We start from the raw sequence: 57,671 nt of genomic DNA, 5'->3' as shown, positions 1-57,671 counted from the left end.
GCCAGCGCACGCGGCTGACGCACGCGCGCACGGCCGGCGCCGCGCTCCATGAGGCGGCGCGTCGAAGGCCAGTTCCACATTTGCACTTCGTCGCGTATCGCTTCGCACACGTCCACGATGCGCTCGAGCTCCGCCTCGGACAGCGCAGCACTGATCGACAGGCGCACGAGCGAGCGGTTCTGCGCCGTGGCCGGCGCGCAGAACACCGAGCCGAAGATGCCGCGCGCCTCGAGCGCATCGCGCAGCACGATGGTCTGCGGTTCCGGTCCGGCCTCGAGCGCGATGATCTGCGTTTCGCTGCCGTTGAGGTTGTAGCCGAGCTCAGCCAGGCGCATGCGCAGATAGCGCGCGTTCGCGGCCACACGCGTGCGGCGCCAGTCGTCGCGCTCGATCACGTCGAGCGTGGCCGCGAGACCCGCGCTCTCGTGCGGCAGCAGCGTTGAGCTGAAAATGGCCGGCAACGCCTCGCACTTGAAGTATTCCTGGAAGCGCCGCGAGCAGCTGATGATGCCCGCGCGGCCCGCGAACGCCTTCGCGAGACTCGCCGTGCGAAAGTGCACACGATCGGTCAAGCCCAGTTGCGCAACCATCCCCGCGCCATGCGGACCGTGCGTGCCGAGCGAATGCGACTCGTCCACCACGAATACGCACTCGTGCTCGGCGCACACGTCCGCGAAAGCCTGCAGCGGGCACACGCTGCCATTCGTGCTGTACACCGAATCGACGATCACGATGCCCGGCCCGTAGCGCTGGATGCGCTGCTCGAGATGCTCGACATCGTTGTGGAAGAAACTGATGGCCTTCGCCCCCGCGCTGCGAATGCCTTCCCAGAGCGACATATGCGCCATCATGTCGACGTACACGGGCGTTTGCGCATTCGCGATCGACTGGATCAGCCCCGTGTTGGCCGCGAACCCCGACTGGCAGAGCACGCTCGCCTCGGCGCCCATGAAGCGCGCGAAACGGTCTTCGAGATTCAGCTGCGGGCAATCGTCGCCGTGCAGGAACACGCCCGACATCAGCAGGCCGTTGCCCTCGGAGCGGATGCTCGTGCACATGGCATCGAGAATCTCGGGATGGCGGGCAATCGACAGGTAATCGTTGCTCGAAAGGTGCAAAGCGTCGGCATCCGGAACGCGCCCCTTCATGATGTGCCCCCCCGACCAGCTCTGCTGCACGCGTTCCGTGTAATAGCGGTCGACGCGTGCGGCGAGAAAGGCCGGCAGCGCCGCGTCGTTGTTATGTGCATTCCGCCAATTGTTATTGCCAACTTTCATCTCAGGCTCCTTGTGGTTGATGGCCACCCACCCAAGGTGATGCGCGACTTCCCCCCGGAAATCCTGTTGGACGGCTGGCCGGTAGTTGGCCCGCGCCGGAGCGCCATGCGCGAATCGCATGGCGAGGGAATTCCGGCTGCGGGCCTATAAATGCGGTGACGAGTGCGGTGAAAAATGCGGGGACGAATGCGAGCGGAGCGGCGCCTCGCGAGCGTGCGCGGGGCGCGAGGAACAACACGCGCGGCGCGCACCGGCTGCGCCTGCGTGCACACGCACGCGTCGCGCTACAGTGCGAGCGGCCCGAACCTGCGCCGGGCGGCCGGCGTCTTGCGGTGCGTCTGCCCCGGCGCGGACTGGCGTCGACGCGGCTGGCATGCACTTCTACGCGCACGAGGGGCAGCGGATTTGAAGGCAAATAAAGGCGCGTGACGCCGCAAGCGGGCGTCTCGACTTCCGCACGATATCCGCCTGGAATGATCGCCACTGGTTATCAAGGAAAAGACGCCTGCCCCGAAAAATGCGGTGCCTGTTTCCGGCGGCGCGAACACGGCGAGGCGCGGCCGGATGGAATGAACGTTGCTGAACGTCATCCCTGGCTGGGATTGATTATCCTTTAAAAACAGCGAGGTGGCTTATCTGAATTGCATTAGCATGCGCTATGCATACCGAAATGACTGCATAGATTTAACGCCCATCAACAAGCCGTTTTCGGGGCATTCAATTCGCATAACCTCACGAGAAGAAACAGGATGACGAAATAAATCCATTGCGCAAAGAGGGAAAACACCAAGGCGCAACGGATTACCGTCTTGTTTTAAGGGCCGGTTTGGGGGAGTCGCGTGGAGTAATGCCGATGGAAAAATCGCCTGGCATTATTTGAACTTTTTATGACGCCGCCGCTGCGTCAGCGCGCAATGATGCCTTGTCTTTATTGCGCCGCTGCGCTCACCACCCGGTCGCGGCCGCGCGTCTTCGCCTCATAGAGCGCGGCGTCCGCGCGCGCCATCAGGCTCGCCAATGTATCGCCGTCCTGATAGACGTCCACGCCGGCACTGAACGTCAGGCCCGCGTGCGCCGCCTGGGCATCGTCCCCGGCGTCCTCCCCGTCGTCCTGCGCCGTGCCCGACGGCGCGCCCTCGTGCGCCGTGATGCAGTCTCCGCGCCGCACCGCGAGCGCGGCCACGCGCAGCGCGTCGACGCGCATCACCGCGTCCTCGCGCGCCATCGCCGGAAAAAGCAGCGCGAACTCCTCGCCGCCCAGCCTGCCGAACAGGTCCGACTCGCGCACGCCCGCGGCAATCACGCGGCCGAACTGGGCAAGCGCGCGGTCGCCTGCCGCGTGGCCGTAGCGGTCGTTGATGCTCTTGAAGTGATCGATATCGACGATGGCGAGCGCATGCGGCGTGCCCGCGGCACGCGCGGCATCGAGCGCCGCCCCGGCCTGCGTGAGGAACGCGCGGCGCGTGAGCGCGCCGGTTAGCTCATCGCGGCTCGCGAGGTGTTCGAGTCGCTCGGCCATGCGGTCGTGCGCGAGCAGCACCATGCCGATCGAGAGCGCCGGCAGCACCAGGATCCCCAGCGCCAGATACGCGACATTAAAGGGCGTGAAGTCGAGCATTGTGCTCTGGTGTATCAGCCCCGTGCCGTAAATGAAGCCCCTCAGGCCGTGCGCGAACGCGCCCAGCCAGGCGGCGCAGGTGACGAAACGATAGCTGTAGACCGGCCGCCCCTTCGGCCGATGCCGCAGCGCCAGCCAACCGATGGCGCAATAAACCGAGCCATGAAACACGGAAACGAGCGCGATGCGCGCGGCCAGATCCGGCGTTATCCAGTACCACCAGGCAATCCCCGCGCCCACCACCGCACAGCCCGCCCGGGCGAGCGGCGCACGCGGGCTCAGCCCGAAGAACTCGCTGCAACCCTCGAGCACCCGCGTAATGGCACATGCCAGCAGCGTGTTCGAAACGAAGATCGTGAGGAGCGGCACGCCCATGCGCTGCATGCCCGCGAGCACGAGCGCGACGCTCGCCATCACGTATGCGCCCATCCAGCGGCTCACCCCGGGAATGCCCGCGGGCCGCAATGAGCCGAGGATGGCGAGACTCATGATGCTCGAGAGCACCGTGACGAGGAGGATATTGACCGGATCTAACATGGGCGGCGCATGACGCAGGGTCGTTCGGATGGCGGCCGGCTAACGCGCTGTGCACGTGCGGGCTGGGCCTTGCGTAAGTTAACGGCAGAAAATGAACCGACTTGAGCCGGCCCGGGAAACACGGCAGCGCCACGGGAACGCCATCTGCTATGTCATTGATGCGTCATTTCAGTGACTCGCACGCGCCACGCCGCCGATCGAGAGCATAGCCGGTCCGAATGTGCCGGGCATGGAAAATGCGCCTCTGCCGGTGAGCTCCGGCGCCTGCAAGCGCCGGAATCCGCCTGCCCGGACGGGGTTGGGACATGGCGAAGAACACGCTCGCACGGCGTAGCAGCCGTGCAAGAACGGCGGGCGCGCGCCACACAGGTAAACGACGTATGGCTACCGTATTACTCGTCGACGACGACATCAACGCGCTGAACGCGCTGAAAGAGCTGGTCGGTCAGGAAGGTTATCGGGTCAGGACCGCAGAGGACGGGACGGACGCGCTAAGGGCCGCGCTCGCCGACCCGCCCGATGTCGTGATCTCCGATTGCATGATGCCGCACATGGACGGCCTCGCCCTGATGCGCGAAATGCGCCGCAACAGCGTGCTCGCGGGGGTACCGCTCGTGCTCGTCTCCGCGCTCGTCACACCGCCCGCCGATGCGAATCTGGTCGGCTTCCTGCGCAAGCCCTTTGCCGTCGCGCAGTTGCTCGACATTCTGCACCGCGTGGCGACGCCTTGAGCGTGCGGCACGCCGTAACGAATCTGACGCGAAGCTGCGGTAAAGTCGAGGTCATTTGCCGTCACGAGACCATGCTCGTCCCCCAACTCGCGCCGCTCGTCGCCGCGTTCTATGAAACCGTCCGGCAAGGCAGCATCGTTGCGGCCGCACGGCATCTCTCGGTCAGCCAGCCCACCATCACGGCACGCATCCAGCAGCTCGAAAAGCACTACGGCGTGGAGTTGTTTCATCGCCGCGGCAACCGCGTCGAGCTCACGCAGACGGGCGCGGCGCTCATGCCGCTGATCGACCGGCTGATGCTGAGCGAACGCGAAATCGACGCCGCCCTGCGCCACGAACGCGAGTGCTACACCGGCAGCTTCCGGCTGGGGACCACCGGCCCCTATTACATTCTCCCCGCCGTTGCGGCGTTCCGGCGCCGCTATCCGAACGTGCAGATCGGCATCGAGGTGGGCAATTCGAAAGAGGTGCTCGACGCGCTCGTGGAGTATCGCGTGGACGTGGCCGTTTCGTCGAACCGCGTGGACGACCCCGCGCTCGCGCGCCACCGCATCGCGGGCGACCTGCTCGTGCTGGTGGTCGATCCCGCGCACACGCTCGCGCACCGGCGCGCCGCCGACCTCGGCGTGCTGGCCGGCGAAACGCTCTTGCTGCGCGAGCCCGGCTCGCGCACGCGCGAGGCCACCGAGACCGCACTCAGGCGGCGCGGCGTCGAGCCCGCCGCCGTCATCGAAATCGGCAGCCGCGAGGCGATCTGCGAGGCGATCCGCCAGGGCCTCGGCTGCTCGCTGATGCCCGCCGGCGAAGTGCCGCGCGGCGCCTCGCTCGTGAGCGTGCCCATCGAGCCCGATGGCCCCGTGATGCACGAGTATCTCTACCATCTGAAGAGCCGCGCGAATGGACATCTCATCAGGGCGTTCATGGGCACGCTCGAAGCGCTGCGCGCCGCACACGGCGACGCCAGTGAAGCGGCCCAATTTCATTCGTAAAACGAAATAATTAAGGCCAGCCCGGCACGCGGACAAACCTCGCGCGCCTCATGCCTCGCGCGCGCACCGAAGCGCGCCAACCGGCCCTCGATCACGCCGCGCGAGCCAGGCCGTCTCGCGCGCAGCAAGCGCCATTGCGCCCAACGTGTCATGCTCGCGGGTACGAACCCGGAACAACCCGCACGACCTTTGGCACCATGACCTCGAAGGACCGCCGCCAGTTTCTGCACAGCGCCGGCGCGCTCGCCGCGCTCAGTCTCTTTCCGCCGTCCATCCGGCGCGCGCTCGCGATACCCGCGCACCACGCCACCGGCACGATCCGGGACGTCCAGCATGTCGTGATCCTCATGCAGGAAAACCGCTCGTTCGACCACTATCTCGGCACGCTGCCCGGCGTGCGCGGCTTCGGCGACCGCATCACGATCCCGCAGCCGCAAGGCGCGAGCGTCTGGCAGCAGAGCGACGGCACGCGCAGCGTCCTGCCCTTTCACCTCGACAAGACCAAGGGCAATGCGCTGCTCGCGGGCGGCGCGCACGAATGGGTCGACGCACACGCCGCGTGGGACAACGGCCGCATGACGCAATGGCCGAAATCGAAAGGCGATATTTCGATGGGCTATCTGCGCGAAGCCGACCTGCCGTTTCATTTCGCGCTGGCGAATGCCTTCACGGTTTGCGACGCCTGCTATTGCTCGCTGCTGGGCGGCACCAATTCGAACCGCCTGTTCCTGTGGACCGGCACGAACGGTCCGGGCGGCGGCGGGCTCACCCCGCACGCGGTGGTGAACAACAACGGCTGGGACTGGCTCGGGCCCTCGGACAATGGGCTCCAGTGGACCACCTATGTCGAGCGCCTGCAGAAAGCGGGCGTGAGCTGGAAGGTCTACGAAAACCAGCCCGATAACTACAACGACAACCCGCTCGCGGGCTTCGCCACGTTCCGCAAGATCCACGAGGCGCTGCCCGGCTCGCCCAATTTGCCCTGGACGGCCGAGCTGGAGGCGCGCGAGCCGCTCTACAAGGGCATTGGCAACACGATGCCCGATGGCGGCTTCCTGCAGGCGCTCAGGGACGACATTGCCGCCAGCCGGCTGCCGCAGGTGAGCTGGATCATCGCGCCGCAAGCCTCGTGCGAGCATCCCTCCGCCTCGACGCCGGGCCAGGGCGCGTGGTACATGCAACAGCTGCTCGATGCGCTCACGGCGAACCCGGAGGTCTGGAGCCAGACCGTGCTCTTCGTGAACTACGACGAGAACGACTGCTTCTTCGATCACGTGCCGCCGCCCGCCGCGCCTTCGCCCATCGGCGACGGCAACTGGGCAGGCAAATCCACGGTCAGCACGAAGCACGAGTACTTCACCGTGCCGAACCCGCCCGGCGACACGACCCCGCTCGTGCCGGACGGGCAACCTTACGGCCCCGGCCCGCGCGTGCCGATGTTCGTGGTCTCGCCCTGGAGCACGGGCGGCTTCGTCAACTCCGAGGTGTTCGATCACACCTCCGTGCTGCGCTTTCTGGAATTGCGCTTCGGCGTCAAGGAGCCCAATATCAGCGCATGGCGGCGCGCCGTGTTCGGCGATCTGACCTCCACCCTGAACTTCAGCACCCCGAACGAAAGTCCGGTCAGGTCCTTCCCGGCCCCGAGCAAAGCCGCAGCCGATGCCCAGCATGCCCAGCAGCATGCGCTGAAGGCCGTCTTGCCGCCTCCGGCTGCCGAGCAGTCGATGCCGGTCCAGGCGCGCTTCGTGCGACCCTCGCGCGCCTTGCCGTACCGCCTGCATACGGAGGCGAGCGTGGTGGCGAAGCGCCATGCGGTGCACCTCGTCTTCAGAAACGAAGGCAGCGCCGGCGCGGTCTTTCACGTCTACGACACCTTGCATCTCGATCGCGCGCCGCGCCGCTATACCGTCGAGGCGGGCAAGCAGCTCGACGACGCGTGGACGCCCGAAGCGGTGGACGCCGGCGCGTACGATCTCTGGGTGCTTGGGCCCAACGGCTATCACCGCGGCTTCTCGGGCAACCTGAGCGCGGCGCCGCGCGGCCCCAATCCCGAAACGCGCCTGCGCTACGACGAGGCCCGCAACGCCCTCACGCTTACGGTCGCCAACGCGGGCCCCGTGCCGGCCGTTTGCACGGTGCAAGCGAACGCCTATCGCACGGACGGGCCGTGGAAGCTCACCGTCCCCGCGCACGGCCGCGCGGAACAGAGCTGGCCGCTCGACGCGTCGGGCGGCTGGTACGACTTCACGCTGCGTGCCGCGAATGAGGCAAACAGCGGAGACGGCGTCAAACGCCGCTTCGCCGGCCGACTGGAGACCGGCAAGGACAGCATCAGCGATCCGGAAATGGGGGTCGCGCACTGAGCGGCGCGCGTCTGCACCGCGTGGCGCGCGTGCCGCGAGACGCTTACGAGCAAGGGAAGAATGCCCGCAGTACACTGCCGGTTCCCTCACGCCGCCCGCTCGCACGGCGGCGCATCTCACCCAGGCTTCGCACGCAACCGGAGAAAACGATGAAGATCGATTTGTCAGGAAAACTCGCGCTCGTCACCGGCTCGGCGGCGGGCATCGGGCTCGCCACCGCCAAGGGACTCGCGGGCACGGGCGCCACGGTGATCGTCAACGGCCGTCACGAAGGCAGCGTGCGCGACGCCGAAGCCGCCGTGCGCCAGGCCGTGCCCGGCGCACAGGTGCAGGGTTTCGTCGGCGACCTCGCGAACGCCACGGGCTGCGACGCGCTCGTGAAGGCCCATCCGCAGGTCGACATCCTCGTGAACAATCTCGGCATCTTCGCGCAGGAAGACTTCTTCGCGATCCCCGACAGCGAATGGCTGCGCTTTTTCGAAACCAACGTGATGTCCGGCGTACGGCTCTCGCGCGCCTATGCGGGCGCGATGGTCAAGGCGGGCTGGGGGCGCATCGTGTTCATCTCCTCGGAGTCGGGGCTGAACATTCCCGCCGACATGATCCAATACGGCATGACCAAGACGGCACAGCTCTCGGTGGCGCGCGGCCTCGCCAAGCGGCTCGCCGGCACCGGCGTGACGGTGAACTCGGTGCTGCCGGGCCCGACGCTCTCGGAAGGCGTGGAAGCGATGCTCAAGGACGAAGTCGCCAGGACGGGCAAGCCCGTGGAGGAAGTGGCGGCGGCGTTCGTGCAGCAGCACCGGGCCTCGTCCATCATCCGCCGTGCGGCGAGCGTGGAGGAAGTGGCGAACATGGTGGTCTACGCGTGCTCGCAGCAGGCCTCCGCGACCACCGGCGCGGCATTGCGCGTGGACGGCGGCGTGGTCGATACGATCGCCTGATATTATTACGGCATCCTGAGCGATTTCGCAGCGCCCCCCGCATGCGGATGCACGATTGATCGCGATGCCTCTGTTTGGCCCGCAGCGTGCCAGCCTCAGCGCGCGCGGGCCAGAATGCGGCTCTCCTCGTCGACTTCGAGGGAGACCGTCTCGCCTTTGCGTGCTGCAACGTCGAGCCGCGCGATGACGACCGGCCCCGCATCGGTCCGAACGCTCGCGAGGTGCACGGCGCCCGGCTCGCTCGCGCCCACGCGGTGGCTCACCACGGTTGCCGCGAGCACCGTGCCGTGCGCCACCGCCTGCTGCGTCCATTGCGCGCCGCCGCACACGGGGCACAAATAGCGCGCCGGAAAGAGCGTGGTGCCGCAATCCGCGCAGCGCAACACTTCGAGTTTCGTGATCTGTCTCATTGCACATGCCCCGCTGCTTCCAGCACCACGGCGTTCGCGCACATGCCGTAGCGGTATTCCACCATGCCGTAGCCGCTCACCAGTGCGAGCCGCGCGCGCTCGATCTGACGCTCGCCCGCTGCGCCGCGCAATTGCGTGAGCGCTTCCACGAGGCCGTGCATGCCGCCCGCCGCACCCGCCTGCCCGGCCGAGAGCTGGCCGCCCGAGGTGTTCACCGGCAGCGCGCGCGAGGCGATGCGCGCGATCAGCGCGCGCAGATCGCCATCGGGCGCGAAGCCGAGGTCGGCCAGTTGCACGAGCGCCATGACCGGATAGTCGTCGTAGACCGAGACGAGATCCATCTCGGCCGGCGCCGTTTGCGCCTCGCGCCAGAGCGCCGGCGCCAGCGCCGCGAGCGAGGTCTGCAGGCCATCGCCCATCTGGTGATCGGCGTTGTAACGGCATTGCAGCGCCCGCACGCGCGCGTGACGGCCCGGCTCGACGAGGTCCGCGCGCGCCACCACGAGCGCGTTCGCGCCGCACACCACGGGCACGCAGTCGTAGCGGCCGAGCGGCGCGGCCACCGTGGGCGCGTCGAGATAGTCTTCGAGCGTGAGCGGCGTGCGATAAACGGCCTGCGGATTGAGCGCGGCCCACGCGCGCTGCGCCACGCACAGCGCGCCATAATCGGCGCGCGTGAGCCCGAAGCGCTCGGCATGCTGCTGCGTGAGCATCGCGAACAACGCGTTCGGGCCGCCGCTTTCGAGCGGTCGCAGCCAGGTCCGCGTGGTGAGGTTGTAGTGGTCGACGAGCCGCCTGAAGTCGGCCGGCTCGAAAGCGTCGCCCGACACCAGCGCGATGACGTTCGCGTCCCCGCACTGGATCGCGCGGATCGCGTGTTGCAGCAGATTGATCGCACTCGCGCCGCCGTGGCAGTCGTCCATGCACCAGCGCGGCGAGAGGCCCAGCCGCCACGAGAGATCGATGGCGTGATCGGGGCCCAGCGTGAACGAGGCCACGCCCAGCCCGTCGATCTCGCTCGCGGCGAAGCCCGCTTGCGCGAGCGCCGCCGAAAACGCCTGCGCAAGCAGGTCGCCCGTCGAGAGGCCGCCCGCCTGGCGGCGGTAAGGCACCTCCACGCCCGCGCACAGCAAGACGCCGTCGTATCCGCGTGATGACATTATTTCGCTTTCCTTATCGTGTGGCGGCGCGCACCGTTTCCCGCGTGCATACCAGCGCAATCACCGTAATGGCGCCCATCGTCATCAGCATCACCGCGACGGGCCATGCCGCGTGATACTTCGCGAGCAACGCGGTGGCGACGAGCGGAGAAAGCCCGCCCGCGAACACCGAGGCAATCTCGTGACCGAGCGCCATGCCCGAATAGCGCACCTCGGTGCTGAACAGCTCGCCCATCAGGCTCGGCTGCGTGCCGATCATGGCGCCGTGGCACACCGCGTTGCCGAGCAGCAGCGCGAGCCAGATGAGCGCGGGCGCCCTGGTGTCGAGCAGCCAGAAGAACGGAAACGCCACCACGATGAGCCCCACCGCGCCGATCAGGTACACGGGCTTGCGGCCGATGCGGTCCGAGAGGCGGCCCCAGAGCAGCATGGTCACGAGCTCCACCGTCATCGAGACCATCACGCCCGCGAGCATGACCGCGCCCGGCACGCCGATAAACTTGCCGTAGACGAGCGAGAACGCGAGGAAGATGTACGAACCGCCGTTCTCGGCCACGCGCAGCCCCATGGCGACGAGGATCGCGCGCGGGTGCTTGCGGATCGCATCGAGCACCGGCATGTGCGAGGTCTTGCCCGCGGCCTCGGACTTCGCGAATTCGGTGCTCTCGGGCAGCGTCGAGCGGATATAGACACCCACCCCGAAAATGATGATGGAGAGCAGGAAGGGCACGCGCCAGCCCCAGCTCATGAAGCTCTCGTGCGGCAGCATCTGCACGGCGAAGAACACCGCGGCCGAGAGCACGAAGCCGCCGCCCACGCCAATCTGGCTCCACGACGCGTAAAAGCCGCGCTTTTCGGGCGGCGCCGACTCGCTGATCATCAGCACGCCGCCGCCCCACTCGCCGCCCGACGCAATGCCCTGCACCACACGCAGCAGCACGAGCAGCGCGGGCGCCCACAGACCCACCTGGCCGTAGGTGGGCAAGAGACCGATCAGGAAGGTCGCGGCGCCCATCAGCGAGAGGGTCCAGACCAGCGCACCCTTGCGCCCGTAGCGGTCGCCGATATGCCCGAACAGCACGCCGCCGAACGGGCGGGCCGCGAAGCCGACGGCAAAGCCCGCGAACGCGGCGAGCGTGCCGATGAGCGGATCAGTGCCGCGCGGAAAGAACAGCTCGCCGAACACGAGTGCCGCCGCCGTGCTGTAGAGAAAGAAGTCGTACCATTCGAGCGCATTGCCGGCGACCGACGCCATCACGATGCGGCGCAAGGCGCGCGGATCGAGTGCCTGCGCACTCGTGCGGGGTTCCGCGTGGGGCGCGTCGGGCGCCCCGGCGGAACAGGTTTGGGTGCTTGCCATGCTGCCTCCTCGTGCCTCTGGTGGGCTCTCGTGACTTGCGGGTGCCGCCGTGCGGCAGATGCGGTGGGCATGCTGCGTGCCCGTTGCGTTCGCGCGCTGCGCTCAGGCTCGCCTGAGCCGGTAGCCCGACGCTTCGAGGTCCCATGCCGTGGCGGTAATGCCGGCCTCGCGCAGCTTGTACTTCTGGATCTTGCCGTTTTCCGTGCGCGGCAGCTCGGCCACGAAGTCGAGATAACGCGGCACGGCGAAATACGGCAGACGCGGCTCGCAATAGCGGATCAGTTCGAGCGCGTCCAGCGTTTCACCCGCACGCAGCACGAGCGCGGCCATCACCTCGTCCTCCGCGAACTCCGACTTGACCGCGTACACCGCAGCCGTCTCGACCGCCGGATGACTCAACAGCACCTGCTCTACTTCGTATGACGAAATATTTTCTCCGCGGCGCCGGATCGCATCCTTGAGCCGGTCGACGAATCGATAGTAGCCGTTCGCCTCGCGCACCACGCGGTCACCCGTATGGAACCAGAGATTGCGCCACGCCTCCACGGTCTTCTCCGGCATGCCGAAATATCCGCTCGCGAAGGCAAATGGCGTGCCGGCGCGCAGGATCAGCTCGCCCGCCTCGCCGTCCGGCACTTCGCGGTCGTTCTCGTCCACCACGCGCGCGTCGAAACCCGGCACGAGCTTGCCCATGTAGCCCGCGCGTTGATCGGCGATGCCGCCGCCGAGGACGAAGTTCGTCTCGGTCGAACCGTAACCGTCGAGCAGCGCGATACCGCAGCGTTCAGTGAATTCCTGCTGGAAGTGCCCCGGCACGCCTGGCGCCAGCGCGATGCGCACGCGGTGCTCGCGCTCCCGGGCGGACGCCGGGCGGCCCAGCAGAATCGGCACCATCGCGCCAAGCACGTAAGTCACCGTGGCGCGCGTCTCGATGAGCGAGGCGAAGAAGCCGCTCGCCGAGAAACGCCGGTCGGCGACCAGTTGCGCATCGGCAACGAGCGCCTGGAAGAACGCGTTGAGCGCATTCGTATGAAAGAGCGGCAGGCACGTGTAGAGCACATCGCCGGCCACTATGCCGAGATGCGCCGCCGTGAGGCGGGCCCACCAGTACAACTGGGCGTGCGGGCAAATCACGCCTTTCGAGAGGCCCGAGGTGCCCGAGGTATAGAGAATGGCGAGCGCGTCGCCGTCGCCGATGGACTGCGCCGCGAGCGGCTCGCCGAGCGGCGGCAAGGGCTGCACCGTCATGCTGCGCGCCGCCGGAGCGCGGCTGCTTTCGCGCGCTTCGGCGCTCTCGCCAGGCTCGCCGCTCTCGATCAGCCAGATCGATTCGAGCGCATGCGCCTGCGCGTCGATGGCGTGCACCGCGCCCACGAGATGCGTTTCGGCCACGATGAGGCGCGCGCCCGAATTGCGCAGGATATGCTCGAGTTGCATGCCGCGCGAAGCGGTGTTGATGGGCACGACCACGGCGCCCAGCCAGCCACAGCCCAGCACGATCTCCATGAACTCGCTGCGGTTCGTGCACAGCAGCGCGACCCGGTCGCCGCGCCGGATACCGTGCGCCGCCAGCGCGCCGGCGCGGCGCGCCGCGATCTCGAGCGCCTGCGCGCCGCTCCAGCAGGTCCTGCGATCCGAAAACAGCGCAGCCTCGCCGTCACGTTGCGCACGCGCCGCCAGCAAGGCCGGCAACGTCAGCGATGCCGTCTGCGCCATCTCGGCGGCGAGTGCGGCGCCCAAGTCCATGCAGCCCATAAACCGGTCTCCTCGAATTCCCTCGAAATCGATGAATCCAGTCTAGGTTTGGGCTAAGATATCTGTCAAATTCATCAATATTATCAACATCATAAACATGGCTGATTTCAACGAAGCCGATCTGAACCTCGTGCGCGTGTTTCAGGCGATCCTCGAAGAACGCAGTCTCACGCGCGCGGGCCAGCGCCTGGGCCTGTCGCAGCCGGCCATCAGCTATGCGCTAGGGCGGCTGCGCGTCATGTTCGACGACCCGCTTTTCGTTCGCTCTCCTGATGGCATGCTGCCCACACCCACGGCGCAGCAACTCGCGCTGCCGCTCGGGCGCGCGATTGCGTCGATACGCGAGGCGCTGCGCCACGGCGAACCGTTCGACCCGGCCACGAGCGCGCGCGAATTCCATCTTTCGATGACCGACGCGGGCGAGCAGTTCTTCCTGCCGCCGCTGTGCGAAATGCTCCAGCGCGTGGCGCCGCACGTGAAGCTCGAAGCGCGCCAGACACCCGTGGCCGAGGTGACCGAGCAACTACGTCTTGGCCAGCTCGATCTCGCCATCGGCAATCTGCCGGCGCTCAAGCCGCACACACATAGCGCCCTGCTCTTCGACGAGCCGTATGTGTGCATGACACGCCGGCGCGCGGGGCTGCCCGCGCGGCGCATGTCGCGCGAGCGCTTTCTGGATATGCAGCACATCATGGTGGTATCGAGCGAGAGCAGCCACCGCACCATCAACGACTCATTGCGCGCGGCCGGGCTCGACCGCAAGATCGCCCTGCGCGTGCCGCATTTTTCGGTCGTGCCGCAAATTCTGCGGCGCACCGACTGGATGGTGACCTTGCCGCGCCGCGTCGCGCACTTCTTCAACGAGCACGATCAATTCGCCATCTACGAACTGCCGGTGGAGATGCCGAGTGTGGAAGTCACCGTGCACTGGCACGAGATCTTCGACAACGACGAAGGCAACCGCTGGTTTCGCGAGCTGACGATCGAGACGTTGCGCCACGTGTGAGGCGCGAGCGCGCCATCAGGCCGGCTGTGCGTTCGGATGCCAGCCGCTTTGCCGGAATGAGGTGGCGAAGAACAATACCTGATAGCGGATGGCATTCGACCAGTACGACCACGTATGCCCGCCGGGGCGCTCCGCATAGTCGTGCGGCACGCCCAGCGCAATGAGCCTGTCGTGCAGCACGCGGTTCGACTGCACGAAAGAGTCGTCCACGCCACAGTCGATCGTGAGCGCAATATGCGCATGCTCGAAGCTGCCCGCGCCCTCCACGATCGCGTTACGCGTCCAGAAGTCGGCATGGCGCGCGGGATTGCCGAACACGCGGTCGATGCCGGGCTCGTCCTCGCAGTTGCGCGGATCGACCGCGCCGCTGATGCTGCCGGCCGCGCCGAACGCCTCCGGACGATCGAGCGCGATGCGCAGCGCCCCAAAGCCACCCATGCTCAGGCCCGTGATCGCGCGCGTCTCGCGCGAGGCCAGGGTGCGGAAATGCGCGTCGATATACGACACCACTTCGGTGCCCACATAGGTTTCGTATTGGCTCGAGGAATCGAACGGGCTGTCGATATACCAGCTCTCGTGGCCGCCGTCGGGCATCACGAGCATCACGTGATAGCGGTCCGCCAGCTTGCCGATGCGCGTGTTCGAGGTCCAGTCCGCGTAGCTGCCGCCCGAGCCGTGCAGCACGTAGATCACCGGATAGCGCGCTGTCCCGCTGCCGCGCGCGTAGTCGTCGGGCAGCACCACGGTGGCGTCGAACGCACGGTGCATCGCCGCGCTGGGAATCGAGACGATTTTCGTCTGAAACGCCCAGCTCGGGGCGCTCAGGCACAGCGCAAAGAGCGAGGCCAGAAAGAGCGCCAAAGACTTGAGGGGCCGAATCGCAAGGGCTGTATGCATGGGTGGTCGCTCTGGTTCGGACTGCCACGGAAGGCATGACGTCTGCGACGACTCTAGCAACGGCTACTTACAACCAAATTTCGACGAACCCTACGGCTAGCTTCACGCGCGGTCATCGGCTGAATCATCTTCGTAAGCCGTGACGCCCGCATCGCCATTGCGCGCACGCCGCTTGAGCCGCCCTTGCGGCTCGCCCGGATGCAACAACCCCTGTTGCCGGGGCGTGAGCGGGTCGGTCAGGCAAGGCTCGGCTTCGAGCTCCTGCTCGAAACGCTCCCACATGCCTGCGGGCGTGTTCGCCCGCCCCACGCGCGTGCCGATCGTCAGGCGGATCTGATTCGCGCGCAGGATGGTCGAGCGCAAACGATGGATCTCCCAGAGCAGCCGGACGACGACTGGCAGCGGGTGCCGGTCGTAGATCTCGGCGAGTTCCGCGGCCGTGAGCGGCGGAGAATGACGATGATTCCGTCCCATGATTGCGTCCCATTTGCCGCACCAAAACACTGTATGTTTATACAGGTTAGCACACGTGGGAATTTTCCTGGGAGGTGTAGGAGGGAGATCGGATGGCTGCCTGCGATTTCAACGCAGGCCAACGCCGGCTTACCTCCGCCGCCGATTGTTTCGATCCACGTAACGGCCTGTCGCCGCGTTGCGAATGTTTGGGATCATTTTGTTACACCTCTTACCCCGTGGGACCCGCTTCGTTACAGAAGCCTTTCAGACCGGCCGCTATACTCGGCACCGTCTCAAAAACAAGTGGGTTTTTCCATGTCGAAGAAATACATCCCGATGGTTGCGATTGCGGCACTGGCCGCTGCGGTTTCATTGCCCGCCACGGCTGGCGACATGAACAATGCGCTGGGCGGCGCGCTCGGCGGCGTAGCCGGCGCGGCGATTGGCGGCGCCGTTGGCGGCCGCACGGGCTCCGTGATCGGCGGCGCAGTGGGTGGCGGCGCAGGCGGCGCGGTCACCTCGAACCGTCGGGAACGCACGGGCGCCATCATCGGCGGCGCACTGGGCGGCGGCGCGGGCACGGCAGCGGGCAACGCCATGGGCGGCCGCAGCGGCGGCCTCGTGGGCGCGGCACTCGGTGGCGGCGCAGGCGCGGCACTCGGCGGCCACATCTCGCGCTCGAATTCGTATGCCGACGAGTATCACCACGGCTACCATCATCACAGCAAGCGTCGCCATTGGGATTAAGCCCGCAACGGGATTGAATCCTGTCGGGCTTGAACGCTCTTCGGGCTTGAGTCCAGGTTGGACTTAAGCCCGCGTCGCGGTCTGGCCCGCGTTGTGATCGAGCTCACATCGCAATCGATGGCTCGCGCCTCACGCGAGCCTGAACACTCCCACCGCTTCGCGCGATTCGACGGACTGCTCCGCAGTGGCATGTACCGCCGTGGAGGCCTCCTCAACGAGCGCACTCACGCGCTCGACCGTGTCCACCATTTCCCGATCACGTTGCCCGTATCGTTCACGAGGGCCGAGCCCGCGTCGATGCGCAGTGCCGAAGGCTCAATGAGCGCCTTGATCTCCTTCGCCGCCGTGTCACTCCACGTTTCCCTTCACTGAAGGATTGTGCGAGTCAAATCAGTCAATTCGAAAACCGGCTTCCTTGACGATGATTAAGGCCTGGAGCCCCTGAATATGCTCGTATTATTCTTTTACTTGAAGGGAATATTATGAGCGCACAAGAATTATCCGTGTATGTTCCAGATGGCGGGGAATGGCGCAAACGTACGGGAAATATATGCTACATCGAAGGTGAGAATCCTTGCCCCGAGGTTTCAGCACCCGCACGGCGCCTGTCAGCGCAGGACCGGTTCGAAGTCACAGATATTCCCGGTGCGATGGCGAAGATGGGTTGGCACACGTCAGCCGCGCTTCTGAACAAATGGTTCCATTGTTCACCCAAGAATCAGGCGATGAGTTCATTCGAGAAGACGTATGGCCTTAGTCAGGATGGCTCGCATCAATATCCGGCCCATCGAATTGACCAGAGCACGATTCGTCTTGATTGGGTATTGTCTCATTCGCGAGTAAAGGCGCGCTTCGACGTACTGCAAAGCCATTTCTATCTGACAACGAATACAGCTCTTGCATTATTGGCGAAGAAATTAGGTAAATTCAAGGATAGAGAACATATCGCCCCCCTGGTCGAAACGAATGGAAACATGGACGAACTGCATACGAAATTTCAGTTTCAGCGCGTTCAGATAGATACGTCGGCGTTAGAAAAGGCATCCGTTTTCTTTCGGGCCATGCTCAACTATGGAAAACCTGATGATCTGGCGGGAGCACTGGGCGGCTTCGCCATGTATGCAGCAGCCGCCAAAATTCATATTCGTCCGTCGATTATCGGAAGCGGCAGAGTAGCCGAGGTGACGCACGTTGCGCTATACGTCAAAAATCCCTATTCATTTTTTGACGACGAAAAAGAAAGCGGCTCACAATATTTGGGTCATTGGAATCGAGATGGGATTTGCCTGGTACCCGAGGGCTATGTTTCTCAGTGGGCAAACTTTGGCAGTTGGAGCAAATACATCATTCAACCCGAGGGCCCGTATGGACGCACTTACTGGCCCGTACACAATAGCGACTTCCGGCGTTGGCAAGACGCACACAATGCGGGTGGCGACATGATCCTGTATTCCGATTTCCAAATCGTTAAGATTTCCCCGTCCATCAAGGTCAGGTTATAAAAATGAGAAAATTTCGACGCTTTGGTGTCATCGTCCTTTCATGCGCGATTGCCCTCGTGTTAATCGATTACGGCTGTGAAGCACGAAGGCGCGCGAAGGCTGGCGAATGCATGGACACCACATCGCACAATGGTCTATACCGTGCGCAGGCGTGCATCACTAGCGTCAGCGGAAACGTAGTCTTCTTCGTCGGCAGGCTGTACGAAGCCCGCACCGGTAATCTCATTGCCGAAACGACGTTCGATTCGATGGACGGCGGAGTACCGGACTTCATGCCCGATGACCACGCCGTATTGTTTGACGGTGGCGGGGATTCGGGGCTCATCGACATTCCCCCTTCACTGCTCGACCGCTTGCGCGCGAAGATTCCCTAAGCGCGCCGCCATATTCAGCACCTCAAGCCCATGCTGCGCTCGAGCCCGCATCGCGCCACATCGCACTCGATCGGCTCGCGCCTCACGCGAGCCTGAACACCCCCACCGCCTCGCGCAATTCAACCGCCTGCTCGGCAAGCGCATGCGCCGCCGCCGAAGCCTCCTCAACGAGCGCCGCATTATGTTGCGTGACCTCGTCCATCTGCGTGACCGCCATGTTCACCTGCTCGATGCCGGTGCTCTGCTCCTGCGAAGCCGTCGCAATCTCGCCGACGATCGCCGTCACGCGCTCGACCGCGCCCACCATGTCCCCGATCACGTTGCCCGCATCGTTCACGAGCGCCGAGCCCGCGTCGATGCGCTGCGCCGAGGCCTCGATGAGCGCCTTGATCTCCTTGGCCGCCGCACCGCTGCGCTGCGCGAGCGAGCGCACTTCCGCGGCCACCACGGCGAAGCCGCGTCCCTCCTCGCCCGCGCGCGCGGCCTCGACCGCGGCGTTCAGCGCGAGAATGTTGGTCTGAAACGCAATGCCGTCGATCACGGCGATGATCTCGACGATCTGGCCCGAACTCGACGCAATCCCGCTCATGGTGTCGACCACCTCCGACATCAGCTGCTTGCCGCGCGCGGCCGTATTCGCCGCATCGCCGGCCAGCAACGCCGCCTGTTTCGCGTTCTGCGCGTTCTGGCGCACGGTGGCCGTGAGTTCCTCCATGCTCGCCGCCGTTTCTTCGAGCGAGGCGGCCTGCTCCTCCGTGCGTGAGGCAAGCCCGTGATTGCCCGCCGCGATCTCACCGCTCGCCGAGGCCACGCCCTCCGCATGGCCGCGCACCTTGCTCACCACGCCCGCGAGGCTGCGCTGCATGCTCTTGAGCGCGGCGAGCAGCATCGCGGTTTCGTCGCGGCCGCCAGTCTGCACCTCGAAGGCGAGATCGCCTTTCGCCACCGCACGCGTGCAGTCGAGCGCGCGCGCAAGCGGCCGCGTCACGCTACGGCTAAAGAGCCAGCTGCCCGTCATGGAGACGATCAAGGCCGCCACCATCAGCACGGCGCTGATCGCCGTCGCGTGGCGCGCCTCGTTCGCCGCGTCGGCCGAAACGCGGGCGCTTTGCGCCGCAATCCGGCCCGCGGCTTCGTCGAGCAACGCAGCGGGCGCGCGATCGACGCCCGCCACCGCATGATCGCCCGCAGCAGGATCGAAGCCCGCCGCCTTGAAGGCCGCGAGCCCCGTGCGATAGCCTTGCCCCATCGTCGTATGGGCGGCGGCAAAGCGCTCGACCAGATCGCGGCTTTCGCCTTCGGGCAGACTCGTCGTTAACTGCGTGGCGAGCGCGTCCACTTCACGCTCACGCGCCTCGAAGGCGGACCAGTGCTTTTCGAGCAGCGCGGGATCCTTGCCTCGCAGCAACGTGTCCTTCCACTCCTGCACCTGCACCTTGAAGGCGACCAGCATCGCCGTCACCGCGCGCTCGTTGGCGACGCTGTTTTGTACCGTGGTGCCGTACACGTTCAGCGACTGATTCAGTGAATAGATTCCGTAGAGCGCCCCCGCGAACATCAACAGGAGCGCCGCCGCGAATGCGAGCGGAATCTTCAGGGTCAACTTCATCTTCATTTCCTTGCGGTTGCCTTGCGTGACGCGCCGGGCGCCACGCAAATGCTATCGGCATACGCGCGCGAAACTGAAGGGCAGCAAGAACACTGTTGCCAGCCACACGTTCATCAGACAAAAAAACGCGCCGAAATCCGCAATAAATACGGCATCGCCAATAAAAAGGACCCGGCATTGACGGGTCCTTCAAATAATTTCGTATACCGAATGAAAACGCTTGCGGACGCGCCCGCCAAACTCAAAGCGCGACGGTCACGAGCAAAAAGGTTGCGGAAATGGACGTTCTGCCCGCACGCGAACTGGTATTCGCGCTGTTGAACAGTGTTTCCAGTTCCTTTTGCAGCTCAGCGGATCGACCCGCGCTCCCGGCAGCTTCAAACGCATTGATCGTCGGCGCATAGAACTTCCTGAATTCAGAAACGTACTGCGCCGGCGTGCCGGAATAATCGAAAACCCAGGTCTCTCTGGAACAGGCAATATTCTCGGCCTTGCATCCCGCTGCAACGAATCGCTCGGTCACGTTGCTCTCGATGCCCCACGTCATTGGACTGATGAATCCCTCGGGCGGCGGCGGCATGTACGCCGAGCAGATATTGAGCAGCTGCGCGACGCATGTCGGGTCGTCGGGAATCCAGTTGCCCATCACGATCCGGCCACCGGGCCGCGTCACGCGCACCATTTCCTTCGCTACGTCGAATGGCCTGGGGGCAAACATCGCACCAAATATGCTGACGACGAGATCGAAACTGCCGTCGTTCAGTTCGCGCAGGTCGCACGCATCGCCCTCCTGAAACCGGCAGTTGGCGAGCCCCAGCTGCATTGCGCGCTTGTTGCCCGCCGCCACCAACGGGCCCGAGATATCGACGCCCAGAACCTCGGCCCCCAGATCCGCCGCGGGGATGGCCGTGGTGCCGTCGCCGCAGCCGAGATCGAGCACGCGCAACCCCTTGGTGATGCCGAGCCGGTTCACGAGCGCTTCACCGCTCTCCCTCATGGTCCGGGCGATATGCGTGAAATCGCCCTTCTCCCAAAGTGCCTTGTTCGAATTCATGGCAGCGCTCCTTTGCGGGTGATGAATGGCTCGCCATGCGCAAGCCCTGGCGTCAGGCGGTTGTCTGGCGAACACGCCCTATATGTATAGACATTGTGGCACCCACTTCGTGCAATCCATAGCAGGAGGTCACGCTCGCAGCCAGGCGACCATGCATCGACGATGCAAAAAAGGCGGCGCCCTCGCGGGCCGCCGCCTTCTTCATCGTTCGCGCGCGAACTTCTTGCGCGCCGGGCTCAATCAGTCGCGATTGGCCTGCAGCACCGTCAACGCCGTCATGTTGATGATGCGTCGCACCGTCGAGCTCGAGGTGAGCACGTTCACCGGCGCATTCACGCCGAGCAGGAACGGCCCCACCGCCACATTGCTGCCCGCGCCGGTCTTGAGCAGGTTATAGGCAATGTTCCCCGAGTCCACGTTCGGGCACACCAGCAGGTTCGCCGCGCCCTTGAGCTTCGAATGCGGGAGGATGCGCAGGCGCAGGGCTTCGTCGAGCGCGCAATCGCCGTGCATCTCGCCGTCGATCTCCAGATCCGGGTTCTGCTCCGTGACGAGCTTGAGCACTTCGCGCATCTTCGTGCCCGAGGCCGAGCTGCCCGAACCGAAGTTCGAGCGCGAGAGCAGCGCGACCTTCGGCGCGAGATTGAGCCATTCCATCTGGCGCGCCGCCGCGAGCGTGAACTCGGCGATCTGCTCGGCGTTCGGGTTGTCGTTGACGTGCGTGTCCACGATGGCGACCGTGCGCTTGTCGAGCAGCAGGATGTTCATCGCCGCATAGGTGTTCGCGCCGCGGCGCTTGCCGATCACTTCGTCGACGAAGCGCAGATGGTCGTGATACGCGCCCACCGTGCCGCAGATCATGCCGTCCGCGTCGCCCAGGCGCACCATCATCGCGCCGATCAGCGTGAGGCGGCGGCGCATTTCCACACGCGCCATCTCCTTCGAGATGCCGTCGCGGCAACGCAGCTCCCAATACGTGGTCCAGTACTGGTGGAAACGTTCGTCGTACTCAGGATTCGTGACTTCGACGTCTTCGCCGAGCTTCAGGCGCAGGCCGAACTTCTCGATGCGCGCCAGCAGCACTTCGGGGCGGCCGATCAGGATCGGACGCGCGAGCTTCTCGTCGACGATCACCTGCACCGCGCGCAGCACGCGCTCTTCCTCGCCTTCCGCGAACACGATGCGCGCCTTGGCGCCGTCACGCACGAACTGGCGGGCCGCCGCGAAGATCGGCTTCATGAACGCGCCCGAGTGATAGACGAACTGCTGCAGCTCGTTCGTGTAGGCGGCGAAGTCGTCGATCGGACGCGTCGCCACGCCGTCTTCCATGGCGGCCTTCGCCACCGCCGGCGCAATGCGCACGATGAGGCGCGAGTCGAACGGCTTCGGAATCAGATACTTCGGGCCAAAGCGCAGATCGTAGGCGCCGTAGGCGGCCGCCACCGAGTCATTGAGCTCTTCTTCGGCGAGCTTCGCGATGGCGTGCACCGCCGCGATTTCCATGTTGCGCGTGATTGTCGTTGCGCCCACATCGAGTGCGCCGCGGAAGATGTACGGGAAGCACAGGACGTTGTTGACCTGGTTCGGGAAGTCCGAGCGGCCCGTGGCGAGCACCGCGTCCGGGCGCGCTTCGAGCGCGACCTCGGGGAAGATTTCCGGCGTGGGGTTGGCGAGCGCGAGAATGAACGGCTTGTCCGCCATCTTCTTGACCATTTCCGGCTTGAGGACGCCGCCGGCCGAAAGACCGAGGAACACGTCGGCGCCTTCGATCACTTCGGACAGCGAGCGCGCGGACGTGTCCTGCGCGAAGCGTTCCTTGTCCGGATCCATCAGCGTCGTGCGGCCCTGGTAGACCACGCCGTCGAGGTCCGTCACCCAGATGTTCTTGAGCGGCAGACCCAGGTCCACCATCAGGTCCAGACACGCGAGTGCCGCGGCGCCCGCGCCCGAGGTCACGACCTTGACCTTCGAAATATCCTTGCCCACCACTTTCAGGCCGTTCAGGAACGCGGCCGAAACGGTGATGGCGGTGCCGTGCTGATCGTCGTGGAAGACCGGAATCTTCATGCGCTCGCGCAGCTTGCGCTCGACCGTGAAGCAGTCGGGCGCCTTGATGTCTTCCAGATTGATGCCGCCGAACGTGGCTTCGAGGCTCGCGATGATGTCCACGAGCTTGTCGGGGTCGCTTTCGGTGACTTCGATGTCGAACACGTCGATGCCCGCGAACTTCTTGAACAGCACCGCCTTGCCTTCCATGACCGGCTTGGAAGCCAGCGCACCGATATTGCCGAGACCGAGCACGGCCGAGCCGTTCGTGATCACGCCCACCAGATTGCCGCGCGCCGTGTAGCGGAACGAGTTCTGCGGATCGGTGACGATCTCCTCGCAGGCCACGGCCACGCCCGGCGTGTAGGCAAGCGCAAGGTCGCGCTGGGTGACGAGCGGCTTGCTGGCCGTGACCGAGATCTTGCCCGGCGTGGGGAATTCGTGATATTCGAGGGCGGCCTGACGCTCGGTCTTGTTCATGTTCCTCACTCCAGATAGGATGCCGGGCGCGCTGGCGGCGCTCCGGTGGTGTTCGAATGGTTCGAGTGAGAGCGATTCTAGAGAGCCGTCATAACGACCCTATTTTGATTTAGTATGGGGCCATTATGTTTTCCTGATGCCCCCGGGGGGCTTGCGGATCGTGTCATTCAGTACCGACGAAGTAACGAGGCGCCTGAACACGCGCCTGAAAATGCGCCATCTGGTGCTGCTCCTGCAGATCCGCCAGCACGGCTCGCTCACGCGGGTGGCCGAGCACATGGCCACCAGCCAGCCCGCCGTGACCAATGCGCTGGCCGAGATGGAGAGCATGTTCGGCGCGCCGCTGTTCGACCGCTCGCCGCGCGGCATGACCCCCACGGCGCTCGGCAACGTCGTGCTGGCGCGCGCGCAGGCCATGCTGCACGATCTCGACCATCTCGCGCGCGATATCGAGGCGGTGCACGCCGGCCACGCCACGCGGCTGCACGTGGGCGTGATTCCGTTCATTTCGGGGCGCACGCTGGCCGCGGCCATCCGGCTCGCGCAGTCGCGCCTGCCGCAGCGCGTGACCATGACGATCCACGAAGGCACGAGCGACGCGCTGCTGCCGCGCCTGCGCGACCACACGCTCGACCTCGTGATCGGACGCGCCTCGTCCACTGTCGACGTCGCGCAGTTGAAGTTCGACGTGCTGTATCAGCAGACGCCGCGCTTGATCGCGAGCCGGCGCCTTGCCGCGCGGCTCGGGCGCAGCAAGGCGAACTGGCAGAAGCTCGCGGAGCTCGACTGGATCCTGGGCGCGCCGAACACGCCGATCCGCGAGCAGATCTCCGACCTCTTCCTGCATGCGGGTTCGGCGCCGCCCGTGCCCATCATGGAGAGCTATACGTCGCGCCTGATCGGCGAGATGATCGCGGCGAACGAAAACGCGGTGTCGATCGTGCCCGCCGATATTGCCGAAGAGCTCGTGCACATCGCCGGCGTGGCGATCGTGCCTTACACCTTCGACTGGACGCTGCCGCCCATTGCGCTCTTCACGCGCGCGGGCGTGCAGCGCGAGGTGGATACCGTGTTCGGGCAGGCGCTGCGCGAGCTTTATCAGGAGGCGGAGGCGGCGCGGCGGTGAGGCGCGCCTTGCGCTCCGGTTATCAAACCCGCTGCGCCACCCCACTCTGCTCGCGCGCAAGCTCATCGCTACGCATGCGCGAGACCAGCATCAGCGCGCACACCATCGTGATGATCACGTGCACGACGCCCAGCGCCACCACCGAAACAATGCTGCCCGTGGCGCTCAACAGGAACTGGCCGAGAATCGGTGTCGTGCCCGCGAACACCATGCCGCAGATCTGGTACGCGAGCGAGATACCCGTATAGCGCACCTGCGCCGGAAAAGCCTTCGCGAGCATGCCAGCCATGGCCGCGTAATAGAGCGAATGCGGAATCGAGGCGAGCGCCATGCCGAACATCGCGAGCTTCGTCGAGCCCGTGCTGATCATCCAGAACATGATCGGCAGCGCCACGATCTCGGGCGCGAGCATATAAATGATGGCCTTCTTGAGATCGAGCCTGGTGGCCAGCACCGCGCCGAACGGCTGCACGATCAGTTGCACGACGATCGCGAACGTGATCACGCTCAGGAATTGCGTGCGGTCGAAGCCGATCGAGGTCACGGCCCATGAAAGCGCGAACGTGGTCTTGAAGTAAGTAGCCGAAAGCGCGATCACGCAGGCGCCCACGCCCATCGCCACGAGCGCCTTGTGATGACGCAGCACTTCGCCGATCGGCAGCTTCACGACCTTGTTCTTCGCCTGCAGCTCCTTCATGGCCGGCGACTCGTCCACGCTCGCGCGGATGAACAGGCCCACCACCACGAGCAGCGCCGACATCAGGAACGGCACGCGCCAGCCCCACGTCATGAACTGGTGATCGGGCAGCATCGAGACGAGGAGAAACGCCACGGTCGAGAGCAGATTGCCGGCGGGCGAGCCCTGTTGCGCGAAGGCCGAATAGAGAATCTCCTTGCCTTTGGGCGCATGCTCCGACGAGAGCACCACCGCGCCGCCCCACTCTCCGCCCATCGCAATGCCCTGCATCAGGCGCAGCACGATGAGCAGCACCGGCGCGATCACACCCGCCTCGGCGTAAGTGGGCAAGAACCCCATGGCCGTGGTGCAGAAGCCCATCAGCATGAGCGTGATGATGAGCGTCTTCTTGCGGCCCATCTTGTCGCCCAGGTGGCCGAATACGATGCCGCCGATCGGGCGCGCGAGAAAGCCCACCCAGAACGACGCGAACGCCGCGAGCGTGCCGACCACGGGCGAGCTCGTGGGGAAAAACAGCTTGCCGAGCACGAGCGCCGCCGCCGTGCTGTACGCGTAGAAGTCATACCACTCGATCGTCGTGCCGACGAACGAGGCGATGCCGGCCTTGCGGGCCTGGCGATGCTGGGTGTCGAGAGAGGAAGCTGCCAAGTTGCGTCTCCAGAAATCGATGCCGGCCGCGATGTTTCCGAGGTTTCTCATGCGAAACACGCCGGGCCGGCCGCTTTTCCGATGCGAAACATGCCGATCCGGCGCGCGTCGCAAGCGGGGTCAGTACTGTTCACCTTACGAACAAGCTTTCATTTTCCGAACAACTGTCGGGAGGTGCGGACTATGGAGCGCTCGCTTTATACCGTCAACCAAGGGATAACCCGAATTCGCTCCAGACTCAGTCTGGGCGGCTGTACGCGCGCTTTAGGTGTTTACCCGTAAGCGTGTTGTCAGAATATTATCGATATGCTGATAATGCTCTCATGGATGTGAAAACTGCAGTGCGCGTCTTCGACGTGATCAACCTCTTTGCCGAAGTCCGGCAACCGATGATCTACAGCGAGATTGCGCGTCGAACCGAGATTCCCCTGTCGAGCTGCCACGCGCTGTTGCAGACGATGGTGGCCAAGGGCTACCTCTACGCACCGGGCGTGAAGGCTGGCTATTACCCCACGCAGCGCCTGTTGCATGTCGCGCGCGACATCTGCAGCGAGGACCCGCTGACGCTGATGTTCCAGCCGCTGCTTGCCGCGCTGCGCGACACGACCGGCGAGACGGCGGCGCTGGCCACGCTTGCGGGCAACCGCGTCGTCTATCTGGACGTGCTGGAGTCGCGCCAGAAGATCCGCTACAGCGACGAGCCGGGCGGCTTCATGTCCGTCACGAGCGCGGCCGGCAAGGCGCTGCTCGGCGCGCTAGCGCCCGCGCCGCGGCGCAAGCTGCTCGATAGCTGCGAGCCGTTGACGGTCGCACCGGGCGGCTCGTTCGTGGACCGCGCCACGTTCGAGCGCGAGATCGAGCAGGGCGTGCTGGACGGCTGGCACCGCTCGACGGGCGAAAGCGTCGAAGACGTGGCCGGCCTCGCGCGCGGTTTTCTGATTCATGGCGAGGCCTTCGCGCTCGTCATCGGCGCGCCCAAGGCGCGCCTGCTGAAAAACGAGCCGCACGCCGTGAAGGCGCTGCTCGAAGTGTTCGCGCAAATCCCGCCGTCGCTGCTCGCCGCCTGAGGGCGCGCATGCAGCGCCTGTGCAGGTGACGGCGCAAATCGGCACGGCAAGGGTTGCGCAAGTGCGTCTGGGCTGCACGGCTCGCGACTTTGCCCACCGCCTGGCAAAGATGTGGAGGAACGGAGCATGCGTTGGAAAAACCGGCCGGAAGGCTCGAACTGGGGCGACTTCGGCCCTGACGATCAGTTGGGCCGCCCGAACCTCATCGGCGCGGACCAGGTGCTCAAGGGCGCGCGCGAAATTCGCGCGGGGCTCACGTTCACGCTTTCGCTGCCGCTCGACTTTCCCGGCGAGAGCAAGCTCAACGTGCGCCGCCATCCGCCCGTGTTGCGCCCCACGTTCCGCGACGGCCTGCCGTACGTGAACTTCCCGTTCGCGCGCAATACGCCGGATGCCACCGATGTCGTGAGCGACGACCAGGTGCTGCTTTCGCTGCAATATTCGACGCAATGGGATTCGCTCGCGCACGTGGGCGCGCGCTTCGACGCCAACGGTGACGGCGTGGCCGAAAGCGTCTACTACAACGGCTACCGCGCGAACCAGGACATCGTCGGCCCGATGGAATACCGCGCGGAAGACGGCTTCGCGCCGCACGCCTGCGGCGGCGAGCACAGCCATGCCGATGTGCTCGGCATCGAGCATCTCGCGGTGAAGGGCATGCAGGGCCGTGGCGTGCTGATCGATCTGGCCGCGCATTTCGGGCGCGAATGCCGCACGGTCGGCTACGATGACCTCATGCGCGTGATGCAGGCGGACAACATCGAAGTCGAGCGCGGCGACATGCTCGTGCTGCGCACCGGCTTCGCCGAAATGGTGCTGGAGATGAACCGCCAGCCCGACGAGTCCGTGCTCGCGAGCCATTGCAGCGCGCTAGACGGCCGCGACGAACGCCTGCTGCAATGGATCACCGACTCGGGCATTGCCGCGCTCGCCGCCGACAACTACGCCGTCGAGCGCTATCCGGCGCGCAAGCCCGCTACGGCGGGCGAGCACCCGCTCCTGCCGCTGCACCACCACTGCCTCTTCAAACTGGGCCTGCCGCTTGGCGAGCTCTGGTTTTTGCGCGATCTCGCCGCCTGGCTGCGCGCGCACCAGCGTTCGCGTTTCATGCTCACCGCGCCGCCGCTGCGGCTGCCGGGCGCGATGGGTTCGCCCGTCACGCCGGTCGCCACCGTTTGAATTCAGTCAGCATTCCTTTTCTTTTCGAGCACATCCTCGACCGGCATTCCCGACATGGCTAAAGAACGTGTATTGATCACCGGCGGCGCCGCCGGCATTGGCGCCGCGTGTGCCACCCGCTGCGAAGCAGACGGCTACGAAGCGGTCGTGATCGACCGCGTGGGCGACGGCATCATCGCCGATCTCTCCGACACCGAGGCCACGGCGGCCGCGCTCGAGCATGCGCTCGCAGGCGGTCCGATCACACGCCTCATCAACAACGTGGGCATCGTGTTGCCCGCCGACGCCGAGCACCAGACGCTCGAAGAGCTCGAACGCGCGTGGGCGCTGAACGTGCGCTGCGCGCAGCAGTGCATGCAGGCGCTGCTGCCGGGCATGAAGGCCGCGGGCTTCGGGCGCATCGTCAATATGTCGTCGCGCGCGGCGCTCGGCAAGGAGCTGCGCACGGCCTACTCGGCCACCAAGGCGGCGCTCATTGGCATGACGCGCGTCTGGGCACTCGAGCTCGGCGCGTTCGGCGTGACCGCGAACGCCATCGGCCCGGGCCCCATCCGCACCGAGCTGTTCGACCGCGCCAACCCGCCCGGCGCGCCGCGCACCCAGGCCATCATCGACGCGGTGCCCGTGAAGCGCGTGGGCACGCCCGACGACGTCGCGCACGCGGCCTCGTATCTGCTCGACGCGCGCAGCGGCTTCGTCACGGGCCAGGTGCTGTATGTGTGCGGCGGCATGACGGTCGGCGTCGCGGGAGTCTGACGATGGCGCCCATCGACCAACTCGAAGCGCATGACGCACCGGCCACACCGGAGCGCGCCAGCAGGCGCGCTGGCATCGTCGGTGCCGGCAGCATAGGCGTGGCGTTCGCGCTTCAATTCGCGCGCGCGGGCTGGCGCGTGCGCCTGTTCGATCCCGATGCCGCGCGGCGCGCGGCAGTGCCCGCCGAAATCGCCGCGCGCCTCGAAGATCTCACGCGTTTCGCGCTGATCGACGAAAGCGCGGCGCTGATCGCCGCGCGCGTGGCAGTGGTCGATACGCTCGAAGCCGCAGCCGCCGATGCCGATCTCGTGCAGGAATGCGCGCCCGAGCGTGCCGAGCTCAAGCGCGAGCTCTTCGCGCAGCTCGATCGCGCCGCGCCGGCGCATGCGATTCTCGCGAGCGCCTCGTCGTTTCTCGCGGCGTCGAAATTCGTCGACGAAACCTTGCCGGGCCATGCGCGCTGTCTCGTCGCGCATCCGGGCAATCCGCCGTATCTCGTGCCCGTGGTCGAGATCGTGCCCGCGCCATTCACGTCCCCCGCCGCCGCCACGCGCGCCATCGCGCTCTATGGCGAAGCGGGCCTGCTGCCCGTGCGCGTGAAGAAGGAAGTCGCCGGCTTCATTTTCAACCGCCTGCAAGGCGCCGTGCTGCGCGAGGCCTATTGCCTCGTGCGCGACGGCGTGGCCTCGGTCGACGACATCGACACGGTGATGCGAGAGGGGCTCGCGCCGCGCTGGTCGGTGATCGGCCCGTTCGAGACCGTCGACCTGAATACGCGCGGCGGCATTGCCTCGCATGCGCAAAAGATGGGGCCGTCCTACGAGCGCATGGGCGCCGAGCGCGGCCAGCACGATCCGTGGACGCCCGAGCTCGTCGCGCAGGTAGAGGCCGCGCGGCGCGCGGCGCTGCCGCTCGATCAATGGGACGCGCGCGTGGCATGGCGCGACCGCCAGCTCATGCGTCTCGCGAAACATCGCCAAACCCTCCCAGCCACTGAGGATTGAACCGCATGCTCGCGTGAGCGCGATGCAATCGCGAGCGAGACCCAGAACGATTACGACTTGAAAGAGACCGAACCATGCAAAGAGTCACCGCCTTCTTCACCGAGCTGATGCGCCGGTACTTGCCCGATCCCTTCGTCTTCGCGATCGGCCTCACGTTGCTCACGATGGTGCTGGCCGTGGTCGTGCAAGGCCAGGCCATCACCGCGCTCACCACGAGCTGGGGTAAGGGCTTCTGGGCACTGCTCGCCTTCACGACGCAGATGGCCGTGATTCTCGCCATGGGCTATGTGCTCGCCACCGCCCCGCTCACCGACCGCCTGCTCGACCGCCTCGTCTCGCAGGTGAACTCGCCGCGCACGGCCATCATCGTGGCGACGCTGGTGGGCGGCGTCGGCAGCTGGCTGAACTGGGGCTTCGGCCTCGTGGTGGGCGGCATCGTCGCGCGCAAGCTCGCGCTGCGCGTGAAGGGCGTGCACTATCCGCTCATCATCGCTTCGGCGTACAGCGGCTTCACGCTCTACGGTCTCGGGCTTTCCGCGAGCATTCCGGTGCTGATCTCCACAAAGGGTCATCCGCTCGAAGCGCAGATGGGCGTCATTCCGCTCTCCGAAACGATTTTCGCGCCCACCATGCTCATCACGAGCCTCGTGACCATCGTCACGCTGCCGCTCCTGAATGCCTGGCTGCATCCGAAGGCCGGCCAGCCGGTGAAGGAAATCGATCGCACGCTCGAAACCGCGCCCAAGGCCACCGCGCCCGTGCTCGACACCGAAGAACACGGCACGCTCGCCCATCGCCTGAACAACAGCCGCCTCCTCAGCTATTTGATCGGCGCGATCGGCATGGGCTATGTGGCGCTGCACTTCGTCCAGGGCGGCTCGATCGACCTGAACCTCATCAACTTCTTCATCCTGTTCCTCGGCATCCTGCTGCTCGGCACGCCCATTCGCTACGTCGAAAAGCTCAACGAGGGCATACGCACGATCAGCGGCATCATCCTCCAGTATCCGTTCTATGCGGGCATCATGGCGATCATGGCGTCCTCAGGCCTCGTCGAAACGTTCTCCGCGGCCTTCGTCAAGGTGGCCACACCCGCCACGCTGCCGTTCTGGGGCTTGATCAGCTCGTTCGTCATCAACTTCTTCGCGCCCTCGGGCGGCGGCCACTGGGTCATCCAGGGACCGTTCATGATCGAGGCGGCCAAGACGATCGGCGCCTCCGTGGGCCATACCTCCGTTGCCGTGATGCTCGGCAACGCATGGAACGATCTCGTGCAGCCGTTCTGGATCCTGCCGGCGCTCGCGCTCTCGAGGCTCAAGCTCAAGGACATCATGGGCTACACCGTCATCATGATGTTCTGGATCGGCATCGTTTATTCGGTGGCGATTCTAGCCTGGGGCTGACCCAGAGCTGAGTGGAGCGCGCCCTATGCCATTTCTGATCGAAACCTTCGACAAACCGGACCACGCCCACGTGCGCGCGCGAGAGCGCGCCGCGCACCTGGCCTTTCTCGAGAAGCACAAGCGGCTGCTGCTCGCCTGCGGCGCCAAGCTCAACGACGACGGGTCGACCGCAGGCGGCGGCGTCTATATCGTCGACCTGGACACGCGCGAAGCGGCCGAGCGCTTCATCGCCGAAGACCCCTTCTCGCTCGCGGAGCTCTTCGAGCGCGTGAGCATCGTCCGCTGGCGCAAGGCCTACGTGGACGGCATGTGCTATCTCTGAGCACGCGCGCCCGCGTCGCTCAAGCCATGCGAGAACGCGCGGGCCGCTTGAGCGGCGCACTCCCCTTTTCCCCCCTGTTGACCCGCGGCCCGCACCGCGCGCATGTCCTGCGCGCGCATGCCTGAAATTTTCGCATCAGAAAACTAAAACAAGTTTCATTTTTCGGGCCGTTTCCGACACGGACCTGTCATTACACATCCTTAAATTCTCGATTCCCGCCGCATAGCCGGAAATACTGCGCATCGGACTACTAACCACACGCCCGTCCCAGCGCACGATGGTTGACCTTTCTCTAACGGAATCGAAATGAAAAAAGCGTTGTTGAATACTCTCGCCCTCGCCACGGTGGCCGCGTCGTCGATGGCGCACGCCCAGAGCAGCGTCACGCTGTACGGCACGGTCGACGCCGGGCTCGACTACATCAGCAACCAGAAGTCGTCGGCGGGCCACGGCACCTCGTGGGGCGTGCAGTCGGGCAACGTCAGCACGAGCCGCTGGGGCCTGCGCGGCGCCGAGGACCTGGGCGGCGGCCTCAAGGCGATCTTCCAGCTCGAGAACGGCTTTAACGTCGCGAACGGCAAGGGTTCGAACGGCGGCTATCTGTTCGGCCGCCAGGCATGGGTGGGCCTCGCGAGCGACCAGTACGGCTCGCTCACGCTGGGCCGCCAGTACGATGCCCTCGTGGACATGATCGCGCCGATGTCGGCCACGGGCTCCGGTTTCGGCGGCAACATTGCCGATCACCCGTTCGACAACGACAACCTCAACAACGACGTGCGCATGAACAACGCCGTGAAGTTCCGCAGCGCGACTTACGCGGGCTTCCAGGCCGAGGCGGCCTACGCGTTCAGCAATCTCGCCGGCGGCTTCTCGGACAACAACGCGTACACCTTCGGCGCGTCGTGGAACGGCGGCCCGATCAACCTCGCCGTGGCCTACTTCCAGGGCAACGAGCCGGGCACGACCACGGGCGGCGCGCTCTCCGCGGGTAGCGGCACCGACAACGACCCGATGTTCGTCTCCGCACGCACGCGCACGCTGGGCGCAGGCGGCAGCTACACGATCGGCGCGGCGAAGGTCGGCCTCGTGTTCACGCGCACGATGATCGCCTCGCCCACGCAGATCATGCAGGGCGGCTCGCTCAATGCGTTCAGCGCCAACTACCTCACGTTCAACAACTATGAGGTGAACGGGCGCTACCAGCTCACGCCGCAATTCAGCCTGGGCGGCTCGTATGTCTATACCGACGGTTCGTTGAGCCAGGCGGCCGGCAATGCGTCGCCGCACTGGAACCAGTTCATGCTGCAAGCCGACTACGCGCTCAGCCGCCGCACCGACCTGTATCTCGAAGGCGTCTATCAGCGCGTCTCGGGCGCGAACGGCATTGCGGTGCTGGGCAATGCCTCGATCTATAACCTCGCGGCTTCGTCGAGCAACACGCAGGCCGTGGTCGCGGCAGGCATGCGCGTGAAGTTCTGACGCGTCACGCCCCTGCACGCGCGCGGCGGCGCGCCCGGTCATCGGCCGGGTGCGCCGCCGCGGCGTTGTTTACGTGTGGCGCACGAAGAGTTCCGCGAAACCCGAGCGTGCATCGTGCTCGCGAGAAAAACGGTACTCGGGCAGCAGCATGAGCAGGACTTCGGCCGTCGTGCGCACGATGCAGCCACGCGCCACGTGCCCGCCGAGCACACGGCCTTGCGCGTCGGACACGCTCGCATGCAGATGCGCGCCGTCCGGTGACAGCGAACCTGCCAGCGTGAGGATTTCGTAATCGCCGCGCAAGGATGCGGGCGTATCGACGCCCGCGAAGCGCAATTCAACCGCACTCAGGCTGCCGATCCCCTGAACGACATACCCTGCCGCGACGCCATGTTCGGCGAGCACGGCACCGAGCGCGTCGCGCAGATCGTCGCCGGGAGACAGCCTGAGGGGTAGCGCATGCATGAGAGCAGCTCCAGCAAGGGTTGCGGCACCACAGATTAAGCCCGTTCGCGGCCGCCCGCAATGCGCGTGGCAAGACACGGTCTCGCCACGTTCGACGCGGTAGTATCGACATCGTGCGGGCCGTGTGTGTCCGCCGCCATGATCCGGGGCTCGCTCATGCCACCTCAACCTGATGCGCCGGCGCGCACGGTTCTGTTCGGCGCGTTCGACCGTCACAATTTCGGCGATCTGCTGTTTCCGCATGTGCTGGAGCGCATGCTCGCGCCGCGCGCCGTGTCTCACGCTGGGCTCGCGACGCGCGATTTGCGCGCCTGCGGCGGGCACGCCGTACGCGCGTTCGGCGCGCTTGCCGCTGGCGCTCGCGGCGTGGCGCTCAACGTCATCCATGTGGGCGGCGAACTGCTGACCTGCGATGCATGGGAAGCCGCGGTCATGCTCGCGCCGCCCGAGCGCGCGCAGGCGTTAATCGCCCAGGAGCAGGCATGGAAGGACGATCCTCTGGCGTGGGCGCAGGCCCATGTAGGCATGGCTGCGCGCGCGCCTTACGTGCTTTCGAAAACCGCGCTCACGCAAGCGCGGATCGAAACACTCTGCTTCCACGCGGTGGGCGGCGCGGGTCTCGATCGGCGTGACGCGCCGTTGCGCGATGAGGTGCTGGAAAAACTCAGGATGGCCGATCATCTGAGCGTGCGCGACCGGCAAACTCAGGCTCAACTGCGTACGCACGGCATCGACGCCCAGCTCGTGCCCGATCCCGCCGTCATGGTGGCGGAACTGTTCGGCGCGCGGATTCGGCAGCGCGTCGCGCAAGATGCCATGCGAGCCGTCACGCGCGCGTTTCCACAGGGCTACGCGGCCATCCAGTTCGACGCGAGTTTCGGCGACGACGCCACACTGGACGTGCTCGCTCGCGAAATAGCACGCGTGGCGCGCACGCAAGGGCTCGGCATCGTGCTGTTTCGCGCGGGTGCCGCGCCCTGGCACGACGATCTCGACACCTACCGCCGCCTTGGCGCACGCATCAAGGGCACGCGCCTCATGATTATCGCTTCGCTCGATGTTTGGGATATTTGCGCGCTGATTGCGCGCAGCCGCATTTATTGCGGCAGCAGCCTGCACGGCAGGATCGTCGCCATGGCGTTCGCGAGGCCTCGCATCAATATCGTTCACGCGCAGCAAGCGCTACAGCCGCCCAAGCAGGCCGCATTCGCCTCGACGTGGGAGCCCGCGGAAATTGCCGCAACGGCAAGCGTGCACGAGATTGCCGGGGCGATGGACGCCGCGCTGGATGCCGACACGGCACTATTGCGGCACACGGCCGACGATCTCGTACGCCGCTACCGCGCGGCGTTCGTGCCGCTCTATGTCCTCGCCGGGTAATTCGCAGAACAAACGAATCAACCCCGTAAATCGGGCGCACAAAAAGCAACCGGCCCGCCGGCGAAACGCGCCTCGTGAGCGCATTTCGCACGGCGGGCCGGCCATGCATTGCCGGAAAACGCGGGAGCGGACCGGCCGATCCGCTACCCGCAATTTCCCGCTTCCGATCAGACGATCGGGCTTCGATTAGAAGCGGTGACGCAGACCCACCGTTGCGGCGACCTGGTTCGGCGTGGTCGACGGCGACAGCGTGTTGATCATGGCAACGTTCGACACGCCGTTCAGCGAGCCCGAAGCGTGCTGGTAGACGCCTTCGACGTAGACGTCGGTGCGCTTCGAGAGCGAGTAGTCGGCTTGCAGCGAAACCGTGTGCCACTTCGGATCAGACGAGCCAGCGTTGCTCGTGAGCTTGCCGTCCGTGAACGTGTACGCGGCGTTCAGGCTCAGAGCCGGCGTGAGCGCGTAGGTGCCGTTCAGCTCGAAGTTGTCGAGGTGCAGGTTCGTGTTCGGTTGCGTGAACACGATTTGCGTGTCGCCGCCCTGGCCGCCAGCGATCAAGCCCTGGTATTGCGTGTGGGTCCACACGAAGCCGACCGTTGCCGGGCCGTACGTGTAGTTCGCGCCTGCACCGAAGGTGCGCTGCGTTTGCGCCGACAGGTTGAAGTTGTTGCCATTGCCTGCCGAGTTCGCGCCGTTGGGGTTGCTGTTCGTGCTCGAGTTGTTCATCTGCAGGTAAGCAGCCGCGACGTTCAGCGGGCCGTTGCTGTACGATGCGCCAGCGCTCCATGCGCGGTTGTTCGCGAACTGGCCAGCGTCGTTGCTGAAGCCGTACAGGCCGCCGAACTTGAAGCCGGCATAGTTGGCGCTCTGGTACTTGACCGCGTTCTTGATCGAGAACGACTCGTCGAGGTTGTCGTTGTCGAACGGGTGAGCGGCCAGGTTGTTGCCGTAGCCCGCGCCTGCTTCCGACAGCGGCGACAGGTAGTCGACCATCGAATCGTACTGGCGGCCCAGCGTCAGTGCGCCGTACTGGTCGCTTTGCAGACCGACGTACGCTTGACGGTTGAACATCGTGTTGGATTCGGTGTCACGGCCGTTGTTCAGGTTGAAACCGTTTTCCAGCTTGAAGATCGCATGCAGACCGCCGCCCAGGTCTTCGCTGCCCTTCAGGCCGAAGTACGTGTTGGAGAGGGCGCCGCTGCCCTGGTTCCATGCTGCGTGGCCGCCCGCGTTGTTCGCGTAGACGATACCCGCATCCAGCGAACCGTACAGAGTGACGCTGCTTTGTGCGTGAGCCGAAACTGCGAACGCGCTCAGGACGCCCGCGATGATCAAAGTGTTCTTCATGACTTTCCTATATGACATTCAGACCGCGCTGAAGTGGCCCGGGTACTGGAACCACCCCGGCAATCTCGGAGCGAAGTTTAAGTGCCAATGCGTTGGGAACGGGCTATTCACGCCGTGGAACAGACCATTGCAGAATATGGAAGTATCGAGATATCCGGACTTAAAACCTTGTGTGGAAAGGAAAATTCCACCCTGGCCCCGTCATCGGAATGTCATGGACGTGTGGCAATCACGCGACGCCGTTGTCAAGTCAGTGAATTTGATTATTGTGGAATTCACTTTAAATATGACCTGACCCGTATGTTGGAGCTCTGTTCTTGTTAATGCGCGAAAGCGAAACAAGAGCGGCATAAATGCGGCGTCAGTCATGCATATTGCTATTTGTGGCGTCGGCGCGCGCGGCGCGAGAAATGTCACCTGAAAAATTTCGTCTCCTCGCGACGGATTTGCGTCACTGTCCCGTTCAATACGCATGAGGGCCACGCGCCCGCCACGAACAACGGGAGAGTTTCCATGCCTCGCAAGCCGCTTCAAACGCTCCTCGCCGCCGTCGTGCTGACGCTCGCCGGCACGTGTGCATTTGCACAGACCGTCATCATCGCGCCGCAGGCGCCGCCTCCGCCGCGTGCGGAAGTCATGCCGCCGCCGCGAGCCGGCTACGTGTGGGACCCGGGTCACTGGCGCTGGGAACGCGGTGCCTATATCTGGGCGCCGGGCCACTGGCAGCCCGTGCGCCGCGGCTACCGCTGGGTGCCGGGGCACTGGGTAGCGCGCGGTCCGAACTGGCGCTGGGTGCCGGGGCATTGGGCCTGAAGCCGGCGCCGTGTCATATATATTGAACGCTCGCGAACCGGCCCTGGGAGAGAACGACGATGAGACTCGCGCGGCACGAGCCGCTGCGCTCGCACACAACGGCTGCGCGCTCGACGAGAGGCCAAAGCCCGCAGCGGACACGGCGGAGAGCACCGGCTCGAGCATTGCCGCAAGCACGTGCGCAGACGCACGCGGTCCAGGCGCGCCAGCACGGTGTGGTGCCTTGAGCGAGCGCGATCCCGACGCGGACCTCGTCGCGCGCGTGGGCGCGCGTGACGCCGGCGCGGTACGCACGCTCGTCCTGCACAAGCTGCCGCGGCTCATCGCGCTCGCCACCCGCATGCTCGGCGACCGCATGGAGGCCGAAGACGTGGCCCAGGAGGCGTTCGTGCGCATCTGGAAGCAGGCGCCGCATTGGCGCACCGGCGAGGCGAAGTTCGACACGTGGCTGCACCGCGTCGCGCTCAATCTCTGCTACGACCGCCTGCGCGGCCGCCGCGAGGCGCCCGCCGAGACGCTGCCCGACGAAGCCGATCCCGCGGCGGCGCCCGAGCAGCAACTCGAGGCGCGCACGCGCGATGAGCGCGTACGTGCCGCGCTGGCCGCGTTGCCCGTGCGGCAGCGCGAAGCGCTCGTGCTCACCTATTACCAGGAGCTTTCGAACCTGGAAGCGGCCGGCCTGATGGGCATCTCGGTCGACGCACTCGAAAGTCTGCTGGCGCGCGCCCGCCGCACCCTGCGCGCACAACTGGCCGGCGAAGAGGCCGGTAAGGACTCCGTATGACACCTGAACGATTCCACACGCTTGTCGAAGCCTATGGCGCCGATCCGCGCCGCTGGCCCGAGCACGAACGCGCCGACGCGCTCGCCTGGGCGCGCGCGCACCGCAGCGAAGCCGATGCGGTGCTAGAAGAGGCCCTGGCGCTCGACGCCTGGCTCGCGCGCGACATGATCGCGCCACCCTCGCGCGCGCTCGTCGAGCAGATCGTCGCGCTCGCGCCCGCGCCTGCGCCGGTGCCGGTGCACAAGGCGCCTTCGAAGCGGCGCCTGTTCTGGTGGTCCGGCGCGGCGTTCGCGGGCGCCGGACTCGCGGGCGCGCTCGCCGGTGCGCTGACCATGTCGCTCGTGCTGCTCGGCAATCCGCCGCCTTCGGCAAGCGACTCGGGCCATGACGCCGCGCACGAGAGCCCCTCGTGGATGAGCACGAGCTTCGACGGCTCGATCGACGAGTGGGGCGACGAATGAACGGACGCTGCTGGAAAGCGCTGATCGTGGGCTCGGTGCTGCTCAACGTGTTCCTGCTCGGCGCGATTGCGGGCGGCGCCTGGCGCTGGTTCGCCGTGCACGGCACGGCGCAGGCGCTGCAAGCGCAACGCACGGCGCTGCGCTTCGCCACCGACGAACTCGCGCCCGAGCGCCAGCAGCAGTTCCTCGACGCGCTCAAGGCGGCGCGGCGCGAAGGCCGCGAATACGCGCGCGCGGGCCGCGATGACCGCCGCCAGGTGCTCGATCTGCTGGCCGCGCCGCAGATCGACCGGCCCGCGCTCGACGCCGCGCTCGCGCACACGCGCGAAGCCGACCTCGCCATGCGGACCCAGGTGGAAAGCGCCGTTGCCGACTATGCCGCCACGCTCACGCCCGAGGAGCGCGCGAAGTTTGCCCAGGGGCTCGAGCGCAGCGGTCAATGGCGTCTGCCGCCGAAGCAGCGCAAAACTCCACCGCAAACGGCGAGCGAGGCGCAATGAGCGCGACAACGAAACAAGCCGTAACAAGCGGCTAAAAGAAATTTTGCGCGGCAGCGACGGATCGATGCGCGAGGTGCGTTTAAGGGAAATACGCAACGCAAAGAGGACAGCGCATGGAAAGCCTGCCAACCGCTCGCGCGGGCGCGATCGCGATGAATCGCTTCGGCCTTGGCGCACGCGCCGACGAGACGCCCCCTGCCGACCCGCCGCGCTGGCTGCTCGACCAGTTCGCCCACTACGAGCCGCTGCCTGCTGCATGGCGCGGCGAGCCTGGCGCGGTCGCCATTACGACGCGCTTTGGCGAGGAGCGCCAGCAGCGCATGGCGGACGGCGCGGCCGCCAGCGGCACGAATGGCACGCCTGGCTCCCGAGACATGAATGCCGCAAACGACGGCGGCGCAAGCCAGACGCCGCCGAACGCGGCCTCACCTCAAGCGGCCCGGCAGGCCACCCGCCAGGCCACCAACCGCGCGATTCGCCTCGAGGGGGTCGAGATCTATCGCAGTGCGGTGAACGCCCGCCTCACCAGTGCTTTGGATACCGAAACACCGTTCGTCGAGCGCCTCGTGCACTTCTGGTCGAACCACTTTGCGGTATCCGTCGACAAGGCGGCACTGGCCGGCCTCGCGGGGTCGTTCGAGATGGAAGCGATCCGCCCGCACGTGCTCGGCCGTTTCGAAGACATGCTGGTCGCCGTCGAGCAGCATGCCGCGATGCAGATCTTTCTCGATCAGGTGCGTTCGGTCGGCCCCGACAGCCGCGCCGCGCTGCGCGCCGATCAGAACGATCCCGCGCACAAGCGCGGCCTCAACGAGAACCTCGCACGCGAGATCATGGAGCTGCACACGCTTGGCGTGCGCAGCGGCTACAGCCAGGACGACGTCACCGAATTCGCGCGCGCGCTCACGGGCTGGAGCGTGGCCGGCGTACGCGGGCCGCAGCCGGGCAACGCATCGCCCGGCGTAGCGACGCCCGGCGCCTTCATCTTCCGGCCCGCGCTGCACGAACCGGGCGCACGCACGGTGATGGGCCGCCGCTACGACGAAGCGGGTGAAGAACAGGCGCTCGCGATCCTGCACGACCTCGCCCACGCCCCCGCCACGAGCCGCCATATCGCGTTCCAGCTCGCGCGCCACTTCGTCGCCGATAATCCGCCGCCCGCGCTCACCGAGCGCCTCGCGCAGGCCTTCGAGCAAAGCGATGGCGATTTGCCCACGGTCTATCGCGCGCTGGTGGAATCGCCTCTGGCATGGAACGACGCCGACGTGAAGTTCAAGACGCCATGGGAATGGACCGTGTCCTCGATGCGCGCGCTCGGCTGGCGCGAGCGCGGCGACCTGAACGCCGCGCCGCTGCTCACGCAACTGGGCCAGCCGATCTGGCGCCCGGGCTCGCCCGCCGGCTACGACGATATCGCCGCGAGCTGGGCCGCGCCCGATGCGCTGGTGCGCCGTGTGGAGGTCGCGCAACGCTTTGCGGCGCGCGTGGGCGACCGGCTCGATCCGCGCACGCTCGGCCCCACCGTGCTGCCCGGCACGCTCAGCCCGGCAACGGCCACGGCGGTCTCGCACGCCGAGAGCGCGCCAACGGCCATCGCGCTGCTGCTCGTCTCGCCCGATTTCCTGAGGAGGTAACCGGCATGCTCTCCCGCCGCCAATTCCTGCGCGTCGCCGCCGCCGGCGCGGGCGCGATGCTCGTCGCGCCGCAGATCGTGTTCGCGAGCGCGGCCACCGACCGCCGCTTCGTCTTCGTCATTCAGCGCGGCGCCGCCGATGGCCTCAACATCGTCGTCCCTTATGCGGAGCCCGCTTACGCGAGCCTGCGCGGACCGCTCGCGATCGACACCGCGAACGCGGCGAAGCTGAATGGCACCTTCGCGCTGCACCCGTCGCTCGTGCAAATGGCGCAGATGTACCACGGCGGCCAGGCGCTCTTCGTGCATGCGGTGGCCTCGCCGTATCGCGACCGCTCGCACTTCGACGGCCAGAACGTGCTGGAGACGGGCGGCAGCGCGCCGTACCAGGTGAAGGACGGCTGGCTCAACCGGCTCGTCGGGCTCGTGGGCGCCACGCGCGAGAACGCCATCGCACTCGCGCCCACCGTGCCGCTCGCGCTGCGCGGCACGGCGCGCGCGACGTCGTATGCACCCTCCGCGCTGCCCGCCGCGTCCGACGATCTGCTCACGCGCGTCTCCGCGCTCTATGAAGGCGATGCGCAATTGCACGGCCTCTGGGCTTCGGCAATGAACGCGCGCGGGCTAGCCGGCGACGTGAGCGCGCATCAGGATCCGGCCAGCCTCGGCAAGCTCGCGGCGCAATTCCTCGCGCGCGCGGATGGCCCACGCATCGCGATGATCGAGACCGGCGGCTGGGACACGCACAGCGCGCAGAACGCGCGGCTCGCGAATCAGCTCAAGGCGCTCGACACGATGCTCGCCTCGCTGCGCGACAACCTCGGCCCCGCGTGGGACAAGACCACCGTACTCGTGGCAACGGAGTTCGGCCGCACGGCGGCCGCCAATGGCACGGGCGGCACTGACCACGGCCAGGCCTCGGTGGCGATGCTCGCGGGCGGCGCCGTGGCGGGCGGGCGTGTGATCGCCGACTGGCCGGGCCTGCGCCCCGCCGATCTCTACGAGCAGCGCGACCTCAAGCCCACCGCCTCGCTGGACGCACTGATCGCGGGCGCCGCCGCCGAAAGCCTGCAACTCGACCCGCAGCGCACGGCTGCCGTGCTGTTCGCGCAAGCGGGTGCGCAGCAGCCGGTTACCGGGCTGATTCGAACCTGAATGAACAATAAGGATTACGGATGATCTGGCGCGAGAAGACCAATATGCCGATCAACGAAACATAAATCCGTAAATCAAGGAGGAACTCAATCGTGAAAACGAAGCCGATGCTTCTCGCCGCCCTGCTCACCGGCACGGCCCTGCTTTCGGCGTGCGTGGTGGAGCCCGCGCGGCCGCCCGAGCCGCCGCCGCGCGTCGAAGTCGTGCCACCCGCGCCGGCGCCCGGCTATCACTGGGTGAAGGGTCACTACCGCTGGGAAGGCAACCATTGGGCCTGGGTTCCCGGGCACTGGGCCGGCTGGTAAGCACGCGGCCACCAGGCGCGGTGCGCCCGCACCGCGCGTTTCCACCATCAGAAGGCAATCGTCGTTCTCACGCCCACGACCGCTTCGTCTCCCACGCGCTGCGTGACGTTCTGCGGGTCAGGAATACCGCCCGACGGTCTGAAGAAGTACTGAAAGTCGGCCTGCACCTGCCACCACGGCGCGATCTGATACTGGTACGTTGCCTCCAGCACGGTCTCCGAGCTGCGCGACGGATAACCGGGCGTATACGTTGCGGTGTCGCTTGCGAGATCCTGGGCGTGCGAACCGATCTTGGCGTAGCCCACCGCGAGTCCCACCGTATCGTTGTCGCGTCCCTTGAACGGCGCCTTCAGCGTCACGCCCGCATTCACGGCGAGATCGACGAGATTGCGGTCGCCTGGCGCGCCCATCACGCGCGCGAACACGCCCAGTGATTGCGGGCTGTCCGCGCTCGGGCGCCACACCATCTGGTCCGCGACCGCGTAGAAGCTATAGTCGCCGCGATGCGACTGCGGCACACCCGTACTCGCCGGATTCGCGAGCGACAAACCAGTATTGTCGTAGCGCTGGTCGTCGAAGCGGCCCGTGTTGTACCAGAAACCCAGCTTGTAAGTGCCAGGCAATCCTGCATTCTTCGCATCGGCCGGATTCGACGGCGCCGGGTTGAGCGCATACTGCACTTCGCCGATGAAAAGCGCGCTGTCGTGCAGATTGAAGTTCGTGCCGCTCGCATTGAGCTTCTGCGGATCGCCCACGCCGTTGCCAGCCGGATTGCCGTCGAACACGCCCGCCAGCACGGTCCACGAGTCGGACGGCGTCACGCGCAGGCGCGCGCCCAGTGAGGAAAGCGGATACGCCGGGCCGCCCGCCGGCATGTCGGTGGAGGGCAGCACGGGCCAGCCGAACGTGGCGTTCATGAACGTGCCCGCGTACTGGCTCACCATGAATTCCTGGTCGAGGCTCTGCTGACCGATCTTCACGTCCGCCTTGCCGCCCGCGAAGCTCTGCTGATACCAGAGTTCCCAGAGGCGCGTCGTGGCGTCCGCTTCGATGCCGGTCGCGGTTTGCAGCGTCTGCAAATTGCGCTGCGTGAGATTCGTGCCGTGAATCTGAAACGCCGAAACGTTGAAGATGCCGCCGGGCAGACCAAACGCCTTTTGCGTATCGAGGCCGAGGCTCATTTCGGTGACCCCGTCATAGGCGCCGCCGCGATGCGTGCCGCCCGAGAGATTGTTCAGATACTCGCTCGTCTCCTGCAGGCCAAACGTAATGCCGCGCGCGCCGAGCCAGGGGCGCAGTCCGCCCATGTCGCCAAACAGCGTCGCGCGGTCCCACAAGCCCGTGGGCGCGGGCGCCGCGTCGGCGCCTTGCGCCGCCGGCGCCGCTTGTTGTGCTGCCGGCGCGGCCGGTGCGGCTTCTTGCGCCTGTGGCGCGGGCGCGGCCTGTGCCGCATCGGGCGTGGCGCTCGTCTGTGCGTGGGCAGCCGGCGCCAGACCAAGCGCAAGCAGGACGGCGAGGCCGAGGGGCGAACGGGCGAACGACGGCGAGCCTTTCAATGTTTTTCTCATGATGATTGAGGCGTTTTTTCCCGGCGCGAATACCGGGACGATTGCGGGAAATCGCGCGAGGCGAGCTGGAATTCGGGCCGTCTACAAGGATGGCGGAGTAATGCGACGATCTCTTTACGAGAACCACCAGCTCAGGCGCATGGCGCGATCGATCCCGCTCGCGGCGGACGACGCACACAGCACCGCGGCCAATGCGATGGCCATAGCGACGAGGGCCAGCACCATGCCGCCCGAGGGCAGCGGCGAATTACCGGCACGCGCGGGCAGCGGCGCCGTGCCGAGAAAGTACGTAACGAATGTTTTGACGAACATAAGCCCACCTCCGTCCGTCCAGCCCGCATGAAACGGGCGACGAACGACGACGTGAGAACGCCTCGCAAGCAGGCTTGCGACGGACGATTCAACAGAGGGAGCGTGCTGCAAAGAAGCGCGCTAACCCGACTCAGCGAGTTAGCGGCGAAGGAAAGAGGTCCTGCGGCGGCTAACTCGCGGTTGTGACGCCGGCGCAGGCCGGCATCGAACTTCCACTGCTAGAGCATGTGTCCACGAGGGACTCCTTTTGGAATGACGGGGCGGATTGTATTCGCCCTCTGCAAAAAAACGCAAGCAAAAAGATCGCCTGCACAATGTGCTCGAATGTTCTGCAACGAGGCGCGTTCGCGACAGTCGCAATACACAGGTCTCCTGTGCAATCGTCCACCCTTCCTCAGCCTCGCCACGGGCTTTCGCGCACCTTTCCAGAAGCTTCAATAGAGCACCCCAAGAGCAACCCAGCTTACCTTTCAATTTCCTGTACGCCACGACGTTTTTTTGTTCCGCCTCCAAAAACGTGTTGACGCGTCGCGCGTGCGCTACCTAGAATTTAGAAATCTTCACGAAAGGGGCTTACGCCTTGGACACCTGCAGTAGTCGATCTTCGAACTGTTTCGCTGCCTGACCGGCAAGACGTCCGCGCGCCCTTCTCACCGCCGCCGTCTCGCCAGCAGGCAGACGGTGCGCGCCGTAGCAACACTTCCCGTGCACCCCACAATTTAGCGCCGTATGGACGCGGCTTTCGCGCGTTCGCACGGCAAGCGTTGCGAGCATCCGCTCGCGACTGCGTTCGTGCGCGCCCATTCGCACAAGGCGCCGCGCGCGAGCGCGTGGATCAACACGCGTGTACGCCCCGTACGCGCACGACGCATGAAGGAGCCGCCATGCCGGATAGTGACAGTTATCCCTTACGTCCGACCCTTTTGACTTATTCATTCCTGAACACGGAAAGCGAGTAGTCGCCCGCCGCCATACGCAGCGCGCATGGCCACCCGGGCCTGCTGGCTTTCATTGAACGCGTCGAGCCAGACGCCCGGAGCAACATCATGTCATTCGCACTCCTGCTTTCAAAACTGCCTCATGTCGAAGAGGCGCGTGCCCAATACGAAAGGTTGCTCGCCTTGCACGAACACGTGCCGGGCTTGCCTGCCCGCCTCTGGCAACGCGTCAAGCAGCGCTTCTCGTAACCGGTACGCCGCGCGCGCACGGCGCACTGCCACGCCCCCGCTAGCCATCCGACAACGCAAAAGACGAGAACGCCATGTCCACTCCAAGCAACTTCCAGCCGGCGAGCGTATCGCCGCCACGCAGCGCCGTGCTCGACGAAGCGCACCTGGGCGACATCAAAGGTGCGCTCGGCACCATCTCCCATTACGACCTCGCGCCGCGCACGGGGTGGTGGCCGCGCCTGCGCACGCTGCTCGCGATCCTCGGGCCCGGCCTCATCGTGATGGTGGGCGACAACGACGCGGGCGCCTTCGGCACCTATACGCAAGCGGGCCAGAATTACGGCACCACCCTGCTCTGGACGCTGCTGCTGCTCGTCCCCGTGCTCTATGTGAACCAGGAAATGGTGCTGCGCCTGGGCGCGGTCACGGGCGTCGGCCACGCACGCCTGATCTTCGAGCGCTTCGGCAAGTTCTGGGGTGCCTTCAGCGTGATCGACCTGTTCATCCTCAATGCGCTGACGATCGTGACCGAGTTCATCGGCATCACCTTCGTGCTCGACTTCTTCGGCATCCCGAAGATGCTGGGCGTAGGCATTGCCGCTGTGCTGACCATGGCGGCGGTAAGCACGGGCGACTTCAGGCGCTTCGAGCGCTTCGCCGTCGCGCTGTGCGTGCTGAGCCTGCTGCTCGTGCCGGTGCTCGTGTCGATTCACCCACCCGTTGGCCAGATGACGCGCGACTTCTTCGTTCCCAACTGGCCCGCGCATTCGAAGCTCTCCGACGTGATGCTGCTCGTGATCGGCATCGTCGGCACCACCATCGCGCCGTGGCAGTTGTTCTTTCAGCAGAGCTACGTGATCGACAAACGCATCACGCCGCGCTTCATGAAGTATGAAAAGGCCGATTTGTGGATCGGCATCTTCTTCGTGCTGATTGGCGCCGTGGCCATGATCGCGTTCTGCGCGCAGCTCTTTGCTGGCAAGCCCGAATTCGGCAACTTCTCCGACGCGGGCGGCGTGATCGCCGGCCTGGAAAAGTACGCGGGGCACACGCCGGCCGTGCTGTTCGCTATCGCGCTGTTCGACGCGGCCATCATCGGCGCGGCGGCGGTATCGCTTTCGACGGCCTATGCGATCGGCGACGTGTTCAAGATCCGGCATTCGCTGCATCGTGGCGTGAACGACGCGAAGGGCTTTTACCTCGTCTATTTCGGCATCGTGGCCGCCGCGGCCGCCATCGTGCTGATTCCGGGCAGCCCGCTCGGCCTCCTGACCGAAGCCGTGCAGACGCTCGCGGGCGTGCTGCTGCCGAGCGCCACGGTGTTCCTGCTGCTGCTGTGCAACGACCGCGCCGTGCTCGGGCCCTGGGTCAATTCGAAGGCGCTGAACCTGTTCACGGGCGCGGTCGTCTGGGTGCTGGTCATGCTCTCGATCGTCCTCACGGCTTCGGTCATGTACCCCGACATGAGCGGCGAGACGATCATCGACATCCTCGCCGCCGGCACGCTGCTGGCCGTAGCCGCCCATGCGGTCATACTCGGATGGCGCTGGCTGCGCGGCGAAACCCCAGTCGTCACCCAGAGCTGGCCGCAGGGCACCCGCGATATGTGGCGCATGCCGCCGCTCGCCGAATTGCCGCCGCCCAATCTCACGCTCGCCAAGCGGGTGTGGATGGGCGTGCTGCGCGGCTATCTGATCCTGGCCGTGGCGCTCGTGATCGTGAAGGTCGTGCAGATGACGCTCGTGCACTGAGCAAGCAAATGCGCCGCTCAAAGGCGGCGCTAGAGAAGCGGCAACCCCCGGTTGCCGCTTCCAGTTTTTTTGCTGGGCCCTGGCGCGATATCGGTATCAGGCGGCTTGCGTGCAATGGACCGGCATACGCAGCGCCGCCTCGTCGGCGGCGAGCACTTGCGGAATGGATTCCTTGAGGAAGTCGACGAAGGTTCGGATCTTGGCGTCGAGATATTGCCGCGACGCGTACATCGCGTACACCGTGAGCTGCTGGAGACGATAGTCCGGCAGGACCCGCAGCAAGGAACCGTTGCGCAGCGCGGGCACCGCCGACGACATGGGCAGCGAGCCGATGCCCGCCCCCTCGCGCAACGCGGCGGCAAGCGCATCCGCGACGTTCACCTGAAATGCCGAGGGCGGCAACTCGAACGTCTCGGCGCCGCCCGGCCCCTCGAGGTGCCACCGGTCACGCGGAAACACCGGCGTGATGAGCTGGAGACAGGCATGATCCGCGAGCTCGGCCACGCTGTGCGGCGTGCCGCGCTCGCGCAGGTAGTCGGGCGAGGCGCACAGCACGCTGTGCACCACGCCCAGCGTCTGCGAGACGAGCGCCGAATCAGGCAACTCCGTCGAGCTCAGTTGCAAGGTCACGTCGTACCCTTCGTCGAGCAGGTCGGGCACGTGCTGCGAGAGCGTGAGCTCCACCGAGACCGAGAGATAGCGCTTCTGGTACTGCATGACCGCGGGCACGACATAGGCTTGCCCGAAGCTCGTCGTGGCATGCACGCGCAGCCTGCCCGATGGCAGCGCCTGGGCATCGCCGGCCTCGGCTTCCGCCTGGTCGATGTACGCGAGAATCTGCTCGCAGCGCCGAAGATAGCGTTCGCCGGCCTCGGTGAGGGCGACGCGGCGGGTGCTACGGTTGAGCAGGCGCGCCTGCAGATGCGTCTCGAGGCTCGCCACGGCGCGCGACGCGAATGCGGTCGTGATATCGAGGCGATGTGCGGCGGCGGTAAAGCTGCCTTCTTCGGCAACGCGGGCGAAGATCCGCATGCAGTTCAGCGTATCCATCTGATGTAAGAAGCTGGGAGGGGGCAAGGGCGCCAGACCCCGCGCGCGACCCGCGCATGGGCTCCGGCTCCGTGCATGTGCACGCAGGACGCCTGCGAGCCAGGTCCTGCGCGATCTGACACCGCGAAGCTTACCATCCATGCCGCTGCGACGTGCACGCCGCGGCATGGCCCGCCATCATCGAGCCACTTCCTCGCGGCTGTCCGCAGCGGCTGTCCGCAGCCGCTGGCATGGCCGCCGTTTCCCGCATGGCTTCCTCGCAAGAGGCAAAAAAAAAAGCCCGACACAGTCGGGCTAAATTTCGAAGTACCAGGAGACTCCATTCAACAAGGAAGGAGACGACACGCCGGAACTACACGACGTTCTTTTCAACGATGGGACGCTTCTCCAGCACGCGGTCCCAACTCAGCGCAGACAGGTCCAGGGTGGCGTATTTGCCGCCGATAATGAGCTCGCTCACGCCGCGGCCCGTGGCGGGCCCCTGCTGCAGGCCATGCCCGCTATAGCCGTTTGCGAACACGCAGTTTTCGATCTCCGGGTGATAGCCGATGATCGCGTTATGGTCGAACACGTTGTACTCGTAGTAGCCCGACCAGCAATTCTCGACGCGCAGCGCCTCGAATTCCGGCACCCGATGCGCCAGTGTCGGCCAGATCACTTCGTCGAACAGGGTGTGATCGACTTCGTCGAGCGGCAGATCGTTCGGGTCGTTCTCTTCGCTCGGCGAGGTTCCGGTGATATACGTCTTGCCTTCGGGGCGGAAATAGACGCCGGTGGGATCGATGAGCAGCGGGCTGTTCGTGAGCCGTGCCGGCGACGACACATTGAAGATACTGCGACGCCGCGCGTAGACCGGAATGTCGATGCCCATCATTTCGGAGATGCGGCGCGTCCACGCGCCAGCGGCGTTCACGAGCGTATCGCAGGCGTAGCGCTCTCCGTTGCTCGCCAGCACATGCGTGACCTTGCGGCCGTCGAGCTCGAGACCGGTCACCTCCGAAGCGACATAACGCGCGCCCAGCGCCTGCGCCTTCTTGCGCAGCGCCTGCACGAGCCCGTAGCCGTCGAACCAGCCTTCGCCGCTGAGGCCATACGCGCCCGCAACGATGTCGTCCACGTTCAGCCAGGGAAACCGCTCTTTGAGCGCGTCCGGCGAGAGCAGCGCGATATCCGCGCCCAGGCTCGTTTGCAATGCGTGGTTTTCGCGCAGCGTGGCTTCGCCCGTCGAGGTGGCCAGAAACAGGTAGCCGCCCTCATGCAAGTCGATGGACGGCTTGTGACCCTCCACCTCGAGCCGGTCGCCGATATTGCGCAGGAATTCGATGCCATACAGCGACATCTGAATGGACAGCGGCGTGGAGAATTGCTGCCGGATGGAAGCCGCCGATAGCGCCGACGACGACCGCGCATAGCTCGGATCACGCTCGATGACCGTCACGGCAACCGTCGGATCCGACGCGCGCAAAAAGTAAGCGATAGAACTACCGATGACCCCGCCGCCAACGATAACAACTTTTGCACTCACGACTTGCTCCAGATTCCAGATAGCCAGACACACTGGGCGGGAAGCCGGTCAGCGGCGAAGCAGAAACACGCGCCATTGCAAATTGCATTGGCTCGCGCGCTGCCTGGCCCCCTGAAAGTCTCCCCACGCCCAGAGTGAGTTTCATTTTTAGTCGATGTTGAAATCGATGCCTTGCGCGAGCGGCAGCGCAGACGAGAAGTTCACCGTGTTCGTTGCGCGCCGCATGTAGGCCTTCCACGCATCCGAGCCCGACTCGCGGCCGCCGCCGGTCTCCTTCTCGCCGCCGAATGCGCCGCCGATTTCCGCGCCGCTCGGGCCGATGTTCACATTGGCGATGCCGCAATCGCTGCCCGACGCGGAGAGGAAGCGCTCGCTCTCGCGCAGGTCGGTCGTAAAGACGCACGACGACAGCCCGTGATGCGCGGCATTGTTTGCCTCGATGGCGTCTTCGAAGCGGCTGTACTTGAGCACATAGAGAATCGGCGCGAACGTTTCGGTCAGCACGATCGCCGTTTGCGCAGGCATCTCGACAATGGCCGGGCGCACATAGAAGCCCTTTTCGTTGCCCGCGACCCCATGGCGTTCGCCGCCAAAGACCTTGCCGCCTTCCTGCTTTGCCTGCTCGAGCGCGGCTTGCATGCGATTGAACGACTGCTCGTCAATGAGCGGCCCCATCAGCGTGCCCTGCTCGAGCGGGTTGCCAATCGAAACCTTGCTGTAGAGCGTCTTCAACCGTTCCACAGCCTGGTCATAGACGCTCTCATGAACGAACAGGCGGCGCAGCGTCGTGCAACGCTGGCCGGCGGTGCCCACCGCCGAGAACAGGATGCCGCGCAGCGCCAGTTCCATGTCGGCCGTGCCCGAAACGATGCCGGCGTTGTTGCCGCCGAGCTCCAGAATCGTGCGGCCGAAGCGGCGCGCGACTTCCACGCCAACGGCGCGGCCCATTTCGGTGCTGCCCGTGGCGCTCACGATATTCGAGCGCGGGTCGGCCACCAGCTTCGCGCCCACATCGCGCCCGCCGTTGACGAGGCTCGTGAGCCCTTCCGGCGCGCCGCCGAATTCCTTGAGCGCATCCTGAAGGATCTTGTCGACGGCCAATGCGGTCAGCGGCGTCTTCTCCGAAGGCTTCCAGATGACCGCGTTACCGCACACCAGGGCGAGCGCGGCATTCCACGACCACACGGCAGCCGGAAAGTTGAACGCCGAGATGACCGTGCAAACACCCATCGGATGCCACGTCTCGGCCATGCGGTGGCCCGGACGCTCCGACGCGATGGTCAGGCCGTAGAGCTGACGCGAGAGCCCCACCGCGAAGTCGCAGATGTCGATCATCTCCTGCACTTCGCCCAGCCCTTCCTGGAGGATCTTGCCGGTCTCGAGGGTGATGATGCTGCCCAGCGCATGCTTGCGCTCGCGCAGCTTGTTGCCCAGCACGCGGACCAGCTCGCCGCGCCGCGGCGCCGGCACGTTGCGCCAGGTCTTGAAAGCCTCGTGCGCTTTCGCAAGCGCGGCGTCGGCATCGGCGACGGACTGGCTCGCCACGCGGCCAATCAGTTCGCCATTGATGGGCGAATGAACCGCGATATCGCCTGCCTCTGCGAGATGGGAAATGCCAAGTTCCGAAAGGATGGTGGATGCTTTCACGGAGAAACCTCGTCGATGTTTCCGATAGGAAATATTGATACTTTAGGAAACTATACACGCAGAGCCGGGCACGGGCAACGGTGTCAATACAGCACGCTGCGCTGGCCAGGAACGCCGCTCGTCAGCAAATCTCGCGGCGCCCGCTGCGCGGCGGCGCGCCCCGCTTCCGGCCCGGCACGAAAATTTCGCATCGGAAACAATCATGCCTCGAAGTCGCCGGCAGCAGGGTCAATGGCACCGCTCGCGCCGGAGCGTCCGCCACGCTGGCGGGCACGCCCTGGATTTCCGCGCGCGCTCAGTCCGTCGTCTTCGTCGTCACCGGCACCCAGGCCACGTCCTTCACCTGGTACATCGTCGAGCTCGGGCTCTTGAGGTCGCCGGTCTGGGTGAAGGCAATCCGGCCCGTAATACCCTGGTAGTCCGTCGACTTCAGCGCGGCATTGAACTGCGCCGGGTTCACGGAGTTGGCCGTCTGCATCGCCTTGATGGCTACCCATGCCGCATCGTAGGCAAACGGCGCGTATGCCAGCATGTCCACGCCGTATTTCTGCTTGAACTTCACCTCGAAATCCTTCCCCTTGGGCAACGCGCCCAGCGGCTGGCCGTACTCCCAGACCGAGGCGCCGTTCGCCGCATCGCCGGCGATCTTGATGAAGTTCGCGTCCTTCACGCCGCCGCCCGCGAGAAACTGGGCCTTGATGCCGAGCTGGCGCATGCGCTTGACCAGCATGGCCGCCTGCGTATCGAGACCGCCGAAGAAGACGAGGTCGGGATTGTGGCCCTTGATGGCGGTTAGCTGAGCCGAGAAGTCGACTGCCTTGTCGTTGGTGAACTCGCGGTCGACGATCGTGCCGCCATTTGCCTTGACGGCCTTCTCGAATTCGTCGGCCTCGCCCTGGCCGAATGCCGTGCGGTCGTCGATGATGGCGATGCGCTTCGCCTTGCTGACCGTCGCGGCGTACGCGCCTGCGTTGCCGGCGTTCTGCGAGTCCGTGGCGATCACCCGGTAGACGGTGCCGAAACCGGCCTGCGTGATAGCCGGGTTCGTTGCCGACGGAGTAATCATCGGAATGCCCGCTTTCGCGTAGATCTGCGAAGCCGGCAGCGTCGTGCCGGAATTGAAGTGACCCACGACGACCGCGACGTGATCGTCGACGAGACGTTGGGCCACCTGCACGCTGACGCGCGGATCGCTCTGGTCGTCCTGGGAATCGACGACGAACTTGACTGTCTTGCCGGCGATGGTCGGATGGCTGGCATTCGCCTCATCGACTGCCATGCGCACGCCGTTTTCGATGTCCTTGCCGTAAGCGGCGCCACCACCCGTGAGCGGGCTGGCAACGCCAATCTTCACTTCGACCTGCTGAGCGTGGACGGACCCGGCCGCCAGCAGCAGAGAAACAGCAACCCATGCAGGACGACAGGAAGTGCGAAAGCGGGCAACCATTGAGCGTTCCTTTGATATCGGTGATCGGCACATCGCGCACCTCGTCAACCGCAGCGGGCTCCAGCGCGCGATATTCATCCCCCGCCTCGACACGCGGCGCCTGGGCCACGTGCGGCGAAGATGCAAGGAGATTGTCGGCAGCCAATAGACCGGCATCAAACGATATCTATGCACGACCTGATGCGCTTTAGTCATCAAGCCCGTAAGATCGGGGGATTCAGCGAGGTCTATCGTGGAATGCGGGGCATTGGGAGATACCCCGAGCGAACCGGCGCCATCTCAGCGTGACGGCGTGATGGCGCTAGTCGCGATGGACTGAAGTTCCCGCTCGCTCACTCGTCACGGCCGTCTCTGGGGCGGTCGAGTTATGTCCGCCACACCTCTTATATTTCGATATCCGAACTAATAAGCACGGTATTTGTTCCGGTTTGACACAATACCCCAGTTTCCAAACGTCTTCAGCGCGACGGCATGACAGGTTCGCAACAGCCCTTCCGTATGCGGCTACGACACCGTGTCGGGCCAACCGCTCCTCAACGTCCCGCAGTCGAAGACCGGGATGCACGCAGAAGAATTTTCACGCGAACGATTCAAGGCTCCCCGCCGCCGTCAGCGAGTCTCGCTTTATTAATGCGCCTCCATGTATCTTTTCATTCGATCTATGCGCGCCCGGATGCGCTTTTCCTTATACCCAACGGCGTCTTCCTTCATACCTAACCGCTTCATGAGTTTAATCACAAAGATTTGGCAATTGTAGCCATCCTCGACGTCGCCATTCCATTTTCCCTTATCCTTGGCTACATCAACTGCCGCCTTGAGCACTTCCCCCAAGCTCTTTTCTGGATCAAGCGTGTAATCATCTGCGTACGCATTTCCTGGCCTGATAGCCGAATAAAGTACTCGATAATAGCTCTGCAGGAGATCGACCTTAACGGAAATATTAGCCGAAGTCGAAAAATAGGTTTCCCAATGCGAGTGTTCACCGTTCTCGTGGTCATAATCCAGTGCCCTGACCACCGTCAATTTGCTCAGCATGGTGCCGAGGGTGAAACCTGCTGCATTGACCAATCCGGGTTGCACTACCGAATTATCCGAATCCTGATTGAGGGGAAATTCAGAACCTGGCGCTCCGCCCACGTTCTTCAAATACATCTTCGGCGTACCCGTTGCGTACTTGGTCGTTCCCATGATTTCATTCTCCATGAATACGATTTCACGCCGGCAAACAATCCACCATTCCGGCGACACAAGAGCGCTTGAATTAGCATGATTGATAACCATGCCAGGAATGTGCCGCGCAATCGACACGATTCTCAACACACACTACGCCGAAGTACAAGAGCACACAATGGTCTGACGTGACAGATAAAGCGGAATTTCCGCAATACCCGGCGCATCATGCTTCACGCATATGCATAGATGTTTTATTGCATCCTTACCCCTCAGGGATAATCCGAAAATCACGACGGGATGGAATTCAGGAAGACATGGAGCGCGGCAATCTTCCCGTCGCGAACGATGATCACATCGAGGCCCGTATAGACAGCTAGAACCGCTTTTGACGGATTGGCGCCTGCGCGAAGGCGGTCTGTATTTCGTCACCCCCACTGCCCGGGCACGCCCCGCAAAAGCGAGCGCGCTGGCCGAGTTCTTCATCGCGAGGCTCACGCCGGCGCACTGGAGCGCCGAGGCGCAAAAGGGCTGGAAACCGCCAGGCCATGCCGGCGGGTAATCCGCCTTGATGCGCTGATGGATTCGGCGTCTAATCAGTGAGATGCAGGCGAAAGCGAGAGGCGATATGCGCTGCGCAGACTGCGGTTTCGAAAATGCCGCCGGGGCCCACTTCTGCGAGCAATGCGGAATGCGGCTCGCGCGGCTGTGCTCGCGGTGCGGCCATGAGCTGAGCGCGAGCGCGCGCTTTTGCAATGCATGCGGCGCACCCGCTAGCGGCGCGCCCTCAAGTGACGCATCCTCGGGTGGCGCGCCCCTTGGCGACGCCGGTCATGCATCCCCCGCCGCCCCCATTCATTACACGCCGCCCCATCTGGCCCAACGCATTCTCGCCGAGCAGGCCGCGATCGAAGCGCAGCAAGGCACGGCGGTCGAACGCAAGACGATCACGGCCCTTTTTGCCGACATGGCCGGATCGACTGCATTGATCCACGAACGGGATCCCGAAGATGCCCATCGTCTGATCGCGCCGGTCATCGCGCTCATGATGGAGGCCGTCCATCATTACGAGGGCTTCGTCGCGAAGTCGCTGGGCGACGGCATTCTCGCCCTCTTCGGCGCGCCGATCGCGCACGAAGATCACCCGCAGCGGGCGCTGTATGCGGCGCTGCGCATGCAGGAGACGATGCGCCGGCATGCCGACCGCATCCGTCTGCAGGAGGGTATTCCTCTGCAGATTCGCGTGGGCGTCCACACCGGCGAGGTGGTGGTGCGCTCGATCCGCAAGGACGACCTGCGCACCGACTACGATCCGGTCGGCCATACGATCCACATTGCCTCGCGCATGCAGACGATCGCCGCGCTTTCCTCCGTGCTCGTCAGCGAATCGACATACCGGCTCACCACCGGTTATTTCGAGTTCAAGGCGCTGGGCGCCACCCAGATCAAGGGCATTCAGGAGCCGCTGGAAGTCTTCGAGCTGACCGGTCTTGGCGCATTGCGCACACGCCTGCAAGTGGCGGCACATCGCGGGCTGGCCCGGTTCGTGGGCCGCGAAACGGAACTGGAGCGCTTGCACGGCGCGCTCGCCCTGACGACGGCCGGGCACGGGCAAATCGTCGGCGTGGTGGGCGAAGCGGGAGTCGGGAAGTCGCGTCTGTTCCATGAGTTCAAGGAGCGCTCGCAGCGCGGCTGCCTGATCCTCGAGACGTTCTCGGTTTCGCATGGCAAGGCGTTTCCGTATTTGCCCCTCATCGAGCTCTTGAGGAACTACTTCCAGATCACGGCTCAGGACGACGAGCGGCGCTCCCGCGAGAAAGTCACCGGACGCGTTTTGACGCTCGAGCGCGGTCTCGAAGATCTGCTGCCCTATGTGCTGTATCTGCTGGGCGCCGGCGAGCCGGATTCGGCGGTCGCGACCATGGACGCCCGCATCCGGCGCGAGCGGACCTTCGACGCGATCAAGCGGCTGATCGAGCGCGAGAGCCTGAACCAGCCGGTTCAACTGCTGTTCGAGGATCTGCAATGGCTCGACAGCGAGACCGAGGCATTCCTGGCATTCCTGATCGAGCACGTGGCCAGCGAGCGGATCATCCTGCTGCTGAACTTCCGGCCCGACTACCGCCCGGGCTGGAGCGACAAGGACAACTACCGCCAGATGCGGCTCGACGCCCTCGGGCCGGCCGAAGCGCAAAGCCTGCTCAGCGCGCTGCTGGGGGACGACCCCGGCCTCATGCCGCTGAAGGAGCGCATCCTCGAAAAGACCGAGGGCAACCCCTTCTTCATGGAGGAAGTGGTCCAGACGCTCGTCGAGGAAGGCGCGCTGCTTGGCGCGCCCGGCCAGTACCGGATTGCGAAGACGCCCGCCGAGCTGCACATTCCCACCACGGTGCATGGCGTGCTGGCCTCGCGGATGGACCGGCTGCCCGTTGCCGAGAAGACGTTGCTGCAACATCTCGCGATTGTCGGCAAGGAGTTTCCGTGGAGTTTGATCCGGCAGGTGGTCGAGCAAACGGAAGACGAGTTGCGCCATCTGCTCTCGCGTCTGCAAGTAGCGGAATTCATCTACGAGCGGCCAGCCTTCCCGGAAATCGAATACACCTTCAAGCATGCGCTGACGCAGGAGGTCGCCGCCAGCTCGCTGCTCTCCGAGCAACGCAGTCTGTTGCACGAGCGCACGGCACAGGCGATCGAGGCGCTCTATGCCGGCCGGCTCAACGAGTATTGCAGCGAGCTGGCGCACCACTACAGTCTCAGCAGCAATGCGCAGAAAGCCGTGGAATACCTGCACCGCGCGGGCCAGCAGGCCGTCGAGCGCTCGGCCGGCCTCGATGCGATGCGGCACTTCCAGACGGCGCTCGCGCTGCTCGAACGCTTGCCCGACACACCCGGCCGCGCGCGCCAGGAACTGGCGCTGCGGCTCTCTATCGGTCCCGCGCTGATGGCGGCCCGGGGCTACGCCGCGCCGGAAGTCGAAGCCACGTATACGCGCGCGATGGCGCTATGCGAACAGATTGGCGATTGCTCGCAGCTCTTTCCCGCACGATTTGGCCTGCGCACTTACTATTCGTTGCGTGCCGATTACGCCACGGCACAGGAGCTCGGTGAACGGTTGTTGCGGGTCGCGTCCAATGCGCACGATCCGGATTTTCTGGTCGAAGCGCATAGTGCGTTGGGGTCGAGCTCGTTCTTCCAGGGCGATTTCGTTACCGCACGCGAGCACCAGGAAAAGATGCGCGCGCTGTACGTGCAGGAGCGGCATCAGGCTCACGCCTATGTCTATGGCATGGATCCCGGTGTGCGCACCTTGAGCATTGCTTCGTGGACCCAGTGGTATCTGGGCTTTCCCGATCAAGCCAGCGAGCGAAGCCGGCAAGCCCTCACGCTCGCCCGCAAGATTGCCCAGCCGTTCGGTCTCGCGTTCGCGCTGGTCTCCGCGGCCATGCTGCATCTGATCCGGCAGGAACCCCGGCAGGCACAGGAATTCACCGAAGCGGCCATCACGCTATCGGACGAACAGGGCTTTCCGTACTACCTGGCCTGGGCGACGATCCTGCACGGCTCGTCGCTCGCCGAGCAGGGCAACCTGGATGGCGGCATCGAACAGATGAAGCAAGGGCTCGCGGCGTACCTCGCGACCGGTGCGAAGCTTTCGCATTCCTATTTTCTGGGGCTGCTTGCCTCGGCGTGCGGGCGCAATGGACGTGAGCGCGAGGGACTCGATACGCTGGCCGAAGCGCTGGCCATTGTTGACCAAACGGGAGAGCATTTCCACGAAGCGGAATTGCATCGGATCAGGGGAGAACTCCTCCTCGAGCGCGCGGGCGATCGAACGTGCGATGAGCAGGAATCGCTACAGGCCGAAGCCTGTTTTCAGAAAGCGCTCGCCATTGCGGCCGGGCAGCGGGCGATGTCGCTGCAGTTGCGAGCCGGGTTGAGTCTGGCACGGCTGTGGCGTGCACAGCGTAAGACGGGCGAGGCCGGCCTCATGCTGAGCCGCTTGTATGAGGCCTTCTCCGAAGGCGCGGATACGGTGGACTTGCAGCAAGCGAAGGCGTTGCTCGGCGATATGGCGACCGAGAGAAGTGCCTGATGCCAGGCTGGAGTTCTTTTTTACTCCAAGTGCGTTGGCCTTAACTTGTTTTCGCGGCGGGCCGCAAGCGTTGCCCCTGTGCGGGGCGGCACCTACTTTT

49 protein-coding genes (1 of these 49 running past the window's edge) are annotated in these 57,671 nt (G+C 65.2%); 28 read left to right on the top strand and 21 right to left on the bottom strand.

Annotated elements, in window-relative coordinates; genetic code table 11:
- Window positions 1-1,277, bottom strand: the 5' portion of a protein-coding gene (gene cqsA, locus BO1_RS50515) for an alpha-hydroxyketone-type quorum-sensing autoinducer synthase (RefSeq protein WP_043284458.1). Its footprint begins 22 nt before the window's first position; 1,277 of the gene's 1,299 nt are visible here — the first part of the coding sequence; it begins with the start codon at window positions 1,275-1,277; the stop codon falls past the left edge of the window.
- Between the two features lie 473 nt (window positions 1,278-1,750).
- Between cqsA and BO1_RS58955 the strand changes: the two genes are divergently transcribed.
- Window positions 1,751-1,894: a hypothetical protein gene (locus BO1_RS58955; RefSeq protein ID WP_156992203.1), complete on the top strand. Its 144-nt coding sequence runs from the start codon at window positions 1,751-1,753 to the stop codon at window positions 1,892-1,894.
- A gap of 311 nt (window positions 1,895-2,205) precedes the next feature.
- Here the strand turns inward: BO1_RS58955 and BO1_RS10825 are convergent, their stop codons facing one another.
- Complete coding sequence (locus BO1_RS10825) at window positions 2,206-3,432, bottom strand: GGDEF domain-containing protein (protein WP_028217581.1); 1,227 nt, start codon at window positions 3,430-3,432, stop codon at window positions 2,206-2,208.
- A 380-nt stretch (window positions 3,433-3,812) separates the two neighbouring features.
- Between BO1_RS10825 and BO1_RS10820 the strand changes: the two genes are divergently transcribed.
- The 4 genes from BO1_RS10820 to BO1_RS10805 all read left to right on the top strand — a co-directional run bounded on the left by BO1_RS10820 (window position 3,813) and on the right by BO1_RS10805 (window position 8,459).
- Window positions 3,813-4,163, top strand: a complete 351-nt coding sequence (locus BO1_RS10820; protein WP_028217580.1) for a response regulator — start codon at window positions 3,813-3,815, stop codon at window positions 4,161-4,163.
- 71 nt (window positions 4,164-4,234) lie between these two features.
- Entirely contained in the window at window positions 4,235-5,152 is a 918-nt protein-coding gene (locus BO1_RS10815) for a LysR substrate-binding domain-containing protein (protein WP_028217579.1), read from the top strand.
- 197 nt (window positions 5,153-5,349) lie between these two features.
- Window positions 5,350-7,515 (top strand): phosphocholine-specific phospholipase C, encoded by a 2,166-nt coding sequence (locus BO1_RS10810; RefSeq protein WP_028217578.1) that lies wholly within the window; start codon window positions 5,350-5,352, stop codon window positions 7,513-7,515.
- Between the two features lie 149 nt (window positions 7,516-7,664).
- Entirely contained in the window at window positions 7,665-8,459 is a 795-nt protein-coding gene (locus BO1_RS10805) for an SDR family NAD(P)-dependent oxidoreductase (protein WP_028217577.1), read from the top strand.
- Between the two features lie 95 nt (window positions 8,460-8,554).
- Here the strand turns inward: BO1_RS10805 and BO1_RS10800 are convergent, their stop codons facing one another.
- The 4 genes from BO1_RS10800 to BO1_RS10785 all read right to left on the bottom strand — a co-directional run bounded on the left by BO1_RS10800 (window position 8,555) and on the right by BO1_RS10785 (window position 13,144).
- Window positions 8,555-8,869, bottom strand: a complete 315-nt coding sequence (locus BO1_RS10800) for a Zn-ribbon domain-containing OB-fold protein (protein WP_028217576.1) — start codon at window positions 8,867-8,869, stop codon at window positions 8,555-8,557.
- A complete protein-coding gene (locus BO1_RS10795) occupies window positions 8,866-10,029 on the bottom strand; it encodes a thiolase family protein (RefSeq protein WP_028217575.1) in 1,164 nt (387 codons plus the stop codon). Before BO1_RS10795 ends, BO1_RS10800 begins: the two co-directional genes overlap by 4 nt.
- Window positions 10,030-10,042: 13 nt before the next feature.
- Window positions 10,043-11,389: an MFS transporter gene (locus BO1_RS10790; RefSeq protein WP_028217574.1), complete on the bottom strand. Its 1,347-nt coding sequence runs from the start codon at window positions 11,387-11,389 to the stop codon at window positions 10,043-10,045.
- A gap of 102 nt (window positions 11,390-11,491) precedes the next feature.
- Window positions 11,492-13,144, bottom strand: coding sequence for an ATP-dependent acyl-CoA ligase (locus BO1_RS10785; RefSeq protein ID WP_043284456.1), 1,653 nt, complete (start codon window positions 13,142-13,144; stop codon window positions 11,492-11,494).
- Between the two features lie 97 nt (window positions 13,145-13,241).
- On the opposite strand from BO1_RS10785, the gene BO1_RS10780 reads away from it, so the two are divergent.
- Entirely contained in the window at window positions 13,242-14,150 is a 909-nt protein-coding gene (locus tag BO1_RS10780; RefSeq protein WP_028217572.1) for a LysR family transcriptional regulator, read from the top strand.
- A 15-nt stretch (window positions 14,151-14,165) separates the two neighbouring features.
- Here the strand turns inward: BO1_RS10780 and BO1_RS10775 are convergent, their stop codons facing one another.
- Window positions 14,166-15,047, bottom strand: coding sequence for an alpha/beta hydrolase (locus tag BO1_RS10775; RefSeq protein WP_084687872.1), 882 nt, complete (start codon window positions 15,045-15,047; stop codon window positions 14,166-14,168).
- Between the two features lie 102 nt (window positions 15,048-15,149).
- On the bottom strand, window positions 15,150-15,521 hold the full coding sequence (locus tag BO1_RS10770; RefSeq protein WP_156992202.1) for a hypothetical protein: 372 nt from the start codon (window positions 15,519-15,521) through the stop codon (window positions 15,150-15,152).
- A gap of 297 nt (window positions 15,522-15,818) precedes the next feature.
- On the opposite strand from BO1_RS10770, the gene BO1_RS10765 reads away from it, so the two are divergent.
- The 3 genes from BO1_RS10765 to BO1_RS10745 all read left to right on the top strand — a co-directional run bounded on the left by BO1_RS10765 (window position 15,819) and on the right by BO1_RS10745 (window position 18,126).
- Window positions 15,819-16,250: a hypothetical protein gene (locus BO1_RS10765; protein WP_028217569.1), complete on the top strand. Its 432-nt coding sequence runs from the start codon at window positions 15,819-15,821 to the stop codon at window positions 16,248-16,250.
- 482 nt (window positions 16,251-16,732) lie between these two features.
- The gene (locus BO1_RS58950) at window positions 16,733-17,752 is read left to right on the top strand and encodes a DUF6402 family protein (protein ID WP_156992201.1); all 1,020 of its coding nucleotides are present in this window, start codon (window positions 16,733-16,735) and stop codon (window positions 17,750-17,752) included.
- A gap of 110 nt (window positions 17,753-17,862) precedes the next feature.
- Window positions 17,863-18,126, top strand: coding sequence for a hypothetical protein (locus BO1_RS10745; protein WP_028217567.1), 264 nt, complete (start codon window positions 17,863-17,865; stop codon window positions 18,124-18,126).
- A gap of 82 nt (window positions 18,127-18,208) precedes the next feature.
- Here the strand turns inward: BO1_RS10745 and BO1_RS10740 are convergent, their stop codons facing one another.
- The 3 genes from BO1_RS10740 to BO1_RS10730 all read right to left on the bottom strand — a co-directional run bounded on the left by BO1_RS10740 (window position 18,209) and on the right by BO1_RS10730 (window position 23,315).
- Window positions 18,209-19,735: a methyl-accepting chemotaxis protein gene (locus BO1_RS10740; protein ID WP_028217566.1), complete on the bottom strand. Its 1,527-nt coding sequence runs from the start codon at window positions 19,733-19,735 to the stop codon at window positions 18,209-18,211.
- Window positions 19,736-19,976: 241 nt separating this feature from the next.
- Entirely contained in the window at window positions 19,977-20,732 is a 756-nt protein-coding gene (locus BO1_RS10735; RefSeq protein ID WP_281179177.1) for a class I SAM-dependent methyltransferase, read from the bottom strand.
- Window positions 20,733-21,029: 297 nt separating this feature from the next.
- Window positions 21,030-23,315, bottom strand: coding sequence for an NADP-dependent malic enzyme (locus tag BO1_RS10730; RefSeq protein ID WP_028217564.1), 2,286 nt, complete (start codon window positions 23,313-23,315; stop codon window positions 21,030-21,032).
- A 136-nt stretch (window positions 23,316-23,451) separates the two neighbouring features.
- Here BO1_RS10730 and BO1_RS10725 point away from each other — a divergent pair, with 136 nt between their 5' ends.
- Window positions 23,452-24,441, top strand: coding sequence for a LysR family transcriptional regulator (locus tag BO1_RS10725; RefSeq protein WP_407669930.1), 990 nt, complete (start codon window positions 23,452-23,454; stop codon window positions 24,439-24,441).
- A gap of 22 nt (window positions 24,442-24,463) precedes the next feature.
- Here BO1_RS10725 and BO1_RS10720 read toward each other — a convergent pair whose 3' ends face one another.
- Entirely contained in the window at window positions 24,464-25,786 is a 1,323-nt protein-coding gene (locus BO1_RS10720; protein ID WP_028217562.1) for an MFS transporter, read from the bottom strand.
- 323 nt (window positions 25,787-26,109) lie between these two features.
- On the opposite strand from BO1_RS10720, the gene BO1_RS10715 reads away from it, so the two are divergent.
- From BO1_RS10715 to BO1_RS10680, 7 genes are all read left to right on the top strand, one after another.
- Window positions 26,110-26,853: an IclR family transcriptional regulator gene (locus BO1_RS10715; RefSeq protein ID WP_028217561.1), complete on the top strand. Its 744-nt coding sequence runs from the start codon at window positions 26,110-26,112 to the stop codon at window positions 26,851-26,853.
- Window positions 26,854-26,979: 126 nt separating this feature from the next.
- The gene (locus BO1_RS10710) at window positions 26,980-28,032 is read left to right on the top strand and encodes a cyclase family protein (RefSeq protein WP_028217560.1); all 1,053 of its coding nucleotides are present in this window, start codon (window positions 26,980-26,982) and stop codon (window positions 28,030-28,032) included.
- A gap of 54 nt (window positions 28,033-28,086) precedes the next feature.
- Entirely contained in the window at window positions 28,087-28,788 is a 702-nt protein-coding gene (locus tag BO1_RS10705) for an SDR family oxidoreductase (protein ID WP_028217559.1), read from the top strand.
- 2 nt (window positions 28,789-28,790) lie between these two features.
- A complete protein-coding gene (locus BO1_RS10700; RefSeq protein ID WP_028217558.1) occupies window positions 28,791-29,792 on the top strand; it encodes a 3-hydroxyacyl-CoA dehydrogenase in 1,002 nt (333 codons plus the stop codon).
- Window positions 29,793-29,866: 74 nt separating this feature from the next.
- Window positions 29,867-31,195 carry a short-chain fatty acid transporter gene (locus BO1_RS10695; protein ID WP_028217557.1) on the top strand — a complete coding sequence of 443 codons (1,329 nt, stop codon included), beginning with the start codon at window positions 29,867-29,869 and terminating at the stop codon, window positions 31,193-31,195.
- 25 nt (window positions 31,196-31,220) lie between these two features.
- Window positions 31,221-31,517 carry a YciI family protein gene (locus BO1_RS10690; RefSeq protein ID WP_028217556.1) on the top strand — a complete coding sequence of 99 codons (297 nt, stop codon included), beginning with the start codon at window positions 31,221-31,223 and terminating at the stop codon, window positions 31,515-31,517.
- A 306-nt stretch (window positions 31,518-31,823) separates the two neighbouring features.
- Window positions 31,824-32,996 carry a porin gene (locus tag BO1_RS10680; protein ID WP_028217555.1) on the top strand — a complete coding sequence of 391 codons (1,173 nt, stop codon included), beginning with the start codon at window positions 31,824-31,826 and terminating at the stop codon, window positions 32,994-32,996.
- A 69-nt stretch (window positions 32,997-33,065) separates the two neighbouring features.
- Here the strand turns inward: BO1_RS10680 and BO1_RS10675 are convergent, their stop codons facing one another.
- Window positions 33,066-33,461, bottom strand: a complete 396-nt coding sequence (locus BO1_RS10675; RefSeq protein ID WP_028217554.1) for a PPC domain-containing DNA-binding protein — start codon at window positions 33,459-33,461, stop codon at window positions 33,066-33,068.
- Window positions 33,462-33,617: 156 nt separating this feature from the next.
- Here BO1_RS10675 and BO1_RS10670 point away from each other — a divergent pair, with 156 nt between their 5' ends.
- A complete protein-coding gene (locus BO1_RS10670; RefSeq protein ID WP_028217553.1) occupies window positions 33,618-34,841 on the top strand; it encodes a polysaccharide pyruvyl transferase family protein in 1,224 nt (407 codons plus the stop codon).
- Between the two features lie 186 nt (window positions 34,842-35,027).
- On the opposite strand, the gene BO1_RS10665 is transcribed toward BO1_RS10670, so the two are convergent.
- On the bottom strand, window positions 35,028-36,188 hold the full coding sequence (locus BO1_RS10665) for a porin (protein ID WP_028217552.1): 1,161 nt from the start codon (window positions 36,186-36,188) through the stop codon (window positions 35,028-35,030).
- 513 nt (window positions 36,189-36,701) lie between these two features.
- Between BO1_RS10665 and BO1_RS10660 the strand changes: the two genes are divergently transcribed.
- The 7 genes from BO1_RS10660 (at window position 36,702) to BO1_RS10630 (ending at window position 41,839) form a co-directional block, all read left to right on the top strand.
- Window positions 36,702-37,001, top strand: coding sequence for a YXWGXW repeat-containing protein (locus BO1_RS10660; RefSeq protein ID WP_028217551.1), 300 nt, complete (start codon window positions 36,702-36,704; stop codon window positions 36,999-37,001).
- A 223-nt stretch (window positions 37,002-37,224) separates the two neighbouring features.
- Window positions 37,225-37,785 carry an RNA polymerase sigma factor gene (locus BO1_RS10655; RefSeq protein WP_028217550.1) on the top strand — a complete coding sequence of 187 codons (561 nt, stop codon included), beginning with the start codon at window positions 37,225-37,227 and terminating at the stop codon, window positions 37,783-37,785.
- Window positions 37,782-38,246, top strand: coding sequence for a hypothetical protein (locus BO1_RS10650; protein ID WP_028217549.1), 465 nt, complete (start codon window positions 37,782-37,784; stop codon window positions 38,244-38,246). The genes BO1_RS10655 and BO1_RS10650 overlap by 4 nt, the downstream gene beginning before the upstream one ends.
- Window positions 38,243-38,746, top strand: a complete 504-nt coding sequence (locus tag BO1_RS10645; protein ID WP_028217548.1) for a periplasmic heavy metal sensor — start codon at window positions 38,243-38,245, stop codon at window positions 38,744-38,746. The genes BO1_RS10650 and BO1_RS10645 overlap by 4 nt, the downstream gene beginning before the upstream one ends.
- Before the next feature lie 113 nt (window positions 38,747-38,859).
- Complete coding sequence (locus BO1_RS10640; RefSeq protein ID WP_028217547.1) at window positions 38,860-40,380, top strand: DUF1800 domain-containing protein; 1,521 nt, start codon at window positions 38,860-38,862, stop codon at window positions 40,378-40,380.
- 5 nt (window positions 40,381-40,385) lie between these two features.
- Complete coding sequence (locus BO1_RS10635) at window positions 40,386-41,534, top strand: DUF1501 domain-containing protein (protein WP_028217546.1); 1,149 nt, start codon at window positions 40,386-40,388, stop codon at window positions 41,532-41,534.
- A 107-nt stretch (window positions 41,535-41,641) separates the two neighbouring features.
- The gene (locus BO1_RS10630) at window positions 41,642-41,839 is read left to right on the top strand and encodes a YXWGXW repeat-containing protein (RefSeq protein ID WP_084687882.1); all 198 of its coding nucleotides are present in this window, start codon (window positions 41,642-41,644) and stop codon (window positions 41,837-41,839) included.
- Between the two features lie 47 nt (window positions 41,840-41,886).
- On the opposite strand, the gene BO1_RS10625 is transcribed toward BO1_RS10630, so the two are convergent.
- The gene (locus BO1_RS10625; protein ID WP_028217544.1) at window positions 41,887-43,407 is read right to left on the bottom strand and encodes a carbohydrate porin; all 1,521 of its coding nucleotides are present in this window, start codon (window positions 43,405-43,407) and stop codon (window positions 41,887-41,889) included.
- A 114-nt stretch (window positions 43,408-43,521) separates the two neighbouring features.
- The gene (locus tag BO1_RS10620; protein ID WP_028217543.1) at window positions 43,522-43,719 is read right to left on the bottom strand and encodes a hypothetical protein; all 198 of its coding nucleotides are present in this window, start codon (window positions 43,717-43,719) and stop codon (window positions 43,522-43,524) included.
- A gap of 1,046 nt (window positions 43,720-44,765) precedes the next feature.
- On the opposite strand from BO1_RS10620, the gene BO1_RS60165 reads away from it, so the two are divergent.
- Complete coding sequence (locus tag BO1_RS60165; protein ID WP_167338328.1) at window positions 44,766-44,906, top strand: hypothetical protein; 141 nt, start codon at window positions 44,766-44,768, stop codon at window positions 44,904-44,906.
- A gap of 74 nt (window positions 44,907-44,980) precedes the next feature.
- Complete coding sequence (locus tag BO1_RS10610; protein WP_028217542.1) at window positions 44,981-46,639, top strand: NRAMP family divalent metal transporter; 1,659 nt, start codon at window positions 44,981-44,983, stop codon at window positions 46,637-46,639.
- Window positions 46,640-46,735: 96 nt separating this feature from the next.
- Here BO1_RS10610 and BO1_RS10605 read toward each other — a convergent pair whose 3' ends face one another.
- From BO1_RS10605 to BO1_RS10585, 5 genes are all read right to left on the bottom strand, one after another.
- Complete coding sequence (locus BO1_RS10605; protein WP_028217541.1) at window positions 46,736-47,689, bottom strand: LysR family transcriptional regulator; 954 nt, start codon at window positions 47,687-47,689, stop codon at window positions 46,736-46,738.
- 352 nt (window positions 47,690-48,041) lie between these two features.
- Complete coding sequence (locus BO1_RS10600) at window positions 48,042-49,214, bottom strand: NAD(P)/FAD-dependent oxidoreductase (RefSeq protein WP_028217540.1); 1,173 nt, start codon at window positions 49,212-49,214, stop codon at window positions 48,042-48,044.
- 147 nt (window positions 49,215-49,361) lie between these two features.
- Complete coding sequence (gene amaB / locus BO1_RS10595) at window positions 49,362-50,861, bottom strand: L-piperidine-6-carboxylate dehydrogenase (protein WP_028217539.1); 1,500 nt, start codon at window positions 50,859-50,861, stop codon at window positions 49,362-49,364.
- Window positions 50,862-51,156: 295 nt separating this feature from the next.
- Entirely contained in the window at window positions 51,157-52,308 is a 1,152-nt protein-coding gene (locus BO1_RS10590; RefSeq protein ID WP_028217538.1) for a branched-chain amino acid ABC transporter substrate-binding protein, read from the bottom strand.
- Window positions 52,309-52,935: 627 nt separating this feature from the next.
- The gene (locus BO1_RS10585) at window positions 52,936-53,496 is read right to left on the bottom strand and encodes a hypothetical protein (protein WP_028217537.1); all 561 of its coding nucleotides are present in this window, start codon (window positions 53,494-53,496) and stop codon (window positions 52,936-52,938) included.
- Window positions 53,497-54,106: 610 nt separating this feature from the next.
- Here BO1_RS10585 and BO1_RS10575 point away from each other — a divergent pair.
- On the top strand, window positions 54,107-57,571 hold the full coding sequence (locus BO1_RS10575; RefSeq protein ID WP_028217536.1) for an adenylate/guanylate cyclase domain-containing protein: 3,465 nt from the start codon (window positions 54,107-54,109) through the stop codon (window positions 57,569-57,571).
- Window positions 57,572-57,671: the final 100 nt, after the last annotated feature.

Source organism: Paraburkholderia oxyphila NBRC 105797 (assembly GCF_000685075.1).
In the GTDB taxonomy this organism is placed as follows: domain Bacteria; phylum Pseudomonadota; class Gammaproteobacteria; order Burkholderiales; family Burkholderiaceae; genus Paraburkholderia; species Paraburkholderia oxyphila.
The sequence above is the reverse complement of the archived record's forward strand: the minus strand, read 5'-3'. Positions and strand labels throughout refer to the sequence as shown.

Bases quoted from the DNA above. Each gene is read 5' to 3' on its own strand.
- BO1_RS58955 (WP_156992203.1), top strand. From the start codon at position 1,751: ATGATCGCCACTGGTTATCAAGGAAAAGACGCCTGCCCCGAAAAATGC.
- BO1_RS10825 (WP_028217581.1), bottom strand. From the start codon at position 3,432: ATGTTAGATCCGGTCAATATCCTCCTCGTCACGGTGCTCTCGAGCATC.
- BO1_RS10820 (WP_028217580.1), top strand. From the start codon at position 3,813: ATGGCTACCGTATTACTCGTCGACGACGACATCAACGCGCTGAACGCG.
- BO1_RS10815 (WP_028217579.1), top strand. From the start codon at position 4,235: ATGCTCGTCCCCCAACTCGCGCCGCTCGTCGCCGCGTTCTATGAAACC.
- BO1_RS10810 (WP_028217578.1), top strand. From the start codon at position 5,350: ATGACCTCGAAGGACCGCCGCCAGTTTCTGCACAGCGCCGGCGCGCTC.
- BO1_RS10805 (WP_028217577.1), top strand. From the start codon at position 7,665: ATGAAGATCGATTTGTCAGGAAAACTCGCGCTCGTCACCGGCTCGGCG.
- BO1_RS10800 (WP_028217576.1), bottom strand. From the start codon at position 8,869: ATGAGACAGATCACGAAACTCGAAGTGTTGCGCTGCGCGGATTGCGGC.
- BO1_RS10795 (WP_028217575.1), bottom strand. From the start codon at position 10,029: ATGTCATCACGCGGATACGACGGCGTCTTGCTGTGCGCGGGCGTGGAG.
- BO1_RS10790 (WP_028217574.1), bottom strand. From the start codon at position 11,389: ATGGCAAGCACCCAAACCTGTTCCGCCGGGGCGCCCGACGCGCCCCAC.
- BO1_RS10785 (WP_043284456.1), bottom strand. From the start codon at position 13,144: ATGGGCTGCATGGACTTGGGCGCCGCACTCGCCGCCGAGATGGCGCAG.
- BO1_RS10780 (WP_028217572.1), top strand. From the start codon at position 13,242: ATGGCTGATTTCAACGAAGCCGATCTGAACCTCGTGCGCGTGTTTCAG.
- BO1_RS10775 (WP_084687872.1), bottom strand. From the start codon at position 15,047: ATGCATACAGCCCTTGCGATTCGGCCCCTCAAGTCTTTGGCGCTCTTT.
- BO1_RS10770 (WP_156992202.1), bottom strand. From the start codon at position 15,521: ATGGGACGGAATCATCGTCATTCTCCGCCGCTCACGGCCGCGGAACTC.
- BO1_RS10765 (WP_028217569.1), top strand. From the start codon at position 15,819: ATGTCGAAGAAATACATCCCGATGGTTGCGATTGCGGCACTGGCCGCT.
- BO1_RS58950 (WP_156992201.1), top strand. From the start codon at position 16,733: ATGAGCGCACAAGAATTATCCGTGTATGTTCCAGATGGCGGGGAATGG.
- BO1_RS10745 (WP_028217567.1), top strand. From the start codon at position 17,863: ATGGACACCACATCGCACAATGGTCTATACCGTGCGCAGGCGTGCATC.
- BO1_RS10740 (WP_028217566.1), bottom strand. From the start codon at position 19,735: ATGAAGTTGACCCTGAAGATTCCGCTCGCATTCGCGGCGGCGCTCCTG.
- BO1_RS10735 (WP_281179177.1), bottom strand. From the start codon at position 20,732: ATGAGGGAGAGCGGTGAAGCGCTCGTGAACCGGCTCGGCATCACCAAG.
- BO1_RS10730 (WP_028217564.1), bottom strand. From the start codon at position 23,315: ATGAACAAGACCGAGCGTCAGGCCGCCCTCGAATATCACGAATTCCCC.
- BO1_RS10725 (WP_407669930.1), top strand. From the start codon at position 23,452: ATGCCCCCGGGGGGCTTGCGGATCGTGTCATTCAGTACCGACGAAGTA.
- BO1_RS10715 (WP_028217561.1), top strand. From the start codon at position 26,110: ATGGATGTGAAAACTGCAGTGCGCGTCTTCGACGTGATCAACCTCTTT.
- BO1_RS10710 (WP_028217560.1), top strand. From the start codon at position 26,980: ATGCGTTGGAAAAACCGGCCGGAAGGCTCGAACTGGGGCGACTTCGGC.
- BO1_RS10705 (WP_028217559.1), top strand. From the start codon at position 28,087: ATGGCTAAAGAACGTGTATTGATCACCGGCGGCGCCGCCGGCATTGGC.
- BO1_RS10700 (WP_028217558.1), top strand. From the start codon at position 28,791: ATGGCGCCCATCGACCAACTCGAAGCGCATGACGCACCGGCCACACCG.
- BO1_RS10695 (WP_028217557.1), top strand. From the start codon at position 29,867: ATGCAAAGAGTCACCGCCTTCTTCACCGAGCTGATGCGCCGGTACTTG.
- BO1_RS10690 (WP_028217556.1), top strand. From the start codon at position 31,221: ATGCCATTTCTGATCGAAACCTTCGACAAACCGGACCACGCCCACGTG.
- BO1_RS10680 (WP_028217555.1), top strand. From the start codon at position 31,824: ATGAAAAAAGCGTTGTTGAATACTCTCGCCCTCGCCACGGTGGCCGCG.
- BO1_RS10675 (WP_028217554.1), bottom strand. From the start codon at position 33,461: ATGCATGCGCTACCCCTCAGGCTGTCTCCCGGCGACGATCTGCGCGAC.
- BO1_RS10670 (WP_028217553.1), top strand. From the start codon at position 33,618: ATGCCACCTCAACCTGATGCGCCGGCGCGCACGGTTCTGTTCGGCGCG.
- BO1_RS10665 (WP_028217552.1), bottom strand. From the start codon at position 36,188: ATGAAGAACACTTTGATCATCGCGGGCGTCCTGAGCGCGTTCGCAGTT.
- BO1_RS10660 (WP_028217551.1), top strand. From the start codon at position 36,702: ATGCCTCGCAAGCCGCTTCAAACGCTCCTCGCCGCCGTCGTGCTGACG.
- BO1_RS10650 (WP_028217549.1), top strand. From the start codon at position 37,782: ATGACACCTGAACGATTCCACACGCTTGTCGAAGCCTATGGCGCCGAT.
- BO1_RS10645 (WP_028217548.1), top strand. From the start codon at position 38,243: ATGAACGGACGCTGCTGGAAAGCGCTGATCGTGGGCTCGGTGCTGCTC.
- BO1_RS10640 (WP_028217547.1), top strand. From the start codon at position 38,860: ATGGAAAGCCTGCCAACCGCTCGCGCGGGCGCGATCGCGATGAATCGC.
- BO1_RS10635 (WP_028217546.1), top strand. From the start codon at position 40,386: ATGCTCTCCCGCCGCCAATTCCTGCGCGTCGCCGCCGCCGGCGCGGGC.
- BO1_RS10630 (WP_084687882.1), top strand. From the start codon at position 41,642: ATGCTTCTCGCCGCCCTGCTCACCGGCACGGCCCTGCTTTCGGCGTGC.
- BO1_RS10625 (WP_028217544.1), bottom strand. From the start codon at position 43,407: ATGAGAAAAACATTGAAAGGCTCGCCGTCGTTCGCCCGTTCGCCCCTC.
- BO1_RS10620 (WP_028217543.1), bottom strand. From the start codon at position 43,719: ATGTTCGTCAAAACATTCGTTACGTACTTTCTCGGCACGGCGCCGCTG.
- BO1_RS60165 (WP_167338328.1), top strand. From the start codon at position 44,766: ATGTCATTCGCACTCCTGCTTTCAAAACTGCCTCATGTCGAAGAGGCG.
- BO1_RS10610 (WP_028217542.1), top strand. From the start codon at position 44,981: ATGTCCACTCCAAGCAACTTCCAGCCGGCGAGCGTATCGCCGCCACGC.
- BO1_RS10605 (WP_028217541.1), bottom strand. From the start codon at position 47,689: ATGGATACGCTGAACTGCATGCGGATCTTCGCCCGCGTTGCCGAAGAA.
- BO1_RS10590 (WP_028217538.1), bottom strand. From the start codon at position 52,308: ATGGTTGCCCGCTTTCGCACTTCCTGTCGTCCTGCATGGGTTGCTGTT.
- BO1_RS10585 (WP_028217537.1), bottom strand. From the start codon at position 53,496: ATGGGAACGACCAAGTACGCAACGGGTACGCCGAAGATGTATTTGAAG.
- BO1_RS10575 (WP_028217536.1), top strand. From the start codon at position 54,107: ATGCGCTGCGCAGACTGCGGTTTCGAAAATGCCGCCGGGGCCCACTTC.